Consider the following 56,782-nt stretch of genomic DNA (forward strand, 5'->3'; position numbering starts at 1 on the left):
TGCGGAGTTCGGTTTCTTAGGAGTGGTGGTATATACACGAGTACATACGCCACGTTTCTGCGGGCAGGCTTCCAGCGCCGGCACGTTGCTCTTTGCAACTTTGCGCGCGCGTGGTTTGCGTACCAGCTGGTTAATTGTTGCCATTAAATAGCTCCTGGTTTTAGCTTTTGCTTCGTAAACACGTAATAAATCGCCTCATATAATATGAGGACGCAGAATTTTAGGGCGGTGCCGAAAAGGTGTCAAGAAATATACAACGATCCCGCCATTACCAGGACAACTGACCGGCATGTTTGACTGAAAGTCTGACGAAATCAGTATAGCTAACCCTGACGACACTGTCCGCAATTTGACCAGCCAGCCCGCGGGCTTCGATATCTTCTTGCAGAGCGTAGACGGATATGGGGGCAGATTGCAGGATTTCAAGGAAACGGCCTTCCGCAAGAGCGGCGATAACGCCGTCCGACAGCAGCAAAAGATCGTCGCCCTCTTTTAGCAAACGGAGCATAGCCGCCATATCGGCGTGCCAGGGGGATGTGCTTAGCGTGTGGAGCATTCGAGCCTCAGAACCGCAGTATCACGTTAAAATCGTCAAGCCGGGCGCGCAAAGCCTCTGGCTCCAGCCATTCGCCATCAACAACCCACGGCGTGGCAGAATTCAGACCGCGCTCCCGTGCTGAGGCAGCGCAAATCCAGCACTGTTCGATATCGTATAGCGATAAGAGCTTAAAGGTGGAGATATAGTCGCGCGCCAGCACCGCTGCGGGGCGCTGCCCGGGAAGAAGCTGAAAGACGCCATCGCCCACGAAGAAAACGCCGATCTCTTCCGTCAGCGCTGAGGTTGCCAGCAGGGCGTCCAGCCCTTCCCTGCCCGACGCTGAACCATGAGGCGCAGAAGAAAAAACAAAGGCTACGCGCTTCATCAGAACTGCACCATGCGATCGCAGGTTAACGCGGCTTCCGCCAGCGCGCCCAATCCACTCAAGGTAAAGCCCGGCTGCAAATTATATCCAGGCAAATTCAGCTGCCGGGCTTCCTGTTCATCAGTGATTCCACGGCGTAACGCTGCGGCTACACAGATATGCAAGGAAACAGCGTGTTCGTCGTGCAGCGTCTGCCAGGCCCGAACCAGATCAATTTCGTCGCTGGCGGGCGCCGTGAGCTGATTCGCGTTATAGACGCCTTCACGATAAAAAAAGATGCTGAGCAGCTCGTGGCCTTCCTGCAAAACGGCGCGGGCAAACTGTAGTGCACTGCTGGCCTGCTGGGTACCATAAGCGGGCCCCGTTACCGTAATGGCAAAGCGCATTACTTATCCAGCCCCTGGAAATCTCCACTTTTGAACTGACGAATGTAGAGATATACCGTGTGCTTAGAGATGTTCAGCCGATCGGCCACCTGGTTGATGGCATCTTTGATATCAAAGATCCCCTTCTCATAGAGGTTCAGGACGATCTGCCGATTTTTAGCGTTGTTAGAAACGTTACGGTCAGCGTTCACCTCTTCAATCGTGAACTCCAGCGTCTGGGCCACCAGATCGTCAACTGATGAAGCAAAGTTGACCTGGGAATTCACCTCCGTCGTTTCCGGCGGAATAAAGGTGCTCATGATTTGTGAGAAAGGGACATCAAGGTTCATGTTGATGCACAGCAGGCCAATGACCCGATGGTCACGGTTGCGGATAGCGATGGTGACCGATTTCATCAGCACACCGCTTTTAGCGCGAGTAAAATAGCATTTGGAAACGCTGCTATCGGCTCCAGTCATATCGTGCAGCATGCGCAGCGCAAGGTCGGTAATTGGCGAGCCGATTTGACGGCCGGTGTGTTCACCGTTGGCGATACGAATAGCGGAACATTTTAAGTCCTGCAATGAGTGCAATACGATTTCACAGTGGGAACCGATGAGCATCGCTAACCCGTCCACTACCGCTTCATAGGATTTAAGGATATCGAAGTCGGTCTGGTCAAAAGGACGTTGATCCAGCAAATCAAGCTCACTGGTCTCGTTGGTTAAAAGCGACCTGGACATGAAAAAAAGCACTCCTTTTCAGGAGCCTGTCGTTATCGTCAGGGCAGGCTCATCATCATTATTAATCTATCTAAAGTAATACAGCGCCTGAGGTTCTTTCCAGTTTTAATTATATCTGCCCGCAATAAAAAAACCGCCGCCCCTGGAGGCGGCGGCTTAAAACCGATTACTTCTTAGCGTCAGCAGCTGGCGCTTCAGCAGCGGCTTCAGGCTTGGCATCCGCTTTCGGCGCCGGTTTAATATCCAGCAGCTCTACATCAAATACCAGAGTAGAGTTTGCCGGGATACCCGGTACGCCAGTTTTGCCGTAAGCCAGATCCGGTGGAATGACCAGCTGGATTTTACCGCCTTTCTTGATGTTCTTCAGGCCTTCGGTCCAGCCCGGGATCACGCCGTCCAGGCGGAAGGAAAGCGGCTCGCCGCGGGTATAAGAGTTATCAAACTCTTTACCGTCGATCAGCGTACCTTTGTAGTTGACGACAACGGTATCGCTGTCTTTCGGCGTTTCGCCGGTACCCGCTTTCTCGACTTTGTAGAGCAGGCCAGATTTAGACGTTTTCACGCCTTTCTCTTTGGCAAAGGCGTCACGGTAAGCTTTGCCTTTCGCTTCATTCTCAGAGGCGTCTTTTTCCATTTTCTGCTGAGCAGCAGTTTTTACACGGGTTTCAAACGTCTGCAGAGTCTGTTCGATCTCCTGATCGGACAGTTTGCTCTTATCAGCAAAAGCGTCCTGAACGCCGGCGATCAGCTGATCTTTATCTAATTTGATGCCCAGCTTTTCTTGTTCTTTCAGGGAGTTTTCCATGTAACGTCCCAGCGATGCACCCAGCGCATAAGCAGATTTCTGATCGTCATTTTTAAATGCCGATTTGCTGTCCGTTGCGGGTGCCGCTTTCGCTGTAGTCTCAGCAGCGAAGCTCAGCGGTGCATTCAGGGCGATGGCCATAGTGGTCGCCAGCAGCGTTACTTTAAACAGTGATTTCATCCATTTCTCCAGGGCCGGGGCATCTCACCCCAAGGTTATCGTAAAAAACAAAAAACGTACTATAGAACGTTGCAGAACAAATCAACATACAGACGTACCTGAATATCGCCTCATTTAAGACTATTTTTGTATGAATTAGTTTCCTGTCAGACGTAACGATGCTGCGCGGATGCTGAAACTTCAGTAGAATCCGCCCGCAGGATAAGACAGAAGAGGTTACTCATGCACGATAGCACTTTAGAGACTCGCCTTGCGGAGCTGGAGAGCAGACTGGCGTTTCAGGAAATCACTATTGAAGACCTCAACAAGACCGTCACTGCCCACGAGATAGAAATGGCGAGGATGCGCGAACATATGCGCCTGATGGTCGAAAAACTGAAAGCCACTCAGCCGTCGCATATGGCTTCACAGGCGGAAGAAACGCCCCCGCCGCACTATTAAGACGTAAAAAAAGCGGGTTTCCCCGCTTTTTTCTATTCCACAAAGCACAACGCGAGCGCTGCGGAATTAGTGGCAGCCGCAGCCGCCGTTGCCGCCGCAGCCGCCTTTGCCATGTTCGTGGTCATGGCCGTGGCCGTGGCCACCGCAGCAACCATCATGATCGTGGTCGTGGCCATGATCGTGCCCGTGAGCACCGTGTACATGACCATGCTCCAGCTCTTCCGCCGTTGCTTCGCGAATCGCGACAACTTCAACGTTGAACTTCAGATTCTGACCAGCCAGCATGTGGTTACCGTCAACAACAACGTGTTCGTCACCCACTTCGGTGATTTCTACCGGTACCGGACCCTGATCGGTTTCCGCCAGGAAGCGCATGCCAACCTGCAGTTCATCGACGCCCATAAATACGTCTTTAGGAACGCGCTGAACCAGGTTTTCGTCGTACTGACCGTACGCATCGTTAGCGCCGACTTCGACGTCAAATTTGTCGCCAACGTCGTGGCCGTCCAGTGCGTTTTCCAGGCCGGAAATCAGGGAACCGTGACCATGCAGGTAGTCAAGCGGCGCGCTTACCGGAGACTCATCAACCAACACACCGTCTTCTGTACGTACCTGATAGGCCAGGCTGACCACCAGGTCTTTTGCTACTTTCATGATATCTCCTGAGCATGGGAAGAATAGTGGCGCAGATTGTAGCGGAATTCTGCACCCGTGTACCCTCTAGCTTAAAAAAAGCCGATAGATAACGCTAGTCCGGATGAAAAATGCCTATCACTTGCTCTTCTTTGCGAACATGCTCGCGGACCTCTTTATCCGCCTCACGCATCTGATGACCGCACTTAACGCACTCAACAATATCGACATTATTCTCACGCCACATCGCCAGCGAATCCTGGGCCTGGCACGCCGGGCATTTCGCACCGGCGATAAAACGTTTACGCACAGCCATATCATTTACCTTTATTCAAATTCATCCCAGCCGTCTAACTGCCTGCTCTCTTTTTGCATCTCGCGCTGAAAAATCTCCTCCAGCTCGCGTCTGGCTTCCCGCACGCGGGATATCTGCAGGGTATCACTATGCACCGGCATTAACTCGCGCAGCATCCGCATATCGAGGCGCCGAAAATGCAGCTGGGCGCGCTGCGCCTGATGGGGATGCATGCCGAGTGAGATAAGCGCTTTCCGTCCTAGCTCCAGCGCGCTGGAGAAGGTTTCGCGGGAAAACTGCGCCACTCCCGCCTGCAGCAGCTCATGGGCCTCAACGCGTCCCCGCGCTCGCGCCAGAATATGGAGATGTGGAAAGTGTTGTTGACACATCTCCACCAGCTTCATGGTATCTTCCGGCTCGTTGCAGGTGATAACTATGGACTGCGCGTCTTCGGCTCCCGCCGAGCGCAGGAGCTCCAGCTGCGTCGCATCGCCAAAATAAACTTTATAGCCATATTTACGCATCAGATTGACCGCGCTGATATCGCGCTCCAGTACCGTAATACGCATTTTGTTGGCCATCAGCAGACGGCCAATCACCTGGCCGAAACGCCCAAAACCAACGATGATCACCTGCGGTTTGTCATCTTCAACCCAAGGAGCCTCGCCCTCCTCTTCAGTTTGGTTCAATCGCCGCGAAAGGACTTTATCGATGAGCTTCATCAGCAGCGGCGTGGTCATCATCGATAATGTCACCGTCACCAGCAGCAGGGCCATCTGATCGTTTTGAAACAGACGAAGCGAAGCGGGGAGTGAGAACAGCACAAAGGCAAACTCTCCCCCCTGGCTCAGCACGCCGGCAAACTGCACCCGTTCAGAGCTGCGCAGGCCATAAACCCGTGCCAGAAGATACAGGACGAGACCTTTTACCGTCACCAGTATCGCGACGCTGGCCACAACCCACAGTAAATGGGTATAGAGCACCCCAAGGTTCAGCGCCATGCCAACGGAAATAAAGAACAGCCCGAGGAGAAGCCCTTTAAACGGCTCAATGGCGATTTCCAGCTCGTGGCGATACTCGCTCTCTGCCAGCAGGACGCCGGCGATAAAGGTCCCCAGCGCCATCGACAAACCGAGCGCATCCATAAACAACGCCGATCCAAGAACCAGCAGTAGCGTCGCCGCGGTGAAGACCTCCCGCACGCCGGATCCGGCGATAAACCGAAATACAGGCCTCAGCAGATAACGACCGCCAACCAGCATTCCGCCGAAGGCCAGCACCTTCATCCCGATGGTGAGCCAGTTAAAATGGTCGTCACCTGACCCTGCGAGCAGGGGAACCAGCGCCAGGGCCGGGATCACGGCCAGATCCTGAAACAGCAGTACGGAGAAGCCCAGCTGCCCGGACTCGCTGCGGCTCATGCCTTTCTCCCGCATCAGCTGCAGCGCCATCGCGGTGGAAGACATCGCCAGCCCAATCCCGCCAACCACCGCAGCGCGCCATGAGAAGTCGCTAAGCATGAGCAAACCGCCAAGTATCAGCGCGCTGAAAGCGACCTGAGCGGCCCCAACGCCGAAAATGGAGCTTCTCAGCCGCCACAGCTTGGACGGATTCAACTCCAGTCCGATGATAAACATCAGAAAGACGACGCCTAATTCTGAGAAGTGAAGAATTTCATCCACATCGCTGATGAAGCCTAATCCCCAGGGGCCGATGGCGATACCGGCCAGCAGATACCCGAGCACGGCACCAATACCCAGCCTCGCCGCCAGCGGCACCGCCACTACGGCGGCAAACAGAAATAACACCCCGGCCAGCAGTAAATCAGCTCCCGCCATTTGGACCTCCCGCCGTTACAGGGTTAGCCAGCCAATCGCGGTAGGCGCGAGCGCGGCTTTTCAGATCGTCGGGTGATTGCCGACGCGCCCAGTAGACGATAATCGGGCTCATCCAGTGCATGCGGCACATACCGGCGGTCAGTTCGAAAGGGCGGAGAATATCATTCATCGGATAACGATGGGCATCGCGCCGGTAGGCGCTCTCCGGCTCGCCGGTAGTAATGACGCTACGCCAGTACTTTCCCGCCAGCTGATTCCCTCCCGCCCCGCTGGCAAAGCCGCGGCTGAGCACCCTGTCCAGCCACTCTTTCATCAGCGCCGGGCAGCTCCAGGTATAGAGCGGATGCTGGAAAACAATCACCTCATGCTGGCGCAGGAGATCCTGCTCGCAGGCGATATCGATAAAAAAATCCGGATAGTGCGCGTAGAGATCGTGCACGGTCACATTCGACAACTGTAAGGCCGGTTCAAGCAAAACCCGGTTGGCCACGGAATCCTGAGATTCTGGGTGGGCATACAGCAGCAAAACTTTCGCTGTCTGAGACATCTTTCCCCTCCCGAACGTCTTCTGGCGGCCTGTGCAGCGGCTGCGTCCCGACGCAACCAGAATGACTTTGTGTATCATCTTCATTTTGGGCTACCATTGCGGCCCGGTTGAGCGATTCGCTCGACACTACATTATCATAATGACAAATTAACATAGTCAGAACATACGGCGCCTTATGATTGTTTTCTCCTCCTTACAAATTCGTCGCGGCGTACGCGTCCTGCTGGACAACGCTACCGCCACCATCAACCCAGGGCAAAAAGTCGGCCTGGTGGGTAAAAACGGCTGCGGTAAATCCACGCTGCTTTCGCTTTTGAAAAACGAGATTAGCGCCGACGGCGGCTCAATGACCTTCCCCGGCAGCTGGCAGCTGGCCTGGGTTAATCAGGAAACACCTGCGCTTGCGCAGCCGGCTATTGACTATGTTATTGATGGCGATCGCGAATTCCGCAAGCTGGAGGCGGACCTGCACGAAGCCAACGAACGTAATGACGGCCATGCTATCGCGACGGTCCACGGTAAGCTGGACGCCATCGACGCCTGGACCATCCGCTCGCGTGCGGCAAGCCTGCTCCACGGGCTCGGTTTCAGCAACGAACAGCTTGAAAGACCGGTGAGCGACTTTTCCGGCGGCTGGCGTATGCGTCTCAACCTCGCGCAGGCGCTAATTTGCCGTTCCGATCTGCTGCTGCTTGATGAACCGACGAACCACCTCGATCTCGACGCGGTCATCTGGCTGGAGAAGTGGCTCAAAGGCTACCCGGGGACCCTGATACTGATCTCCCACGATCGCGATTTTCTCGATCCGATCGTCGACAAAATTATCCATATCGAACAGCAAACGATGTTCGAGTACACCGGCAACTACAGCTCATTTGAAGTGCAGCGCGCGACCCGTCTTGCGCAGCAACAGTCGATGTATGAGAGCCAGCAGCTGCGCGTCGCGCATTTGCAGAGCTACATCGACCGTTTTCGCGCTAAAGCCACCAAAGCTAAACAGGCGCAAAGCCGCATCAAAATGCTCGAGCGTATGGAGCTCATCGCCCCTGCCCACGTTGATAACCCGTTTCACTTTAGCTTTCGCGCGCCGGAAAGCCTGCCCAATCCCCTATTGAAAATGGAAAAGGTCAGCGCCGGTTATGGCGAGCGCGTGATTCTCGATTCAATCAAGCTGAATCTGGTGCCCGGTTCGCGCATTGGTCTGCTGGGGCGCAACGGCGCCGGTAAATCGACGCTGATTAAACTGCTGGCCGGCGAGCTACAGCCGCTGCAGGGTGAAATTGGTCTGGCGAAAGGCATCAAGCTTGGCTACTTTGCCCAGCACCAGCTGGAGTTTCTGCGCGCCGACGAATCCCCGCTGCAGCATCTTGCCCGTATTGCGCCGCAGGAGCTGGAGCAGAAGCTGCGCGACTATCTGGGCGGTTTCGGCTTCCAGAGCGATAAAGTCAACGAAGAGACAAAGCGTTTCTCCGGCGGCGAGAAAGCGCGCCTGGTGCTGGCGTTAATCGTCTGGCAGCGGCCTAACCTGCTGCTGCTTGATGAACCCACCAACCACCTCGATCTCGATATGCGCCAGGCGCTAACCGAAGCGCTCATTGATTTTGAAGGCGCGCTGGTGGTGGTTTCGCACGACCGTCACCTGATTCGCTCCACCACCGATGACCTTTATCTGGTGCACGACAGCAAAGTCGAACCTTTCGATGGCGATCTTGAAGACTATCAGCAGTGGCTGAGCGACTCGCAAAAGCAGGAAAGCCAGACATCGGAAGAGCCGAAGGAAAACGGCAACAGCGCCCAGGCGCGTAAAGATCAGAAACGCCGGGAAGCCGAGCTGCGTACGCTGACCCAGCCGCTGCGCAAAGAGATCGCCCGACTGGAAAAAGAGATGGAGAAGTTCAACGCGCAGCTGGCGCAGGCGGAAGAGAAGCTGGGCGACAGCGAATTGTACGATCAAAGCCGCAAAGCCGAGCTCACCGCGTGTCTACAGCAGCAGGCCAGCGCGAAGTCCGGACTGGAAGAGTGTGAAATGGCCTGGCTGGATGCCCAGGAGCAGCTGGAGCAGATGCTGCAGGAAGGCTAGCGGCAATATGCCATACGTGAAGGCGGGCTAACCCGCCTTTTTTCATCCTCCGCACCGTGGCTTAGCGCTGTGCCGCCAGCCGGGCGCGGATCTCCGACAGCGAGGCATAGCCGTACAGCTTGCCATCCAGAAAGCGCGTTTTTAACTCGCCCTGCTGCTCCTGTTCCAGCGTTTGCCCATCGTACAGCTGCAGTTCCCCCAAGGCGTCGCGTTCCACGCGCAGCAGACCACGCGCCGAACGTTTAAGACCATTATCGGTTTTCGGCTCCTTAAAGAGGGCTCTTCCCTCGCCGTTCACCTCCCCCCAGGTTGCCTTCATCGCGAAGCCGAAGGTATCGCGGGTGTTGTACTGGTAGGTAAATGAACCCACGCCGAACACCACGTTAGCGCTGGCAAAGCCTTTCGCTTCCAGGCGACGCAGGATTTCATCCGCTCTGGCGAGAGTAATGGAATCGCCGTAAATCAGGCCGACATGCGGATCCAGCACCTTGTATCCTTTTTCGTTGATAGTGCCGCCAAAGATTTCCCACAGAACCTCCACGGAGCCTTTCTCCTCGGCGCTGCGCTCGCTGCGGGTGTCGTCGTCAGCTGCGGTTCCGCACAGAATCGCCACCGGATCGCCGCTGTCCGGACGGAATACCACGCGCCCCTGACGCTGCATAATTATTGCCTGCAGCTCGCGGGTGTATTCGGTCAGCACCTGCCAGTAGTCCCAGGTATCCGAGACGATAGAGACGAAACCCTGCGGGTGGACTTCGGTAATCAGCCGGCGAAAGGTTTCAATTTCCCGCTCGCGCTCGCCCATACACATCACGCTGTGTTCCGTGGCCGGAATGCTGGCGCCGATAAGCTCATCTTCACCGCGAGTGTAATAATCACGGGCATACAGCAGCGAAGGCAGGCTATCGGTCCCTTTGAAGCTGGCCAGATGTCCGCAGCCCGACTGCGCAGTGTCGTGCAGCCCGGACATCCCCCGAAACGAAAAGTCGTGACATTGGAAATCAAGGTGCGTCAGATCGCTACAGGTTTTCTCCGCCCAGCGTTCGCAAATCAGGCGATAGTGGTGGGCGATGGTCGCGTTGGTTGACGCTTTCCACAGCTCCGCCGAAAGCACCGTCTCCAGATAGTTCACCAGCCAGAAGAACTCAGGTTGCGTATTGGTGATGGTCAGCACCGGTACTTTCATCGGCACCTTGGTGCCTTCATCCAGCGCTTTGATATGCAGCGGTAAATAGCCAAGCCGATGCAGAGCGCGAACGGGCTCCACCCCAACCGTATCGCGCCCCAGATAGCCGTCCATCACCTGCTTATACTCGTTCACGACCTCCTCTTCCGGGCGGGCGAAAAACGCGTCGTTAAACAGATCGACCAGGAACCACTGTAGAAAGCCCTGCAGGCCGAAAAACACCAGCTTGCCATCGGCCTGCGGCGACTGGAAAAAACGATCGCCGCGCGGGGTAAAGTTAGAGTAAACCTTCGTTGTCCCCTGCGGATACTGCACGCGATGGGAAACTTTATAACCATCAATGGCCAGAATCGGATTTATTTTCATCATGTTATCCCCTATGTGCTCGGTAGATGGCGTCAATATCGATAAGCTCCAGCTGCGGATGAGCCAGGGCAGGAGAAGTCAAAGAGGTGGTGGCGTAAACGGCATCGATGCCGTTATTCAACAGATGCTCTACGCCTTTGGAAAAAATACCGTGGGTGACGTACAGACTCACGCTGCGGGCGCCCGCCTCGCGCAGCACCTGCGCCGAGCCGATAAAGGTGCCGCCAGCGTCGCAGAGGTCGTCAACAATAAGCACCGCTTTCCCCGCGACATTACCGGCCAGCAGGGAAAAACCGGTTAACGCGCCGCTGGCAAGATCACGCTCTTTACCGAGGATCGCGAACTCTCCGGCGCCGCAGGCTTTAGCCACAGGATGAATCTTCTTTAGCGCGCCGGCATCCGGCGCCACCAGCATCAGCTCCCCGGCAGCAATAGCCTGACGCAGACCGGCGTTCTGCAGAAGACAGTGCTGTTGAGCCACCGCGACCATATTATTGACTGCTGCCGCTGCGGCATCGCTGTGCGGGTCAAGCACCACGACTTTGTCAAAACCAAGGGTATTAAGCTGCCGGGCAAAGACCTTCAGCGCAAAGCTGTCTCCCGGCACCATATGACGATCCTGACGCGCCCACGGCAACCACGGCAGTTCCAGATGGCTAAACGTCACGTCGGTAACATGACGCACGGCCTCCACCAGCTGCGCCAGCAGCATAAAATCGTTCATGTCGCGCAGAGCAACCGCCCGGATGCGCATCAGACGAGCAGAAGGCGGTAGTGGATCGGTCACCTTCAGCCACACAGCGCCATCGGGAAAGACGCCGCTGGCAAGCGTAAACGCTTCATCATCCAGTTCCAGGGTAAATTTTTCGCTCATGATGACCTCCGCTCATTAAATTGTGTCCCTAAGACATAATTAATAATGTCCCTAAGACACATATTGCGCAAGCGTTAAATGTCATTTAAGCGGAGATGTGGATTAAGCAATTGAAAAACAATAATAAAAATGTAGGCTTGCTGCTCAGGAAGGGGCTGGTACACTTGTCAGCGTTCTTTTCCGCTGCGAGCGCTCTATGACCAACGATGCCGAATACCTCAGCCACTACGATGCCAGCCGCTTTCCCTCGCCGCTGGTGACCGTCGACAGCGTCCTGTTTACCCTGCATGAAGGGGCGCTGTGCGTTCTGCTGGTTGAGCGCGCTAATCCACCGCAGCAGGGGGCGTGGGGGCTACCCGGCGGCTTTATCGATCTGGCGCACGATGATTCAACCCGCGCCACGGCGCTACGTAAGCTCACGGAAAAAACCGGGATTTCACCGTCATGGCTGGAGCAGCTCGACACCTTCTCCGGGCCGGATCGCGATCCGCGCGGCTGGAGCCTGACTATCGCCTGGTTTGCGTTAATCTCGTGGGTAGAGTGTCAGCCGCATATCGCCAGCGTCAGCGATGCCCGCTGGGTGCCGGTGGCGCAGCTGGATAGCTATTCGCTGGCTTTCGATCATCAAAAGATTATCGACGCCGGTCTGCATCGCTTACGCCAAAAAACGATGTACTCTTTACTGCCGGTTTACTGCCTGCCGGAAACCTTTACCCATGGTCAGCTGCTGGAAGCCACGGAAATCATCCTTGGTCAGCCGATTCAACGCAAAAGCCTGATTCGCCGCTTCGAAGCCTCCGGAATGTTTGAAGAGACCGGTGAAACAGCGGCAACCGGCGCGCGGAAAGCGCGGCTATGGCGGCGTAAACCCGGCGTCGATTTTCATCTCTTTTCACGTAACCTGCTGGCCGATTAGCCGCAAGGCCACATATGGGCTAACCTGCGCACTTCATGCGCGGTATAGTATGTTATAAAGATTATTTATTGCTCTGGTGCTATGGTTGATATCACTCCTACAGAAATGACGCCCCCTGAAGACGACTCGCAGCAGTTTCATCCGATGCGCGGCGTAGGCAATCGTCATTTGCAAACCATGTTGCCGCGGCTAATCCGTCGCAAACTCCGCTTTACTCCCCACTGGCAGCGTCTGGAATTGCCGGACGGCGATTTTGTCGATCTGGCATGGAGTGAAGACCCTTCTCAGGCGCGCCATAAACCTCGTCTGGTGGTATTTCACGGCCTGGAGGGGAGCCTACACAGCCCTTACGCACACGGACTTATCCATGCGGCAATGCAGCGCGGCTGGCTGGGCGTGGTGATGCACTTTCGCGGCTGTAGCGGCGAACCCAACCGGAATAACCGCATCTACCACTCGGGCGAAACGGAAGACGGCTCCTGGTTTCTGCGCTGGCTCCAGCGCGAGTACGGCACGGTTCCCACCGCCGCGGTGGGATATTCGCTCGGGGGCAATATGCTGGGCTGCCTGCTGGCAAAAGAAGGCGACGCTATTCCCGTTGATGCCGCGGTTATCGTCTCGGCGCCGTTTATGCTGGAGGCCTGTAGCTATCATATGGACAAAGGTTTCTCCCGCGTTTATCAGCGCTACCTGCTCAACCTGCTGAAAGCCAACGCCGCGCGTAAGCTAAAAGCCTATCCCGGCTCACTGCCCGTCGATTTACGCCAGCTAAAAAGCATGCGCCGTATCCGCGAGTTTGACGATTGCATTACGGCCAGGATCCACGGTTTTGCCGATGCGCTGGACTACTATCGCCAGTGTAGCGCCATGCCGCGCCTGAGCGATATCACTAAGCCCACGCTGATTATTCACGCGAAGGACGATCCCTTTATGGATCACCACTCGATTCCCCCGCAGGAGCAGCTGCCAGCGAATGTCGAATATCAGCTCACGGAGCACGGCGGGCACGTTGGCTTCGTCGGCGGCACGCTGCGTAAGCCTGAAATGTGGCTTGAAAAACGCATCCCGGATTGGCTAACCCGTTGGCTAGGAGCGCAAATATGATCATTCCCTGGCAAGATCTCGATCCCGAAACGCTGGATAACCTGATCGAAAGTTTTGTATTACGTGAAGGCACCGATTATGGTGAACATGAACGTTCGCTGACGGATAAAGTCGCGGATGTTAAACAGCAGTTGAAAAGCGGAGAAGCCGTGCTGGTGTGGTCAGAACTGCACGAAACGGTGAATATCATGCCCCGCAAGCAGTTTCACGGCTAAGGCGGCACATACTATCGTTTACTCTGGGAGTTGTTATGTCTGCCAAACATCCGGTGATTGCCGTCACGGGCTCCAGCGGCGCGGGAACCACGACCACCAGCCTCGCCTTTCGCAAAATTTTCGCCCAGCTTAATCTGCACGCCGCCGAAGTTGAAGGCGATAGCTTTCACCGCTATACCCGTCCGGAAATGGATATGGCGATCCGTAAAGCGCGCGATCAGGGCAAACATATCAGCTACTTTGGCCCCGAGGCTAACGACTTCGGCCTGCTGGAACACACGTTCGCCGAATATGGGCAAAGCGGCAAAGGCCAGTCGCGCAAATATTTACATACCTATGACGAGGCCGTGCCGTGGAATCAGGTTCCGGGGACCTTCACGCCCTGGCAGCCGCTGCCGGAACCGACTGACGTCCTGTTTTATGAAGGCCTGCACGGCGGCGTTGTGACGCCGCAGCATAACGTAGCAAACCATGTCGACCTGCTGGTCGGCGTGGTGCCCATCGTCAATCTTGAGTGGATCCAGAAGCTTATCCGCGACACCAGCGAGCGCGGACACTCTCGTGAGGCGGTCATGGATTCCGTGGTCCGCTCGATGGAAGATTACATCAACTTTATCACCCCGCAGTTTTCACGCACCCACCTCAACTTTCAGCGCGTACCGACGGTGGATACGTCCAACCCGTTTGCGGCCAAAGCCATCCCTTCACTGGATGAAAGCTTTGTCGTTATCCATTTCCGTAATCTAAAAAATATCGATTTCCCCTGGCTACTGGCGATGCTGCAGGGCTCGTTTATTTCGCATATGAATACCCTGGTGGTACCGGGCGGGAAAATGGGGCTGGCGATGGAACTGATTATGGCGCCGCTGGTTGAGCGGCTGATGGAAGGCAGGAAAATCAGCGAGTAGCCAGAACCCCGGTGGCGCGATTGCCGGCCGGGGCGCGTTCGGCTTACCCTTCGATCACTTCATAAGAGTGGGTAATGTTTACCGCTTTCTCAAGCATCAGCGCGACGGAACAATACTTTTCCGCCGACAGGTCGACCGCGCGAGACACGGCAGCGTCCTTCAGTTCTTTACCGGTCACGATAAAATGCAGATTGATATGGGTAAACAGACGCGGCGCCTCTTCGCGGCGCTCCGAGGTCAGCTTAACTTCGCAGTTGGTGACGTTCTGGCGGCCCTTCTGCAATATGGATACCACATCAATCGCGCTGCATCCGCCTGCCGCCATCAGTACCATTTCCATTGGGCTGGGCGCTTTATCCCCGGAATTGCCGTCCATCAGAATCTGGTGGCCAGAAGCCGACTCACCGATGAAGGTTAACCCTTCAACCCACTTCACTCGCGCTTGCATAAATTTAACTCCAGGGCTGTAATTTTCCTGACAGATTACGCGTACATAACAATTCTCGCAACGGAAGGCGACCTGGGTCATGCTGAAGCGAGACACCAGGAGACATGCGGCGAAAGCTATGCTAAAACAATCTGGATGCTACAGTAATACATTGATGTACTGCATGTATGCAGAGGAGTTCACATTACAGGCTGCAGAAAACTTTCAGCCGGATTCCCAGGTACAGGGATTCAATACGATTGCATGCCCGGATGCCGTGTAGTGTCGGCACCCGGAGATAGCTTATAACAGAGGATAACCGCGCATGGTGCTTGGCAAACCGCAAACAGACCCTACCCTTGAATGGTTCTTGTCTCATTGCCACATTCATAAGTACCCATCAAAGAGCACGCTGATCCACCAGGGTGAGAAAGCAGAAACGTTGTACTACATCGTTAAAGGCTCCGTGGCTGTACTCATCAAGGATGAAGAAGGTAAAGAGATGATCCTCTCTTACCTTAATCAGGGCGATTTCATCGGTGAATTAGGCTTGTTTGAAGAAGGCCAGGAGCGTAGCGCTTGGGTACGTGCGAAAACCGCATGTGAAGTGGCCGAAATCTCCTACAAAAAATTCCGTCAGCTGATCCAGGTTAACCCGGACATCCTGATGCGTCTCTCTTCGCAGATGGCTCGTCGTCTGCAGGTCACGTCTGAGAAAGTCGGCAACCTCGCCTTCCTTGACGTTACCGGTCGTATCGCTCAGACGCTGCTGAACCTGGCTAAACAGCCGGATGCGATGACCCACCCGGACGGTATGCAAATTAAAATTACCCGCCAGGAAATTGGTCAGATCGTCGGATGCTCCCGCGAGACCGTTGGCCGCATCCTGAAAATGCTGGAAGATCAAAACCTGATCTCCGCGCACGGTAAAACTATCGTCGTCTACGGTACCCGTTAAGTCGGTAAAACGGCGTATTGCCTGACAATACGCCGTTTTTGTTTTCCCCTCATGTGGCGCAGGCTGATTTACCACCCGGAAGTCAACTATGCACTGCGGCAAACGCTGGTGTTGTGTCTGCCGGTTGCGATTGGGCTTCTGCTCGGTCATCTCCAGCAGGGGCTGCTGTTTTCTCTTGTTCCCGCCTGCTGCAACGTTGCCGGGCTGGATACGCCGCATAAACGCTTCTTTAAACGCCTGATTATCGGCGGCTGCCTGTTTGCCGGCTGTAGCCTGATCGTTCAGCTCCTTCTGCAGCGAGACATCCCTTTGCCGCTGATCCTCACGGGTCTGGCGCTCATCCTCGGCGTCACCGCCGAAATCAGCTCCCTGCACGCTCGGCTGCTGCCCGCCTCGCTTATCGCGGCTATTTTTACCCTCAGTCTCGCTGGCAATATGCCTATCTGGGAGCCGCTGTTAATCTACGCCATGGGCACCTTATGGTATGGCGTGTTTAACTGGTTCTGGTTTTGGCTGTGGCGCGAACAGCCGCTGCGTGAATCATTAAGCCTGCTCTACCGGGAGCTGGCCAACTACTGCGAGGCCAAATACAGTCTGCTTACCCAGCATACGGACCCCGCCACATCGCTGCCGCCGCTGCTCAACCGCCAGCAGAAGGTGGTGGATCTGATTACCCAGTGCTATCAGCAGATGCATATGCTGGCGGCTAACCAGCGCAGCGATCACAAACGCCTGCTGCGCGCTTTCCAGGTTGGACTGGACCTTCAGGAACATATTTCCGTCAGTCTTCATCAGCCGGAAGAGGTACAGAAACTGGTGGAGCGCAGCCACGCGGAAGCGGTGATTCGCTGGAACGCGCAAACCGTTGCCGCCCGCCTGCGGGAGCTGGCAGACGATCTCCTCTACCACCGTTATCCTCAGCGCTTTCAGATGGATAAACAGATCGGCGCGCTGGAAAAAATCGCCTGGCAGCATCCGGATAATCCGGTTGGCCAGTTCTGCGCCTGGCACTTCAGCCGCATTGCCAGGGTTCTGCGCACCCAGCGCCCGCTATACGCGCGTAACCTGATGGCGGATAAAACCCGCCGCCTGCCGCTGCTGCCCGCGTTGAAAAACTATCTGTCGCTTAAGTCGCCGGCGTTACGAAACGCGGCGCGTATCAGCGTGATGCTGAGCGTCGCCAGCCTGATGGGCAGCGCGCTGCATCTGCCTAAGCCCTACTGGATCCTGATGACCGTGCTGTTCGTGACGCAAAACGGCTACGGCGCAACCCGGGTACGTATCGTCCATCGGGCTGCCGGAACCATTGCGGGACTGGTCATTGCCGGGCTCACGCTGCACTTTCACGTTCCTGAAGGCTATACGCTGACCGCGATGCTGTTCATCACGCTGTTAAGCTATCTGATTATCCGCAAGCACTACGGCTGGGCGATGGTCGGGTTTACGGTGACGGCGGTGTACACTCTGCAGCTGCTCACCCTGAACGGCGAGCAGTTTATCATCGCCAGACTGATTGATACGCTGATTGGCTGTCTGATCGCCTTCGGCGGAATGGTCTGGCTATGGCCGCAGTGGCAAAGCGGGTTGCTGCGCAAAAATGCCCACGATGCGCTGGAAGCCGATCAGGAAGCGATCAGGCTGATCCTCAGCGACGATCATCAGGCCCCGGCGCTGGCCTACCAGCGCATGCGCGTTAATCAGGCGCATAACGCGCTGTTTAACTCGCTGAATCAGGCGATGCAGGAACCCGGCTTTAACTCGCACTATCTGGAAGACATGAAGCTGTGGGTGACCCACAGCCAGTTTATTGTCGAGCATATTAACGCGATGACCACTCTGGCGCGCGAGCACAATATGCTGACGCCGGATCTGGCGCAGCGTTATCTGGAATCCTGCGAGATTGCGCTCCAGCGCTGCCAACAGCGGCTGGATTCCGACGGGCCGGGCAGCGCGGGGGATGTGAACATTATGGAGGCGCAGGATGCGGAGGTTCCTCGCGGCCCGCTCAGTACGATGGAGCAGCATTTGCAGCGCATCCTCGGGCATCTGAACACCATGCACACCATTTCATCGGTGGCATGGCGTCAGCGTCCGCATCATGGCATCTGGCTGCGCGCCACTAAGCGCTAAGCACCCGCTCAACCGCCTGGGCAAAGCGCGCCATGCCTTCAGCAATATCGCTATCATCAATCACCAGCGACGGTACGAAGCGCATCACGTCCGGTCCGGCATTGAGCACCATGACGCCCGCCTCTGCGGCGGCGTAGAGGAAATCGCGCGCCTTCCCGTGATACTGCGGCTTCAGCTCGGCGCCGATAAGCAGACCCATGCCGCGAATATCGCTGAACAGATCGAACCGCGCGTCAATGCGCTGAAGGTGCTCAACAAACAGCTCGCGCTTCGCGGTGACGCCGTCCAGCACTTCCGGCGTATTAATCAGATCGAAGGCCGCTCCGCCGACCGCGCAGGCCAGGGGGTTACCACCGTAGGTTGAGCCGTGAGAACCCGCGTGGAAAGCGCTGGCGATATCATGGGTGGTCAGCATCGCGCTGATAGGGAAGCCGCCGCCAAGCGCCTTGGCGCTGGTCAGAATATCCGGCGTCACGCCGTAATGCATATAGGCAAACAGCGAGCCTGTGCGCCCCATACCGCACTGTACTTCATCAAACACCAGCAGTGCCTGGTGCTGGTCGCAGAGATCGCGCAATCCTTGCAGGAATTCCGGCGTCGCTGCCGTCACTCCGCCTTCACCCTGAATCGGCTCGACCACCACCGCGCAGGTATGATCATCCATCACGGCTTTCACCGCGTGTAAATCGTTAAACGGCACGTGAACGATATCGGCCGGTTTCGGCCCAAACCCGTCGGAATATTTCGGCTGACCGCCGACGGAGACGGTGAAAAGCGAGCGACCGTGAAACGCATTATGGAAAGCGATGATTTTGGTTTTGTACGGGCTATGGCGGGTCACGGTGTAATGGCGCGCCAGCTTGAAAGCCGTTTCGTTAGCTTCCGTTCCGGAGTTCATAAACACGACGCGATCGGCAAAAGTCGCATCCACCAGCTTCCGCCCGAGTCGCAGGGCCGGTTCGTTGGTAAAAACGTTGCTGGTATGCCACAGCTTTTCACCCTGCTCATGCAGTGCCGCCACCAGCGCCGGATGGCAATGGCCGAGCGCGGTCACGGCAATCCCACCGGCGAAATCAACGTACTCTTTACCTTGCTGATCCCATACCCGGCTTCCCTTACCCTTCACCGGAATAAATTCTGCCGGTGCATAAATCGGCAAAATGACCTCATCGAATGTAGCCCGGGTGATTGCCGGTTGTTCAGTTGCCATGTGGTGCCCATCCTTTACGTTATGCAGCAATGATTATGATAATCTAATCACAAAATATGCATAAAAAATCAACCCGTGGCAACTACAAATCACCGATTGAGGAAGTTTGCCAGCAGGTGGTGGCCCTGCTCGCTGAGAATACTCTCCGGATGAAACTGCACGCCCTCGAGATCGAACACGCGGTGGCGAATGCCCATGATCTCCCCCTCTTCGCTGCGGGCGGTCACCTCAAAGCATTCAGGCAGCGTTAGCGGATCAATGAGCAGGGAGTGGTAGCGGGTCACCGTAAGCGGGTTATTCAGTCCAAGGAACACCCCTTGACCGGTATGGCTGACGGGGGACGTTTTCCCGTGCATGACTTTGGCGGCTCGTACGATAGCGGCGCCGAAAACCTGGGCGATGGCCTGATGGCCGAGGCAAACGCCTAAGATCGGCGTTTGGCCGGAAAAATGGCGGATCGCCGCCAGCGAAATCCCCGACTCATCCGGCGTACAGGGGCCCGGCGAGATAACGATTTTCGCTGGCGCCAGGGCAATGATATCCGCTAACGTCAGCTCGTCATTACGCCTGACCAGAACTTCCGCGCCAAGCTCGCAGAAATACTGATACAAATTCCAGGTGAAAGAATCGTAGTTATCGATAAGCAGGATCATAGCGGCTCCGGGAACAAAGAACCGCGCTATTCTACTCAGTTTCCGTCGCTTCGCTTACCACTTTGCGAAATATCGTCCGCAGTGGAGAAAGGTCGCCCATCGCTCCGCTCTGGTTGGCCTGGTTCCACGCATCGACAGCAATATCGCGCCAATCCAGCGTATAGCCCGCATGGATAGCCAGCTGCTCAAAGAAAATGCGTTGCGCCATGCCGTTACCGAGACGGAAAGGATGCAGGACGTTAATTTCGCAGTAGTAATGAGCAAGACGTTCAATGAATTTATCCTGCGCGAGACCCACCAGATAACCTTCCTCTTCAAGATCCTGAAGCAGCGCGTTTCCCTCTTTTTCGATATAGGCAAAATGGCAGAAACGGGTGTCGCCCTGATAGATATCCACTTCACGCAGCTGCCCCGCCCAGTCGAAGACATCCTGATAGAGCTGGCGATGAATAGCGCAGAGATGAGGCAATCCCCGCACCAACGGCCCGAGTTCAATGGTTGCCGCGCGTAATGCGGTCAGCTCCCACGCCGCCTGCTCAAGTCGCTGAGCCTGGCGAATTCCCAGGCGGTTGCGCATCACCTTAAGACCGGGGTAGAGATAGGGGTCCCGCCCCTCGCCGAATTTATCGCTCATAGTGACTCCTTAAGGCCGCAATGCGCGCCAGGGCTTCTTCGGGGGTAAGGGTTATTAGCGGAACATCGACGCCCTCCAGCCGTCGGCTGGCCTGAAAATTCACGTTACGTCGATCCTCCCAGAGACGGGATTTCTGTTTTTCGGTGAGCTTTTTCATTTAACACCTCCCTGACGCGTCCGCAGTTGCCACAAGTATAAGCGGCAAAAAACGATTTCGCAGGGAAGCGGGGGCTGCGCGGGTACGGGTTACCCGCGCAAAATAAGATTACGGCAGAACTTTTGCGGAAAGGATCACGATAGGTTTGGACGGTACATTCTGATACGGACCAACGTTATGGGTCGGCACCTGAGAAATCTTATCCGCCACGTCCATACCTTTAACGACTTTACCAAACACCGCATAGCCAAAATCACGCTGGCCATGATCGAGGAAGGCGTTATCCGCAATATTGATAAAGAACTGGCTGGTGGCGCTGTCCTGATCGGCGGTACGCGCCATGGCGATGGTGCCACGCGTATTGCGCAGGCCGTTGTCGGCTTCGTTTTTAATCGGTGGATTAGGCTGTTTCTGCTGCATCTGCTCGTTAAAGCCGCCGCCCTGCACCATAAAGCCCGGGATCACGCGGTGAAAAGTGGTGTTGTTATAAAAGCCGCTGTTCACGTACTTGAGGAAGTTATCCACCGAGATCGGTGCTTTCTGGCTATTCAGCTCAAGCTCAATATTGCCCGCAGACGTGGTCAGCAACACATGGGGATCCCCTTTTGCCGCCATGGCCGGGGAGAATGCTGAAATGGCGAAAACGGCAGCCACCGCCGCGAGAGTTGATTTGAGCATGGAAATTCCTTAACGGAGCAGAATAAAAACCGAGTGCTTTGATTCTAAAGAGCCTTTGCATCCTGGGCCAGCCTTTTACCTAATTTTACTTAGCTGAAACAGTTGTAACGGTGGGCCAGGCGATCGGCTAAATAGATAAATGTGATATGAGTCACACTCAGAATTGCAAAAAGATATAAATTTCAGAATAAACGTTTGCTTGAATCACGCTAACGCATAAAATCTGTCCGCCCGGCGCAGAGTCAACGCGCTTTACATTTCTATTCACAGGCCAGTCATGACTAACAGCAATCGTATCAAGCTCACATGGATCAGCTTCTTCTCCTACGCCCTGACCGGCGCGTTGGTGATTGTCACCGGGATGGTGATGGGAAATATCGCAGATTATTTTCATCTGCCCGTTTCCAGTATGAGCAACACCTTTACTTTCCTTAATGCCGGTATCCTGATCTCTATCTTCCTGAACGCCTGGCTGATGGAAATTGTTCCGCTGAAAACCCAGCTGCGTTTTGGCTTTATCCTGATGGTTCTGGCCGTCGCGGGTTTAATGTTCAGCCACAGCCTGGCGCTGTTTTCCGCTTCGATGTTCGTGCTTGGTCTGGTCAGCGGGATTACCATGTCGATTGGTACCTTCCTGATCACCCATATGTATGAAGGCCGTCAGCGCGGGGCGCGTCTGCTGTTCACCGACTCCTTCTTCAGCATGGCGGGGATGATCTTCCCGATGCTGGCCGCTTATCTGCTGGCGCGCAGCATCGAATGGTACTGGGTTTATGCCTGCATCGGCCTGGTCTACGTCGCTATTTTCATTCTGACCTTCGGCTGCGAATTCCCGGTATTGGGCAAAAAAGCCCTGCAGGATAGCCAGCCGGTAGTGAAAGAGAAATGGGGTATCGGCGTGCTGTTCCTCTCCATCGCTGCGCTATGCTACATCCTCGGTCAGCTGGGCTTCATCTCCTGGGTGCCGGAATACGCCAAAGGCCTGGGCATGAGTCTTGGCGATGCGGGTAAACTGGTGAGCGATTTCTGGATGTCGTACATGATCGGCATGTGGTCTTTCAGCTTCATCCTGCGCTTCTTCGACCTGCAGCGTATTCTGACCGTGCTGGCGGGCGTAGCGACGGTACTGATGTATCTGTTTATCAACGGTTCGCCGGAGCATATGCCGTGGTTTATTCTGACCCTCGGCTTCTTCTCCAGCGCCATTTATACGTCGATCATCACCCTGGGTTCACAGCAAACCCGAGTGTCGTCGCCGAAGCTGGTGAACTTCATTCTGACCTGCGGCACCGTGGGTACCATGCTGACTTTCGTCGTGACCGGCCCTATCGTTGCCGCCAGCGGTCCGCTGGCAGCGCTGCATACCGCTAACGGCCTCTATGCCGTGGTGTTTGTGATGTGCCTTATCCTCGGCTTCGTCTCCCGCCACCGTCAGAACAACGCGGCAGCGGAATCGCACTAAGCTTCAGGCCCCTTTGTTCCGGCAAAGGGGCTATTTCGGGTAAAGAACAGCTCTTCCCCGCCCCGATCCATCTGTACCCAGGTTTGCGCCAACTGCGTGGTGGCGATGACTCTCCCCTGGCGGATTGACCAACGCACCGGAACCTGACAACGCACGGCCTCAAACCCGTTTTCCGCGGGCAGAATCACCAGATTCGCCGTGTTCCCCGTCGCAATACCGTAATCGCTCAGGCCAAACGTTCGCGCGCTATTTTCCGTGACCAGCTTCAGTCCCTCGTTAATCTGCTGATAGCCCATCATCTGGCAAACGTGCAGACCCATGTGCAGCACCTGCAGCATATTGCCGGTCCCCAGTGGATACCAGGGGTCAAATACATCGTCATGGCCAAAGCAGACGTTAATGCCCGCCGCCATCAGCTCCTTCACGCGCGTGATACCGCGACGCTTCGGATAGTCGTCAAAGCGTCCCTGGAGGTGAATATTGACCAGTGGGTTAGCGACGAAGTTAATGCCGGAGAGCTTCAGCAAACGAAAAAGACGTGACGTATAGGCACCATTGTAGGAGTGCATCGCGGTGGTATGGCTGGCGGTCACTTGTGGCCCTATCCCCTCTTTTAACGCCAGGGCCGCCACGGTTTCAACGAACCGCGACTGTTCATCATCAATTTCATCGCAGTGGATATCCAGAGGCCGCTGATACTTTTTCGCCAGACGGAAAGCAATGTGCAGGGATTCCACGCCATATTCGCGCGTAAATTCAAAATGCGGAATCGCGCCCACCACGTCGGCCCCCAGACGCAGCGCCTCTTCCAGCAGGGCCTCACCATTGGGGTAGGATAAAATGCCCTCCTGGGGGAAGGCGACAATCTGCAGCTCTACCCACGGCGCGACCTCCTGCTTTACCTCCAGCATGGCTTTGAGTGCGGTCAGCGTCGGATCGGAAACATCAACGTGAGTACGAACAAACTGGATGCCGTTGGCGATCTGCCACTTCAGCGTCTTCCACGCGCGGGCTTTAACGTCCTCATGGCTCAATAAAGCCTTACGCTCCGCCCAACGCTCAATCCCTTCAAACAGCGTCCCGGACTGGTTCCAGTTCGGCTCTCCGGCGGTTTGGGTCGTATCAAGGTGTATATGCGGCTCAATAAAAGGGGGGATGGCCAGTCCGCCGCGGGCGTTCAGCACTTCAAAATTCTCTTTGCGCGCCTCCCCCATAGGGGTGATATCCCCGAAGCGCCCCTTGTCTATCGCTATCTGCCATAACCCTTCGCGATCGGGCAGACGAACGTTCTCAATTAACCAAAGCGGCGCTGCTGTCATATCGATGACTCCCGTAATTGTTGCTGAAGTTTTACTCAACCCGCCGTGGGTATCCGTTGCTAATTTTGTACATAAAAAAAGCAAAAAGGAAAAGCCAGCGTTTTCCGTTACTTATAAAAATACTGACAAATCATAAACATACCACTTAAGTAGTAGGTAAAGGTGTAATTGATTTGCATCAATAAGTGTCGCGGCTGAATCGTTAAGGTAGGCGGTAATATAAAAGAAATCGAGGCAAAAATGAGCAAAGTCAGACTCGCTATCATTGGTAATGGTATGGTCGGCCACCGCTTTATTGAGGACCTTCTTGATAAATCCGACGCCAGCCTGTTCGATATTACCGTCTTCTGTGAAGAACCCCGTATCGCCTACGACCGCGTACACCTCTCCTCCTACTTCTCTCACCATACCGCCGAAGAACTCTCTTTGGTACGGGAAGGTTTCTACGAGAAGCACGGCGTTAAGGTGCTGGTCGGCGAACGCGCCATCACCATCAACCGCCAGGAGAAGGTTATCCACTCCAGCGCGGGCCGTACCGTTTTCTATGACAAGCTGATTATGGCGACCGGTTCCTATCCGTGGATCCCGCCGATTAAAGGTTCTGAAACCCAGGACTGCTTTGTTTATCGTACCATTGAAGACCTTAACGCGATTGAAGCCTGCGCCCGCCGCAGCAAACGCGGCGCGGTCGTCGGCGGCGGTTTGTTAGGCCTCGAAGCCGCGGGCGCGCTGAAAAATCTCGGCGTTGAGACCCACGTGATTGAATTCGCGCCCATGCTGATGGCGGAACAGCTGGATCAGATGGGTGGCGAACAGCTACGTCGCAAGATTGAAAGCATGGGCGTGCGCGTGCACACCAGTAAAAACACCAAAGAGATCGTTCAGGAAGGTACCGAAGCGCGTAAAACCATGCGTTTTGCCGACGGCAGCGAGCTGGAAGTCGACTTTATCGTCTTCTCTACCGGTATCCGCCCGCGCGATAAGCTGGCCACCCAGTGCGGCCTGGAAGTCGCTCCGCGCGGCGGCATCGTGATTAACGACGCCTGCCAGACCTCTGACCCGGATATCTACGCCATTGGTGAATGCGCCAGCTGGAACAACCGCGTTTACGGCCTGGTCGCCCCGGGCTACAAAATGGCTCAGGTTACCGTTGACCATATCCTCCAGACCGAAAACGCCTTTGAAGGCGCGGATCTTAGCGCCAAGCTGAAGCTGCTGGGCGTTGACGTCGGCGGCATCGGTGACGCTCACGGCCGTACGCCGGGCGCGCGCAGCTATGTTTATCTCGATGAAAGCAAAGAGGTCTACAAACGCCTTATCGTCAGCCCTGACAACAAGACCCTGCTCGGCGCGGTGCTGGTGGGCGATACCAGCGATTACGGCAATCTGCTGCAGCTGGTGCTGAACGCCATCGAACTGCCGGACAACCCGGACTCGCTGATCCTCCCGGCGCACGCGGGCAGCGGTAAGCCGTCCATCGGCGTGGATAAACTGCCGGACAGCGCACAAATTTGCTCCTGCTTTGACGTCACCAAGGGCGCATTGATTGCCGCTATTAATAAAGGCTGCCACACGGTGGCGGCGCTGAAGGCGGAAACCAAAGCCGGTACCGGCTGCGGCGGCTGTATCCCGCTGGTGACTCAGGTTCTCAACGCCGAACTGGCGAAACAGGGCATTGAAGTCAACAATAACCTGTGCGAGCACTTTGCTTACTCCCGTCAGGAACTGTTCCACCTCATCCGGGTGGAAGGCATCAAAACCTTTGAAGAGCTGCTGGCGAAACACGGTAAAGGCTACGGCTGCGAAGTGTGTAAACCGACCGTGGGCTCGCTGCTGGCTTCCTGCTGGAACGAATATATTCTGAAGCCGCAGCATACCCCGCTGCAGGATACCAACGACAACTTCCTGGCCAACATCCAGAAAGACGGCACCTACTCCGTTATCCCGCGCTCTGCGGGCGGCGAAATCACGCCGGAAGGCCTGGTGGCCGTCGGCCGTATCGCCCGCGAATTTAATCTGTACACCAAGATCACCGGCTCTCAGCGTATCGGCCTGTTCGGCGCGCAAAAAGACGATCTGCCGGAAATCTGGCGTCAGCTGATCGACGCGGGCTTCGAAACCGGTCACGCGTATGCCAAGGCGCTGCGGATGGCGAAAACTTGCGTCGGCAGCACCTGGTGCCGCTACGGCGTAGGCGACAGCGTCGGCTTCGGCGTCGAGCTGGAAAACCGCTACAAAGGCATTCGTACGCCGCATAAAATGAAGTTTGGCGTCTCCGGCTGTACCCGCGAGTGCGCGGAAGCCCAGGGTAAAGACGTCGGCATCATCGCCACGGAGAAAGGCTGGAACCTTTACGTCTGCGGCAACGGCGGCATGAAGCCGCGCCACGCGGATCTGCTGGCGGCGGATCTTGACCGCGAAACGCTAATGAAATACCTCGACCGCTTCATGATGTTCTATATCCGTACCGCCGACAAACTGACCCGTACCGCACCGTGGCTGGATAACCTGGAAGGCGGCATCGATTATCTGAAGACGGTCATCATTGATGACAAACTGGGCCTGAACGAGCATCTGGAAGAAGAGATGGCCCGCCTGCGTGCAGCGGTAGTCTGCGAGTGGACGGAAACCGTTAACTCGCCAGCGGCCCAGGTGCGCTTCAAACACTTTATCAACAGCGACAAGCGCGATCCTAACGTCCAGGTAGTGCCTGAGCGTGAACAGCATCGCCCGGCCACGCCGTACGAACGTATCCCGGTAACTCTGGTGGAGGAAAACGCATGAGCCAGTGGAAAAACATCTGCAAACTCGATGACATCCTGCCGGAAACCGGCGTCTGCGCGCTGTTAGGCGACAAACAGGTGGCGATTTTCCGCCCCTATCACGGAGACCAGGTGTTTGCGATTAGCAATATCGACCCGTTCTTCGAGTCCAGCGTCCTGTCTCGCGGCCTGATCGCCGAGCATCAGGGCGAGCTGTGGGTTGCCAGTCCGCTGAAAAAACAGCGTTTCCGCCTGCGCGACGGCCTGTGTATGGAAGATGAAAGCCATTCAGTGGCGCACTATGAAGCCCGAGTGAAAGACGGCGTCGTGCAGCTACGCGGTTAATCACTTTACGGGAGGCGCAACGCCTCCCTTTTTTTGCATTTTTTTCTTCAATTGATGGCACAACGTCATTTGTACTGCATCGCGAAGGCAGCTAACCAAGAGCCAGCGCAAGGGATGAGGTGCTAAAGGAGCTCCTATGTTTACGGACACAATCAACAAGTGCGCGGCCAACGCCGGGCGCATTGCGCGCCTCTCGGCCAATAATCCACTCAGCTTCTGGGTCAGCGCCATGATGGCGGGCGCCTACGTCGGCCTCGGCATCATCCTTATATTCACCCTCGGCAACCTGCTCGACCCTGCCGTTCGGCCGCTGGTGATGGGCGCCACCTTTGGCATTGCGTTAACGCTGGTGATTATCGCCGGCTCTGAATTGTTCACCGGCCACACCATGTTCCTGACCCTGGGGGTAAAGGCGGGGACCATCAGCCAGGGGCAGATGTGGGCGATTCTGCCGCAAACCTGGATGGGTAACCTTGTGGGTTCCGTTTTCGTGGCGCTGCTGTATAGCTGGGGCGGCGGTAGCCTGCTGCCGGTCGATACCAGCCTCGTCCACACCGTCGCGCTGGCAAAAACCAGCCAATCCGCGATGGCGCTCTTTTTCAAAGGCGTACTGTGTAACTGGCTGGTGTGTCTGGCGATCTGGATGGCGATCCGTACCGAAGGCGCGGCAAAATTTATTGCTATCTGGTGGTGTCTGCTGGCGTTTATCGCGTCCGGCTATGAGCACTCCGTCGCCAACATGACGCTGTTTGCCCTCTCCTGGTTTGGCCATCATAGCGATGCCTACACGCTTGCGGGAATCGGTCACAATCTGTTATGGGTAACACTCGGCAATACTTTGTCCGGTGTCGTATTTATGGGATTGGGTTATTGGTATGCTACGCCGCAATCGGAGCGCCCCGCCCCGGAAAAAACTAACGAGACTAAGAGTCTGGCTCAGTAGACCTAATCGGTGCAGGCAGGTTGAACACTGCCCAGGTTCAACCTGATAAATAAGATAGCCTGATAGCCAGATACTAAGGCTGCTGCCAATAATTAAGAGGGAATGTCGTGGACCATTTGCCTATATTTTGCCAATTACGCGATCGCGACTGCCTGTTAGTCGGCGGCGGCGATGTGGCTGAACGTAAAGCTCGCCTGTTACTGGACGCCGGCGCCAGATTAACGGTCAATGCCCTGGATTTTGTGCCGCAATTCCAGGTATGGGCCGATGCAAACATGCTGACCCTGGTTCAGGGCGAGTTTAATCCTGCTCTGCTGGATAACTGCTGGCTGGCCATTGCCGCAACCGACAACGAAGCGGTTAATCAGCGGGTCAGCGCGTCAGCGGAAGAAAGGCGAATATTTTGTAACGTGGTCGACGCCCCTCAGCAGGCCAGCTTTATTATGCCGTCGATTATCGACCGCTCGCCGCTGATGGTGGCCGTCTCATCCGGCGGCACCTCGCCGGTTCTGGCGCGCCTGCTGCGCGAAAAGCTGGAATCAGTTTTACCGCTGCATTTAGGCCAGCTGGCCCACTACGCTGGTCAGCTTCGCTCAAGAGTAAAGAAACAGTTTGCCACCGTCGGCGAGCGCCGACGCTTTTGGGAGAAACTGTTTGTTAACGACAGGCTGGCGCAGTCGCTGGCCAACGAGGACCGCCAGGCCGTCGCTGACGCCACGGAGCAGCTGCTGACCGAGCCGCTGGATCATCGCGGTGAAGTGGTACTGGTGGGCGCAGGCCCCGGCGACGCCGGACTGCTGACCCTCAAAGGCCTGCAGCAAATACAGCAGGCCGATGTCGTGGTTTATGACCGCCTGGTCTCCGACGATATCATGAATCTGGTGCGCCGCGATGCCGACCGGGTCTTCGTGGGTAAACGCTCGGGCTACCACTGCGTACCGCAGGAAGAGATTAACCAGATTCTGCTGCGCGAAGCCCAGGGGGGGAAACGCGTTGTACGACTGAAAGGCGGCGATCCGTTTATCTTTGGCCGCGGCGGCGAAGAGCTGGAAACCTTGTGCCATGCCGGTATTCCGTTCTCCGTTGTACCGGGAATTACCGCGGCCTCAGGCTGTTCCGCCTACTCGGGCATTCCCCTGACCCACCGTGATTTTGCCCAGGGCGTGCGCCTGGTCACCGGCCACCTTAAGACCGGCGGCGAGCTGGACTGGGAAAACCTGGCGGTTGAAAAGCAAACCCTGGTGTTTTATATGGGCCTGAACCAGGCCCCGGCGATCCGGGAAAAACTGATTGCCCACGGCATGGCGGCGGATATGCCCGCAGCCATCGTTGAAAACGGAACGGCGATAACGCAGAAGGTTGTCACCGGCACGTTAGAACAATTGGATATTCTGGCCCAGCAAATGGCCAGCCCGGCGCTGATTATTGTCGGCCGCGTGGTCGGCCTGCGCGATAAGCTGAACTGGTTCTCCAACCATTAATGACGCTGATGTAGCTCAAAACCGCTCACAAATTAAAAAGCCGGATGCATTGCACCCGGCTTTTTATTGCGCTGAGACCAGCAAATTGCTCAGGGCTTAGCGACGAAACCAATCGCTTCGTAAACCGCTTTCAGGGTAACGGAAGCGCGAGCGCTGGCTTTCTCCGCACCCTCTTTCATGACCTGATTGAGGAATGCTTCATCACCGCGGAATCGGTGATAGCGCTCCTGCAGTTCGGTCAGCATGCCGGAAACGGCTTCAGCCACTTCGCCCTTCAGGTGACCGTACATTTTGCCTTCAAAATGCTGCTCCAGCTCTGGAATGCTCTGACCGGTAACGGCAGAGAGGATATCCAGCAGGTTGGAGACGCCCGCTTTGTTCTGGATGTCGTAGCGAACAACCGGCGGCTCGTCGGAGTCGGTGACCGCGCGTTTGATCTTCTTCACCACCGATTTCGGGTCTTCCAGCAGGCCGATAACGTTGTTGCGGTTATCATCTGACTTGGACATCTTTTTGGTCGGCTCCAGCAGCGACATCACGCGCGCGCCGGATTTCGGAATAAACGGTTCCGGCACTTTAAACACGTCGCCGTAGATAGCGTTGAAACGCTGGGCGACATCGCGGCTCAGCTCCAGGTGCTGCTTCTGGTCTTCGCCAACCGGGACCTGGTTAGTCTGATACAGCAGAATGTCGGCAGCCATCAGTACCGGATAGTCAAACAGACCGGCGTTAATATTTTCCGCATAGCGCGATGACTTGTCTTTAAACTGGGTCATCCGGCTTAGTTCGCCGAAATAGGTGTAGCAGTTCAGCGCCCAGCCGAGCTGCGCATGCTCCGGCACGTGGGACTGAACGAAGATGGTGCTTTTTTGCGGGTCGATACCGCACGCCAGATACAGCGCCAGCGTGTCCAGCGTGGCCTTACGCAGCTGCTGCGGGTCCTGACGAACGGTAATCGCGTGCTGGTCAACGATGCAGTAAATGCAGTGGTAATCGTCCTGCATGTTTACCCACTGACGCAGCGCACCCATGTAGTTGCCAATGGTCAATTCACCGGAGGGCTGTGCGCCACTAAAAACGATGGGCTTAGTCATTTTTTATTCCTGAGTTTCACTGTACGGTAGCCCGAAAGCGGGCAAGAGTTCATTAAATTGGTCAAAGATATAATCCGGCTCGCTCAGCGAAATCGGCTCGCCGTAGTTGTAGCCGTAGGTCAGGCCGATCGAGCTGCAGCCCGCGGCCTTCGCGGCCTGAATATCATTGCGCGAGTCGCCCACGAACAGCAGCTCCGCGGGTGCCAGCCCCAGTTTCTCCGCGACCAGAAGCAGCGGTTCCGGGTGCGGTTTTTTGTTTTTTACATCATCGCCGCCGATAACAACGGTAAAATATTTCGCGATATCCAGCGACGCCAGAATCGGCGCGACAAACGGAGTCGGTTTATTGGTTACCAGCGCCAGCGGCAGGCCCTTTGCGTGCAGCGCGCCCAGCGTATCGGCAACGGCGGGAAACAAAAAGCTCCCCTCTTCCGCCACTTCGCCATAGTAGCGATCGAACAGCTTGCGCAAAATGGCCTGCTGTTCAGCCTGCGGGATATCGTCATGATCGACGGAAGGTTTGCCCTGCGCCGCTCTCAGCGCCGCGCGCTCCTGACGGGCCCAGGTCAGAGCCCGCTGGATCAGAACGTCAGCGCCGTTGCCAATCCAGGTCACCACACGTTCTTCGCCCGCCATCGGCAGTTCCAGCGCATACAGGGCGTTATCAACGGCAGCGGTCAAGCCCGGCGCGCTATCGACCAGCGTCCCATCGAGATCGAACGCCACGCCGCGAATATTTTGTAACTTATCCATGGCTAACCTTTGCTAATTCGCTACGCATTTGATCGACCACTTTTTTGTAGTCAGGCTGATCGAAAATGGCCGACCCAGCAACAAACATATCCGCACCGGCGGCGGCAATCTCAGCGATATTGCTGACTTTTACGCCGCCGTCGACTTCCAGACGGATGTCGTAGCCGGATTCATCAATGCGACGACGAACTTCACGCAGTTTTTCCAGGGTGTGCGGAATAAAAGACTGACCACCAAAGCCTGGGTTGACGGACATCAGCAGGATGACATCCAGCTTATCCATCACGTAGTCGAGGTAGCTCAGGGAAGTGGCCGGGTTAAACACCAGACCGGCTTTACAGCCGTGCTCTTTGATAAGCTGCAGCGTTCGGTCAACGTGTTCAGAAGCTTCCGGATGAAAAGTAATGATGCTGGCGCCCGCGGCGGCAAAATCAGGAACGATGCGGTCAACGGGCTTGACCATCAAATGCACATCAATCGGCGCGGTGATACCGTAATTTCGCAGTGATTTAAGCACCATCGGACCAATGGTCAGGTTCGGCACGTAATGGTTGTCCATCACGTCAAAGTGCACAACATCCGCACCCGCAGCCAACGCATTGGCGGTATCCTCGCCCAGACGGGCAAAATCAGCCGACAGAATCGAAGGGGCAATCAAATACTGCTTCATCCGCATCTCCTTGAAATTTATTTGGTCTTGGGCGGACGGTACAGAGCCAGAAGCTCGTCCACCTTCTTACGTGTACCACCGTTGCTGCTGATGCTGCGTCGAACCTTCACAATATGCGTCTCAGCGGCGTTTTTGTACCACTCCTCAGTGAGCGGCGTGCGATGGTTTGAAATCAGCACTGGAATGCGCTTTTTCATCAGCGATTCCGCGTTTTTAGCCAGCAGCTCCTGCTGCTCCTGGCTAAAGCTATTCGTATGATAAGCCGTAAAATTCGCCGTTGATGACAGCGGCGCATAGGGCGGATCGCAGTAAACAACGGAGCGGTTATCTGCCCGCTTCATGCACTCTTCATAAGATTCACAATGAAACTCTGCATGCTGCGCCTTCTCCGCGAAATGATACAGCTCAGCTTCGGGAAAATAGGGCTTCTTATAGCGACCAAACGGCACGTTAAACTCACCGCGCAGATTGTAGCGACACAGGCCATTGTAGCCATGACGATTCAGATACAGGAACAGCACCGCGCGACGCAGCGGCTCCTGACTCTGGTTGAACTCATCACGGAATCGATAATACTGCTCTGCGACGTTGTTCTCTGGGGTAAACATCTCACGCGCCGCCGTAACATAGTCATCGGTACGCAGCTTGACGATGTTATACAGACTAATCAAATCACTATTGATATCAGCGAGGATATAACGAGAAAAGTCGGTATTCAGAAATACCGACCCGGCGCCCACAAAAGGCTCAATCAAGCAGTCGCCCTGCGGCAAATGCTTCTTAATATCGTCAAGCAGGGGGTATTTACCCCCTGCCCATTTCAGAAAAGCGCGATTCTTTTTCATGCTGCCTAACTAATTACACATTCTCCGGCTGTGGAGAAAGCTCCGACAGCATCCTGCGCTTCAGACTACACTGCGGCATTATTTCAGGTCAGACTGAACCTGATGCAGCGGTTTTGCCCACGGATTTTTTGCCTGTACATCTGCTGGCAGCGTAGCAACAGCACGTTTCGCTTCATCTTTCGAAGCGTAAATACCGCTCACCAGGACATACCAGGGCTGACCGTTACGCGTAGTCTCATAGACAACATATTTTTCCAGCTTCTCTTTCTTCGCCCAACTGTTGAGGTTGTTGTAGTTAGAAGAGCTGCTGAGCTGCAGCGTGTAGTGACCGGACGGCGCAGACTTCATCGAACTGACGTCACCAGAGCTTTTACCCGCAGCAGCCGTTGCTGCCGGAGCGGCAGCGGCAGCGGCAGTTGCTGCTGGCGCAGTGGTCGCCGCAGGCGCGGTAGTCGCGGCTGGTTTGGCCTGGGCTGTTGCGGCAGGCTTAGACGGCTGCGCGGCTGCCGGCGTCGTGGTCGCGACGTTTTCGACACGCTTAGGCTGGACCGCTGCCGGCTTCGGCTGGGTCGGCGCTTTCGCCGTGGCCTGCGGTTTCGGTTCGATTACCGTATGCTTACGCTCCGCCGGACGCGGTGTCGCCGCCGTCTGACGCTCTGCCGTCGCCTGGCGCGGGGACGCGGTGCCATTGCGCACTGGCGCAACGGTGGCAGGTTCAGTTGGCAGAGTAGAATTCGCGACCGCGCTATCAATCTGACCCTGCTGCTGGGTCAGCGCATTGTTCAGATCGCCCTGAACCTCAACGCGCTGCTGGCCTTGGGGTTCAGCCGTCGCCTGACCTTGATTCGGGTTAGACGCGATAGGCGGCAGAGAAACATCCTGCGGCTGCGCGTTGTTTGCCGCTGATGAATCCTGAGCAGCAGGCTGGGTATTATTATTGTCCTGCTCGCCGGACAGGTTGATGCTCTTCTCGCCGGAAGCCGTTTGCTCGCTGGATGAGGATGGTGATTTCAGCGCGGAACCCACGCCAACGATCAGCAGCAGCAGAACGAGGATCCCCACGCCCATCATGATGTACTGACGGGAAGCCGGTTTCGCAGGCGCCTTCTTACGCTTACGAGGACGACGCTCAACCTGACGCTCTTCGTCATCGTCTTCGTCAGACTCTACTTCTTCGTACTCTTCATACTGTTCTTCATCGCGCTCACGGCGTGCTTTGCTGCCGCGCGTCGGGCGACCATCGTCAGCATCATCAAGTTCGACATCATCAAAATTGATTTGCGGATCGGCATCACGCTCTGAAGACTGACGAGAACGACCAGTACGACGATCGCTGCGATCGGCTTTCATATCGTCTTCTGGTTTTAATTCATCCATTTAACACCCCACTAAAAGGCTTATGCTCACGACTATTGCACGTCACCCGAAATGATAACGCCGCGCGAACGCGGCCAGACCTTCTTATTGTTGCGCCTGCTGAGTATCAGCAATCGCGCCAAGAACAACATCATGCGGGACTCCGCCGCGTATCTCGCTCTTCCCTATCGCGAGGGGTAGCACCAGCCGCATCTCGCCCGCCAGCACCTTTTTATCACGCATCATATGGGGCAAATACGCCTCTGCTGCCATCTCCTGCGGGCCACTTACCGGCAAGCCAGCACGCTGCAGCAGATGAATAATGCGCTGCGTATCCTGCGGATTAAACCGCCCCAGACGTTCGGATGCACGCGCCGCCATCACCATACCGGCAGCGACCGCTTCACCATGTAACCAGTTACCGTAGCCCATCTCAGCTTCGATAGCATGACCAAAAGTATGGCCAAGATTGAGTAAAGCACGTAACCCGGTTTCGCGCTCGTCGGCGGCGACAACTTCAGCTTTCAGCTCACAGCAGCGACGGATACAGTACGCCATTGCTTTTTCATCCAGCGCCAGCAATGCATCAATATTATTTTCCAGCCAGTCGAAGAATTCGCCGTCAAGAATAACGCCGTACTTGATCACTTCAGCCAGGCCGGAAGAGAGCTCACGCTTCGGCAGCGTTTTGAGACAGTTAAGATCGACAACAACAGAAACCGGCTGCCAGAAGGCGCCAATCATGTTTTTGCCGAGAGGATGATTGACGGCCGTTTTGCCGCCGACCGAAGAATCCACCTGCGACAGCAGAGTGGTAGGAACCTGAATAAAGCGCACGCCACGCTGGTAGCTGGCCGCTGCAAATCCCGTTAAATCACCAATCACCCCACCGCCGAGCGCCACTAACGTCGTGTCGCGGCCGTGTGGTTTTTGCAATAGCGCGGTAAAAACGGTATCCATCACCGCCAGGCTTTTAAACTGCTCGCCGTCGGGAAGAATCACGCTATCGACTTTTACGCCCGCTTGCTCGAGTACGGAGCGTACGGTATCCAGATAAAGCGGCGCCAGCGTTTCATTGGTGACCAGCATGACCTGGTCGCCTGATTTCAGTGGCAGGAAGGAAGCTGGATCGTTAAACAAACCAGCCGCGATGGTAATCGGGTAACTACGTTCCCCGAGGGTTACAGTAAGCCTCTCCATAACGCGACGTCCACCTCAGTTGCTTTTACTCTGACGCACTTTATTAAGCCAGAATCAGTTGCTTTCCAGCATATGAATAATCTGGTTTGCTACCACTTTCGCGCTTTGATCGTCAGTGCGGATAGTGACATCTGCAATCTCTTCGTACAGCGGATTGCGTTCATCCGCCAGCGCTTCCAGTACTTCGCGAGGCGGAGCATCAACCTGCAGTAAAGGACGCTTTTTATCGCGCTGCGTACGGGCAAGCTGCTTTTCGATAGTTGTTTCCAGGTAGACCACCACGCCGCGGGCGGAGAGACGGTTACGCGTTTCACGGGATTTTACAGAGCCACCGCCGGTTGCCAGCACGATTCCCTGTTTTTCCGTCAACTCATTGATGATTTTTTCTTCACGGTCGCGGAAGCCGTCTTCGCCTTCTACATCAAAGACCCAACCCACATCTGCGCCAGTGCGTTTCTCAATTTCTTGATCGGAATCGTAAAATTCCATGTTGAGCTGTTGGGCTAACTGGCGCCCAATAGTGCTTTTGCCGGCACCCATAGGCCCAACCAGAAAGATATTGCGTTTCTCTGCCATTTTTTCGGTACTACTAAGACTATTCGTTAATGGTAAACCCGCTTCGCAGACACCCAGCGCAGCAGGACATGAACTGAAACCTCATATGCAATTAGAGCGAGAGTCAGACTAAAAATTATCTCAATACTCCGGCTGGTTTGGCAACAGAATAAATCACCGGACAAGAAAGGGAGGATTGATGTCGTACCCGACTCTCAAATCGGTACCCCTTGTATGCTAAATCCGTCCTCACGTCAAACACCTGAAACGTGTTTAGCATGAAAAACCCGCTTAATGCACTGCCAGAATACGCGGAGTGATGAAGACAACCAGTTCACGTCGTTCGTTATCCTTACCGTCCCGGCGAAATAACTGACCAAGCCAGGGGATGTCGCTAAGGAGAGGAATACCATCGCGAGACGTTTTATTTTTCTGCGCAAAGATCCCGCCTAACGCCAGGGTCTCGCCGCTTTTCATTTCAACCTGCGTTTCTATTTCTTGTTTATCGATAGCCAGCGCTTCACCATTTTCCTGTTTGAGCACCTGGCCCGGCGTATTTTCGCTAATCCTGAGTTTTAAACGCACGCGATCGTGATGCAGTACCGTCGGCGTCACCTCCATCCCCAGCACCGCCTCTTTAAACTCAACGGAGGTCGCCCCGCTTTCGCCGCTGGAGACCTGATAAGGTATCTCGCTGCCCTGCTTAATGCTGGCGGGCTGCATATGGGAAGCCAACAGCCGAGGGCTGGCGATAATGTCCACCTGCTGCTTCTGCTCAAGCGCGGAAAGTTCCAGCTCCAGAAGCCGCCCGCTGATGCGGCCGATGTTAAACCCGGCCCTCGTGCTGGCATCCCCTACCGCCAGGTTGCTGCTCAAGGTGGTTAATTTACCGGGGCCCGGCGGACTGCTGGCGTCGGCCAGGCTCCACTTAACGCCCAATTCGCGCAGGCTGGTTTCGCTCATTGAGACGATGTGCGCCGCCAGCTCAACCTGGCCGACGGGCACATCCATTTCTCGGGCCCACGCTTTTAACGCCGGGAGGTGCCGGGCATCATCACGAATCAACAGGCGGTTGGTTCGCTTATCGACCATCATATGCCCGCGAGCGCTCAGCAGTTTTTCACCCGCCTTCGCCAAATCTTCTGCATCCGCATAATGCAAGGTCACGCTATGCCCCTGCAAAGGAAGATTCTGCAGACGCTTTGCTTTTTCCGCTTCCAGCTGCAGCTGCTGCGCCTTTTGCCACGCCTGAGTGTGCACGTACAGGACCGAACCTTGCTGAGTCAGGGCCAGACCGGCGCTGTCGATAACCGAGCGCAGCGCCTGTGACCAGGGCACCTCCTTCAGATGAAGAGATACCGTACCGCTGACGTCAGGAGCCACCACGAGATTTTTTTGCTTCAGCTCCGCCAGCGTTTGCAGTACCTGGGACACAGGCGCATCATCGACGACCAGCGACACGGGAAGATCCTTTTTGGCCGCGACGACCATCAGCGGCAGGAGCAGAAACAGCAGGCTTGTCCATCGCATCATTCTTTATTCCTTTTCGCAGCCAGACCCACTGTGCGGGTTCACACCCAGGACCGGTTGATATTGTCATTTTCTCTGGCGTCAGGCGCGTCACCCGCCAGCCCGTGGGCAAAATCGCCTCCGTCCTCACGCGACGCCATTTCCCGGCGCTATCCTGCACGATACCCATAAGCGCCAGCGAATCGCCGATAGCACCGCCGTAGCGCCACTGGCTAAGCTGCGCCGTCCGGCAGCGGTCCACCGGGGGCTGGAACGGATCGCGTTCTTCAGCCAGCAGCGGGAGCGGGAACAGCAACCAACACCACCATTTAAGGCGCATCTTCCGCCTCCAGATGCAGGGTCAACCGTAACGCCTGCTTTTCCGGCTGCAAGGAGAAAGCCGTAGCGCGCATCCCGCAGCGAGCCAGCCAGGAAAAGAGCGCGGGCACCGCTTGCCAGTCAACCGCCAGCTGCATCTCGCCAGTGGCGCCACCTGGCCGCCAGGCGATAAGTGTCGCCCCGGCAATCGGAAGATCAATAGGCGTAAAAACCTGGGTCGCACCTTCCTCCATCCCGGCGGTCTGTAAAGCGCTACGCAGCGGCAGCAGTTTTCGCCACTGCGCCTGTACCTGCGGCGAGCGCCCCGCCGACGTTTCTGCCTGGAGAGGCAGCAGTAGCCAGAACCCGATTACGGCGATGAGGACCAGAGCCACGGATATCATGAACAGATATTTGCGCCCCGTCAGCCAACGTTCAATGTCCCACTGCATTGTCGTCCTCTTCGGCCATGGAAAAGTGAAATAACCAGCGCCCTTCGCTGTCGCGGTACGTTTCTCCCGCCCTTGGCGGACGCAAGCCGGCAACGCTCCCCAGCGCCTTTTCAATCTCAGCCAGCCCCTTTAGATGCAACGTGAGTCCGCTCAGTAGCAGGGTATTCTGTCGGTATTCCAGCAGCGTTAACCAGGCGTGCTCCGGCATACGCGACGCTATCGCCTGTAACGTTGGCTGCCAGGCGGCGGTTTTCTCTCGCCGCAGAGCTCGCAGGCGTCGTTGTTCCTGCTGCTGCAGCCGCGCGCGCATGGCTCGCTCACGCTGCTGAAAGGCGGTATAAAGCTGGTCTTCAGCGCTAATCTTCGCGGTTTCAAGCGAGTGGCTGACTCGTTGGTTGAGCCGTGAGGCGAGGATCGCCACAAGCAGAATAAGTAGCAAACCCACAATCAGCAGTCCTGCCATCCGCAGACGTTGCCGTCGACGCGTTTCGCGCCAGGGAAGGAAGTTAACGATGTGGCTCATGACTGACGCGCTCCCAGCGCCAGGCCGAGGGCAACGGTAAAGCTATCGCCACGGGCCGGGAGCGGGGGCTGCAGGCGATGGATGGCGCTCCAGGCATCAAAATTCTGCCCGTCGGGCGAGGCAGAGGCGCAGAGGCGAAACTCTCCGGCGTTCACCCGGGAAACCAGGCCGGGAAAAGAGGGAACGTCGCTGCACGGACAGCATCCCCAGCTCTCGGCGGTGGCCCAAAGCCAGCTCGCTTCGTCACGCCAGGCCAGCCCCTGAACGTCATCAGGTTGCCAGGGGAAAAAGGCGCCAAGCGCGCTGGCGTCCGGAACAATTCCGACCACCTTGAGCTTAAGGCGGCTTGCCAGCTGGCCGAGGACGTTAATATCCAGGCGCTGCGCGGCGGTGACCCGCCAGCCATCCACCGCTCTGGCGTCCACATAATCGACGCAAAGCGATGACGCGGGCATTTCCAGCTGCTGCGCCATCGCGCTGGCGATCCAGGTCGCCTGCTCGCTTTCTCGTAATGAAATCTGCGGGCGCGGAAGCTGCTTTTGCAGCGTTCGCGCCGCCGGGAAGGCAATACACGCCTGATGCTGCAAAGGCAGCTCCCGCCGCCAGGGCTGCAGCTGGCGGGCCAGCGATTCAACGTCCACCACGATGCCCTGCCGCACGGTGCCGGGCATAAGCGGGATACTCCACCAGCGACGTAGCGCCCAGCGTGAACGCTCGAGTAATAACGCGACGATAGCAATATGGTCCTGCTGAATATGCATTCCTATGCGCCAGTTTCTAAAAGCCATGCCTACGATCTCCTTATCCGCCGATATGCTTCGCTATATCAATGCTCCAGGCTTGCCTTTATACTACTGCGCGTTTGTTTATAAACTGCCCAATGAAAACTAAATGAGAAATCTCCGGTGAAGTTCGTAAAGTATCTTTTTATCCTTGCAGTCTGTTGCGTACTGCTGGGAGCAGGCTCGATTTTTGGTCTCTATAAATATATAGAGCCGCAGCTCCCCGACGTCGCAACCCTGAAGGATGTGCGCCTGCAGATCCCGATGCAGGTCTATAGCGCGGATGGCGAGCTGATTGCGCAATATGGCGAAAAACGCCGTATTCCCGTCACGCTGCAGCAAATGCCGCCTGAGCTGATAAAAGCGTTTATCGCCACCGAAGATAGCCGTTTTTATGAGCATCATGGCGTTGACCCGGTCGGGATTTTCCGCGCGGCCAGCGTCGCGATGTTCTCCGGCCACGCCTCGCAGGGCGCCAGTACGATTACTCAGCAGCTGGCGCGCAACTTCTTCCTGAGCCCTGAGAAGACGCTGATGCGTAAGGTGAAAGAAGCCTTCCTCGCGATCCGCATCGAGCAGTTGCTCAATAAAGATGAAATCCTTGAGCTGTACCTGAACAAAATCTATCTTGGCTACCGCGCCTACGGCGTCGGCGCGGCCGCGCAGGTCTATTTTGGGAAATCCGTCGACCAGCTTACGCTGAGCGAAATGGCGGTCATTGCGGGCCTGCCTAAAGCGCCGTCGACGTTTAACCCGCTCTACTCCATGGATCGCGCAACCGCCCGCCGCAACGTTGTTCTCTCACGGATGCTGAGCGAAGGCTACATCACGCAGTCGCAGTACGATCAGGCGCGTAGCCAGACGATTGACGCCAGCTACCATACGCCGGAAATCGCCTTCTCCTCCCCGTATCTTAGCGAAATGGTGCGTCAGGAAATGGTCAGCCGCTACGGCGAGCAGGCTTATGAAGACGGTTATCGCGTCTACACCACTATTACCCGTAAAAACCAGCAGGCAGCCCAGCAGGCGGTGCGGAATAACGTGCTGGATTACGACATGCGCCACGGCTATCGCGGCCCGGAAAAGGTGCTGTGGAAGGTGGGCGAAACGCCGTGGGATAACCAGAAAATCCTCGATACCCTGAAAAAAACCCCGAGTACCGGACCGCTCTCACCGGCGGTAGTCACTTCGGCAAGCCCGCAGGAAGCCGTCGCACTCATGAGCAACGGCACCTCAGTGTCGCTGAATATGGAAGGCGTCCGCTGGGCGCGTCGGTTCATCTCTGATACCCAACAGGGCGCCACGCCGCGTAAAGTGAACGATGTGGTGCAGGCCGGGCAGCAGGTGTGGGTCCGCCAGGTAGGTAGCAGCTGGTGGCTATCGCAGGTGCCTGATGTCAACTCGGCGCTGGTATCGATCAACCCGCAAAACGGGGCGATCATTGCGCTGGTCGGCGGCTTCGATTTCAACCAGAGCAAGTTCAACCGCGCGACTCAGGCGCTGCGCCAGGTCGGTTCTAACATTAAGCCGTTCCTCTACACAGCGGCAATGGATAAAGGCTTAACGCTGGCGAGCATGCTCAACGATGTGCCGATTTCCCGCTGGGATGCCGGTTCCGGCTCCGACTGGCGGCCAAAAAACTCCCCGCCGCAGTATGCGGGCCCTATCCGCCTGCGTCAGGGGTTGGGTCAATCAAAGAACGTTGTCATGGTTCGCGCGATGCGGGCCATGGGCGTGGACTACGCGGCTGAGTATCTCCAGCGCTTCGGCTTCCCGGCGCAGAACATCGTGCGAACAGAATCGCTGGCGCTGGGCTCCGCGTCTTTCACCCCGCTTCAGGTTGCTCGCGGCTATTCGGTGATGGCTAACGGCGGTTTCCTGGTCAGCCCTTATTTCATCAGCAAAATCGAGAACGATCAGGGCGGCGTCATTTTTGAAGAGCGGCCAAAAATTGCCTGCCCGCAGTGCAATATTCCGGTGATTTATGGCGATACGCCAAAGTCCGATGTGCTCGAGAACAAAGACGTTGAGGACGTAGCGACCTCTCAGGACCCGCAAAACCCCGGCGTTCCTCCGCAGCCGCAGCTGGCGCAGGCGAACCAGTCGCTGGTGGCGCAAAGTGGCGCACCGGAGTATGCGCCGCACGTGATCAACACCCCGCTGGCGTTCCTGATTAAAAGCGCCCTGAACACTAACATCTTCGGCGAACCGGGCTGGATGGGCACCGGCTGGCGAGCGGGACGCGATCTGCAGCGTCACGATATCGGCGGCAAAACCGGGACCACCAACAGTTCAAAAGATGCGTGGTTCTCCGGCTACGGCCCTGGCGTGGTGACGTCGGTATGGATTGGCTTCGATGACCACCGTCGCGACCTTGGCCGCACCACCGCCTCCGGAGCAATCAAAGATCAGATATCGGGCTATGAAGGCGGCGCCAAAAGCGCTCAGCCGGCCTGGGATGACTTTATGAAAAACGTGCTGCAAGGCGTACCGGAAGAACCGCTTACGCCGCCGCCGGGTATTATTACGGTCAATATTGACCGCAGTACCGGTCAGTTGGCCAGCGGCGGTAACAGCCGCGCTGAGTACTTTATTGAGGGCACTCAGCCTACCCAGCAGGCGGTTCATGAAGTCGGCACCACCATTACCGATGGCGGGGGGGAAACCCACGAACTGTTCTGACAAAAAAAGCGCCTGCGGGCGCTTTTTTTTGGCTGACGAAAAACCGGTTGTAGATATCGCGCCACGGCTGGCGCCTTTACCACGACCTACCGTAACGGCGCCGCAAGGCCCGTCGCGGGACATTTTTCGTTATCCGGGAGAGGCGCTACAGCCGCCCCTGAGCCTGCAGCCACTCGCGCAGCAGGAACAGCGCGCTAACGTTACGCGCTTCGTTAAAGTCCTCTTCATCAAGCAGCGTCATCAGCTGCGACAGCGGCCAGCGAACCTGGGGCAGCGGCTCGGGCTCGTCGCCGGGCAGCGATTCCGGATAAAGATCTTCCGCCACCAGAATGTTCATCTTGCTGGAGAAGTAGGAGGGGGCCATGCTCAGCTTTTTCAAAAACGTCAGTTTTTGCGCGCCAAAGCCGACCTCTTCTTTTAGCTCGCGGTTGGCGGCCTCCAGTACGCTTTCACCCGGATCGATCAGGCCTTTTGAGAAGCCCAGCTCATAGGATTCCGTACCGACAGCGTATTCGCGAATCAAGATTATATGGTCATCGACAATCGGCACAATCATCACGGCTTCACGGGTAGAAGGCCGCATCCGTTCATACACTCGGCGCACGCCGTTGCTGAACTCGAGGTCCACGCTTTCAACATTAAAAAGGCGCGAGCGCGCGACTGTTTCAACATTGAGAATAGTGGGTTTTTGTAATGATTTGCTCATTGTCATCGGTCTATGCTGTGATTACAGCGGCCATTGTGCGATACGCAGCACGGTTTCGGCAATCCTAATCGCTACTAATTTACATAGTTGCAACTTTCCCGTCTCGAGTCCGATTATCACAATGACTAAAAAGTCAATAGGTTGAATAGTATTTGAGAATATACTGATTCCTGGATTTTAACGTTTTTGATAAGGTTGTATGCTGCTGCTTTGCATAAGAGATGTTCCCGCTTTAACAGAGTGCCGATTGCGACGGCTGTTTTACCTCCATTGATGAATGGCAACCGACGATACCAGTAAGAAAAGAATAACTATGATGGGATGGGCATGGGCACCTTTCTGATATTTTTGATAGCTCTGCTAATCTGCGCATTGCTTATCGGGTGGTGGTATCGCACGCATGCAAGACGTCGTCGCCTGCCGCTGCTGCAGGCCTTTAGCGATGCCGCGACGCGCAAGCTTTCCGATGAAGAGCGCAGCGCCGTAGAAAAATACCTCGACCGTCTCAGCCGCAACCAGCAGCTGCCGGCATCAGGCGCCAGCAGCGCGCCGGTAAACCTGACCCTGAACGAACAGAGCGGCACCGTTTATAGCGTCACCCGAGCCATCACTCGCTACGGCATCACCACCGACGACCTCAATAAATGGCGCTACTTCCTTGATTCCGTTGAAATTCATCTTCCTCCCTTCTGGGAACAACACATCAATGATGAAAACAGCGTCGAATTAATCTCCACCGATAGCCTTCCGCTGGTGATTGCTCTCAACGGGCAAACCCTCAGCGACTACCCGCACGAGTCCCGAGGGTTGGCGCTTGAAAAATCCTCCGTGCCTCAGGCTTCCATCCGCGGAGAAGAGAGCGAACAAATTGAGCTGCTGAACATCCGCCCGGAAACCCCTGAAGAGTACGCGCTCAGCCGCCCTGACGGTCTGCGCGAAGCCATCCTGGTGGTCACCGCTTTCCTGCTGTTTTATTGCAGCCTGATGACTCCCAACGTTTTTTCCCCCTGGCTACTGGGCGGCGGGTTGCTTCTCCTGCTTGCGGGCATATGGGGTATTTACGCCCCCCCACGTAAAACATCGCTGCGGGAAATTCACTGCCTGCGCGGCATGCCTAAACGCTGGGGGCTGTTTGGTGAAAACAACCAGGAACATATCAATAATATTTCCCTCGGTATTATCGATCTTATCTACCCGCGCCACTGGCAGCCGTGGATCGCGCAGGACCTCGGCCAACAAACGGATATCGACATTTATCTTAGCCGCCACGTTGTCCGCCAGGGGCGCTTCCTGTCGCTGCATGATGAGGTTAAAAATTTCCCGCTTCAGTACTGGCTCCGCAGCGCGATTATCGCCCTGGGCGCGCTGCTGGTCGTCGTGATGCTGTGGGCCAGCGTACCGCTTAATATGCCCTTTAAATTTACCCTTTCATGGCTCAAGGGCGCACAAACTATCGAAGCCACGACGGTTGCCCAACTGGAGAAGTCAAAGATTCGCATCGGCGACACGCTGCGCCTGAAAGGCACAGGAATGTGCAACATCCACTCGCCGGGCGCCTGGACGGCAAAAGAGAACTCGCCGTTTATGCCGTTCGATTGTTCACAAATCGTCTGGAATGATGCCCCTCCCCTGCCGCTGCCGGAGTCAGATATCGTCAGTAAGGCCACCGCCCTGATGCAGACCGTTCAGCGCCAGCTCCATCCCGAATCCGATGACGATTCGCGCGTCAGCCCGGCGCTGCGTTCCGCCATTCAGAAGTCGGGCATGGTGCTGCTGGATGACTTTGGCGATATCGTCACCAAAACTAACGACCTGTGCTCTGCGAAAGACGATTGCGTTCGTTTGAAGAATGCGCTGGTTAACCTCGGTAATACCCGCAACTGGGAAACCCTGACCAAACGCGCAAACGCGGGCAAGCTGGATGGCGTCAACGTCCTGTTACGCCCGGTAAGCGCGGAGTCGCTGGAGAATCTGGTCACCACCTCCACCGCCCCGTTCATCAGCCGTGAAACCTCGCGCGCGGCGCAGGCGCTGAATAGCCCGGCACCCGGCGGTTTCCTGATTGCCAGCGATGAAGGCAGCGACCTGGTGAATCAGCCATGGCCAGGCACCGGGTTATACGACTTCCCTGCACACCAGCAGTGGAGCGAACTGCAGCGCCTGGCGGGCATGTTAATGCACACGCCGTTCCAGGCAGAAGGCATCGTCACCAATCTTTATACCGATGCCAACGGGACGCAGCACATCAACCTGCATCGTATTCCCGATCGCACCGGTCTGTGGCGCTATCTCGGCACTACGCTGCTGCTGCTGACTATGCTGGGCTGCACGGCGTATCACGGCCTCCAGGCTTTTCGTCGCTATCAGCGCCATCGCCAGCGTCAGGAAGAGATTCAGAAATACTACGAAAACTGCCTGAATCCGGATCTCCTTTCCTCGCCGGACCCGCAAGAATAATTCTCTGCGCGACCGGGTATGATACCCTGTCGCGCAATTTCCCCCTCGCTGGAGACTCACCATGCATTTTGATATCGCCTGGCAGGAGGTTGATACCGTTCTGCTGGATATGGACGGCACGCTGCTCGACCTCGCCTTCGACAACTACTTCTGGCAAAAACTGGTGCCGGAAACCTGGGGCGCCGCACGGGGTCTCAACCTGCAGGAAGCCAGGGACGCAATGCGCCAGGAGTACCACGCGGTGCAACATACGCTAAACTGGTACTGCCTGGACTACTGGAGCGAGCGCCTGGGTTTGGATATTTGTGCGATGACCAGCGAGCAGGGGCCAAGGGCCGCGCTGCGTGAAGATACCGTGCCGTTCCTCGAGGCGCTAAAAAACAGCGGCAAACGGCGGATTTTGCTGACCAACGCCCATCCGCATAATCTGGCGGTGAAGCTAAAGCACACCGGGCTGGATGCACACCTTGATTTATTGCTTTCCACCCACACATTTGGTTATCCGAAAGAAGATCAGCGGCTGTGGCACGCCGTGGCTGAAGAAACCGGCTTCGACGCGCGTAATACGCTCTTCGTCGACGATAACGAGGCGATTCTGGACGCGGCGGCGGAGTACGGTATCCGCTACTGCCTCGGCATCACCAACCCCGACTCCGGGCTGGCGGAAAAAAGCTACGCTCGCCATCCGGGGTTGAATGACTACCGGCATCTGATCTCCTCGCTGACCCTACAGGAGAGGCCATGAAAGAAAAACCCGTCGAAGCCGTCAGGCTGGACAAATGGCTGTGGGCAGCCCGCATTTATAAAACCCGTGCGCTGGCGCGCGAGATGATTGAAGGCGGCAAGGTGCACTATAACGGGCAGCGCAGTAAGCCTGGCAAAGTGGTCGAGCTGAACGCGACCCTGATGCTCCGCCAGGGCAATGACGAACGCACCATTGTGGTAAAAGGCATTACCGAACAGCGCAGACCCGCCAGTGAAGCCGTCGCGCTTTATGAAGAGACGGCGGAAAGCATCGAGAAGCGCGAGAAAGTGGCGCTGGCGCGGAAGATGAACGCCTTAACCATGCCGCATCCCGACAGGCGACCGGATAAGAAAGAGCGCCGCGACCTGATGAGATTTAAACACGGCGATAGTGAATAACTGTGGCCCGCAAGAGAGATGATTATGACTCAACACGATCAATTACACCGCTATCTGTTTGAAAACTATGCCGTACGCGGTGAGCTGGTAACCGTTTCAGAAACTTTAGAACAGATTCTGACCAACCATAGCTACCCGCAGCCGGTGAAAACCGTGCTGGCGGAACTGCTGGTTGCCACCAGCCTGCTGACCGCCACGCTGAAGTTCGCCGGCGATATTACCGTTCAGCTGCAGGGCGATGGCCCGCTGTCGCTGGCGGTGATCAACGGCAACAACCAGCAGCAGATGCGCGGTGTAGCCCGCGTCCAGGGCGAGATCCCGGAAGGGGCGGACCTGAAAACCATGGTCGGTAACGGATATCTGGTCATTACCATCTCTCCGGAAGAGGGCGAGCGCTATCAGGGCGTGGTCGGTCTCGAGGGGGATACCCTTGCGGCCTGCCTCGAAGATTACTTCCAGCGCTCCGAACAGCTGCCGACCCGACTGATCATTCGTAGCGGCGAACACGACGGTAAACCAATGGCCGGCGGTATGCTGCTGCAGGTTCTGCCAGCGCAGGACGCACAGGCGGCGGATTTCGAACATCTGAGCACCCTGACTGAGACCATCAAAGCTGAAGAGCTGTTTACCCTGCCAGCGAACGATGTGCTCTGGCGCTTGTATCACGAAGAAGAAGTCACCGTTTACGAGCCGCAGGACGTCGAGTTTAAATGCACCTGCTCTCGCGAGCGCTGCGCCGGCGCGCTGAAAACGCTGCCGGATGAGGAGATCGATAGCATCCTGGCCGATGAAGGTGAAATCGATATGCACTGCGACTACTGCGGTAATCACTACATCTTTAATGCGATGGATATTGCCGAAATTCGTAACAACGCCTCCCCGGCCGACCCGCAGCTCCACTAATCATCGCTTCGTCAGGCGCGGTTTCCCTTTTCGCGCCTGGCGTCAACGCTTTTTCTGCGCGTGGTGAATCGATTCCCCATGAAAGAGTTACGTAATTTTCTTTCAGGTAAGCGATTACATTCACATTTCAACAGTTTTTTTAATTACTTTTTAACCATTAAGAAACATCTACCCCCAACTATGCCCCAATTCCTGAGATAATCCCCTACGCCTCGTGACAGGAGTCACAACGTTTTTCGTAAGTCCGCCGTTTGTCGAGATACGTAAATCTATGAGCCTGGTCGCGGTCTATACCCCGTAATAAACCCTACAATTTAAAGCAGTACATATTGGCTAAGGAGCAGTGACATGCGCGTTAATAATGGTTTAACCCCGCAGGATCTCAAGGCTTATGGTATCAATGACGTCCAGGATATCGTTCATAACCCCAGCTACGATACTTTGTATGAAGAAGAGCTCGCCCCCAATCTGGAAGGCTATGAACGTGGCGTATTAACAAATCTTGGTGCAATCGCCGTAGATACCGGTATTTTTACCGGCCGTTCTCCAAAAGATAAGTATATCGTTCGTGATGACACCACCCGCGATACGGTGTGGTGGGCTGATAAAGGCAAAGGCAAGAACGACAACAAGCCGCTCTCTGAGGAAACGTGGCAGCACCTGAAGGGGCTGGTGACCCGCCAGCTCTCCGGCAAGCGTCTGTTTATCGTTGACGCCTTCTGCGGCGCCAACGCCGACACCCGCCTGAGCGTCCGCTTTATTACCGAAGTCGCCTGGCAGGCGCATTTCGTGAAGAACATGTTTATCCGACCAGGCGATGAAGAGCTGGCAAACTTCAAGCCGGATTTCATCGTGATGAACGGCGCCAAGTGCACCAACCCGCAGTGGAAAGAACAGGGTCTGAACTCCGAGAACTTCGTCGCGTTCAACCTGACCGAGCGCATTCAGCTCATCGGCGGCACCTGGTACGGCGGCGAAATGAAAAAAGGGATGTTCTCGATCATGAACTACCTGCTGCCGCTGAAGGGCATCGCCTCCATGCACTGCTCCGCCAACGTAGGGGAAAAAGAGGATGTCGCCATCTTCTTCGGCCTTTCCGGTACCGGCAAGACCACCCTCTCTACCGATCCGAAACGCCGTCTGATTGGCGATGACGAACACGGCTGGGATGACGACGGGGTATTCAACTTCGAAGGCGGCTGCTACGCCAAGACCATTAAGCTTTCCGAAGCCGCGGAGCCGGATATCTACCATGCGATTCGCCGCGATGCGCTGCTGGAGAACGTGGTGGTGCTGGCTGACGGTACCATCGATTTTAACGACGGCTCGAAGACCGAAAACACCCGCGTCTCTTATCCGATCAACCATATCGAGAACATCGTTAAGCCGATCTCTAAGGCCGGTCATGCCACCAAGGTTATCTTCCTGACCGCCGACGCCTTTGGCGTCCTGCCGCCGGTTTCTCGCCTGACCGCCGACCAGACCCAGTACCATTTCCTGTCTGGCTTCACCGCCAAACTGGCGGGTACCGAGCGCGGCGTTACGGAGCCGACGCCAACCTTCTCCGCCTGCTTTGGCGCGGCGTTCCTGTCGCTGCACCCGACGCAGTACGCGGAAGTGCTGGTGAAACGCATGCAGGCGTCAGGCGCGCAGGCCTATCTGGTCAACACCGGCTGGAACGGTACCGGTAAACGTATCTCTATCAAAGATACTCGCGCCATTATCGACGCCATTCTTGATGGTTCGCTGGACAACGCCGAAACCTTCACTCTGCCGATGTTTGAGCTGCAGATCCCGACCGAGCTTCCCGGCGTGGATACCCATATCCTCGACCCGCGCAACACCTACGGATCGCCGGAGCAGTGGCAGGAGAAAGCGGAACAGCTGGCGAAGCTGTTTATCGAGAACTTCGAGAAGTACACCGATACGCCGGCGGGCGCTGCGCTGGTGGCCGCAGGGCCGAAACGCTAATCGGGTCCGCAGAAATGAAAAAGCCGGGAATCGCTTCCCGGCTTTTTTATCGCGTTGAAATCACGCTGGCTTTTTCTTACTCGCCGCCTTGCGCCGCTTATCCAGATCCTTAAGCAGCTTATTCACCTGCTCATCGGCAAACATCGCCTCGAGGGTGGTGGAGAGCTTGCGACGCCAGTTTGGATACTCCGTGCTGGTGCCCGGAATATTGACCGGCTCGGCCATCTCCAGCCAGTCTTCTGGCTGCAGGCCCAGCAGGGCGCTGTTGCTGTCGGCAATATAGCGCTGCATTCCACGATTGAGGGTCGACGTCATTGCCATCAGCGACGCTTTGTGCCCGGTACGCTTCGGCAGACAGCCGTAGCGGTGCAGAGCGTCCAGCAGCCCCTGCTTCGCCCGCTCGCGGTCCTGATACAGTCCGCGCAGTACCACCGCATCCGGATACAGGCCAAGCGATTTACCCAGCGTCAGGTCGCCGCTTTCCCAGTAGCCGCGCAGCGTTGGCAGGTCATGCGTCGTAGCCACAGCCATTGATTGCTCCGGATACGCCTTCGGCGCACGGAAAGTCTTCTCGTGGTCATTTTCGAAATAGAGCACTTTGTAAGAGTAAACGCCGCTTTTACGCAGCTTACCGACGATCTCTACCGGTACGGTTCCCAGATCCTCGCCGATCACCATACAGCGATGACGCTTACTCTCCAGCGCCAGAATCGACAACAGATCGTCGATCGGATACTGCACATAGGCGCCGTGATCGGCCGTTTCACCGTAAGGGATCCACCACAAACGCAGCACCGACATCACGTGATCGATGCGCAGCGCCCCGCAGTTTTGCATGTTGGCGCGCAGCAGTTCGACAAACGGCTCATAGGCGCGCGCCACGATGATATGCGGATCCATCGGCGGCAGGCCCCAGTTTTGCCCCAGCGGGCCCAGGATATCCGGCGGCGCGCCGACGGAGGCTTTCAGGCAGTACAACTCGCGATCGCACCAGGTTTCCGCCCCGCCTTCCGCAACGCCCACCGCCAGGTCGCGATACAGGCCAATCGGCATGGCGTCGTTCTGGCTGGTATGCCAGCATTCAGCAAACTGAGTGAAAGCGAGCCACTGCAGCCACAGGTAAAAATTCACCTCATCGGCGTGTTCGGTGCAGAACGCTTTAACCTCCGGGCTATCGGTATTCTGATAAGCCTTCGGCCACGCGGGCCAGCCCCAGCGCATCGGATCCTGTTTAACCTGCCAGGCGTGCAGCGCGTCAAACGCCGCCTGCCAGTACAGGCTTTCCCCCTCGCGCGCCACAAACTGACGGAACTCCGCCGTCGTCTCATCGTTACGTGCGGAAAAACCTTTCCACGCCATGCGCAGCGCAGTGAGCTTAAGGGCGGTCACGGCGGTATAGTCAACATCATCGGTCTGACGCGCGGCCTGTAGGGCCTGCTGCGTAGCCGGTGATTGCCACCATTTCTGCGCCTCTTTGCTGTGTCGAAAATCCTCTACCGCATTGACGTCAATATAGATAACGTTGAGCCAGCGGCGCGAAGAGGGGCTGTACGGACTGGCGCTCTCCGGATTAGCCGGATAGAGCGCGTGAATCGGGTTAAGCCCGATAAACGCACCGCCGCGGCGGGCGATTTCCGGCAGCATCGCGCGTAAATCGCCGAAGTCGCCAATCCCCCAGTTCTTCTCCGAGCGCAGCGTATACAGCTGTACGCAGGTTCCCCACAGCTTCTTGCCATCCTTCAGCGCCTGCGGTTCGTAGCAGCGCGCGGGCGCGACGATGACCCGGCAATGCCAGCGGTCGCCGTCCTGAGTCAGCGTCAGCGTGTGGTACCCTTCCGGCAATCTTGCCGGCAGCGGCAGCGTTTCACCGCCGCGCGCCTGGCCCTGATACTGTTTCCCTTCTTCGGTGGTGAGGATCCAATGGAACTCCCCCTGGCCCGCCACCGGCAGAGACATCTTTTTGCCGTAGGTGAACACCTGCACCGCAGGCAGCGGGTTAACCGCCGCCTTCACGGCGGTCGCTGTACGATGCATCGCATCAAGCAGCCGCTGCTTGGTCACCGCAGCAATGGACTGCGGCTTTCCGTGAGCATTGATGTAGCTTGGGCTTATTCCCGCCGCCAGGGCAGCGTTATCAAGGCGTTTAGTCTCCATAGGCCTGTCCTTAGCGTTTTGCCTGCCAGATACGTTGCTGATAATCGCGAATCGAGCGGTCGGAGCTGAACATGCCGCAGCGCGCGGTGTTCAGGATCGCAGCGCGCGTCCAGGCTTCCTGGTCGCGATACAGCGCATCAACCTGCTTCTGCGCCGCCACGTAGGCTTCAAAATCCGCCAGCACCAGGTACGGATCGCCGCCTTTCAGCAGGCTATGCAGCATCTGGTCAAAGGCATGCTTATCGCCATCGCTATATTTGCCGCTCTCCAGCTCTTTCAGCACCGCGTCCAGCAGCTTGTCTTTCTTACGCCATTTCAGCGGATCGTAGCCTTTGGCTTTCAGCGCTTTCACTTCTTCCACGGTATGACCGAAGATAAAGATGTTCTCGTCACCCACCTGCTCAGCGATTTCCACGTTCGCCCCGTCCAGGGTTCCCACGGTCAGCGCACCGTTCAGCGCCAGCTTCATATTGCCGGTACCGGAGGCCTCTTTACCCGCCGTAGAGATCTGCTCGGAGACATCCGCCGCCGGGATCAGCATTTCCGCCGCCGAGACGCAGTAGTCCGGCAGGAATACCACTTTCAGCTTATCGCCAACCAGCGGATCGTTATTGATCGCTGCGGCAACCTTGTTGATCGCCCAGATAATATTCTTCGCCAGGTAGTAGCCCGGCGCCGCTTTCGCACCGAACAGGAACACGCGCGGTACGCGGTCTGTCTGCGGGTTCTCGCGGATTTCTTTGTACTGCGCGAGGATGTTCAGCAGGTTGAGGTGCTGACGTTTGTACTCGTGCAGACGTTTAATCTGGATATCGAAAATCGCCTGCGGATTAATCTCAATACCGGTACGCCGCTTCACAAACTCCGCCAGGCGAACCTTGTTGGCCAGCTTAATGTCGCGATACGTCTGACGGAACTTAGCGTCATCGGCATATTTTTCGAGGTTGATCAGCTGGTCGAGATCGTTGGCCCACTCTTTCTTCAGGGTTTTATCCAGCAGCGCGGCCAGAGCCGGGTTGCACTGTTTGATCCAGCGGCGCGGGGTAATACCGTTGGTGACATTATGGAATTTATTCGGCCACAGCTGGTGATATTCCGGGAACAGATCTTTCACCACCAGGTCGGAGTGCAGCGCGGCAACGCCGTTAACCGCAAAGCCGCTCACCACGCACATGTTCGCCATGCGAACCTGTTTATCGTGCACCACCGCCAGTTTCGCCCATACCTGCTTATCGCCCGGCCAGGTTTTATCCACCAGCGTTTTAAAGCGGTCGTTAATCTGTTTGATGATCTGCATGTGGCGCGGCAGCAGCGCTTTCACCAGCTTCTCATCCCAGCACTCCAGCGCTTCCGGCATCAGGGTGTGGTTGGTATACGCGAAGGTTTTGCTGGTAATCGCCCAGGCGTCGTCCCAGCTCAGCTGATGCTCATCAATCAGCACGCGCAGCAGTTCCGGAATCGCAATCGTCGGGTGAGTATCGTTAAGCTGGATGACTTCGTAATCCGCCAGCTCCGCCAGCTTGCGGCCCGCCAGATGATGGCGACGCAGAATATCGGCAACCGAGCAGGCGCACTGGAAGTACTGCTGCATCAGACGCAGTTTTTTACCCGCCTGATGGTTATCGTTCGGGTAGAGAACTTTCGTCAGTTTTTCGGCGTCAATGCCCTGCTGTTCGGCACGCAGGAAATCGCCGTCGTTGAATTTGGTCAGGTTAAACGGATGCGCGTGCTTAGCCTGCCACAGGCGCAGCGGCTGAGCCACGTTGTTGCGGTAGCCCAGCACCGGCAGATCCCAGGCTTCACCGGTAATCACGAATGCCGGTACCCACTCACCACTTTTGGTCACTTTACCGCCGAGGCCAACCTGCACGTCCAGCGCTTCGTTGTGGCGGAACCACGGGTAGCTATTACGCCCCCAGTCATCCGGCGCTTCCATCTGCTGGCCGTCAGCGAAAGACTGGCGGAACAGACCGTACTGGTAGTTCAGGCCGTAGCCGGTCGCCGACTGGCCAACGGTAGCCATTGAATCAAGGAAACATGCCGCCAGACGGCCAAGACCGCCGTTGCCCAGACCCGGGTCGATTTCCTCTTCCAGCAGGTCGGTCAAATTAATGTCGTGCGCCTGAAGCTCATCGCTGACCTGCTGATACCAGCCAAGATTAAGCAGGTTGTTGCCGGTCAGGCGACCGATCAAAAACTCCATGGAGATATAGTTTACGTGGCGCTGCCCTTCGGCCGCTTTCGCTACCGGCTGAGCCGACAACAGCTCGGACAGCGCACCGCTAACGGCGCGCCACCACTGACGCTGGGTCATCTCGGAAGCGGACTGTAAACCAAAATGCTGCCACTGACGCGTCAGTGCAGCCTGAAACTGAGCTTTGTTAAAAGAAGTCTGTGACATAAGTAATCCGGGTCCTTTACTAAAACGTTAGCGTTAGTGTGCCGACCTCCCGGAGTCACGTCCTCATCCCGCCAGGGATTAGCCGGGGAGGAGTAGCAGGGATGAGCGAAAAGTGTGATCGTGGCCACTATTACGTTAGCCTACCGGCCAAAATTATGCTGCAAAATTCGCCATACCGGAACAATAAACCGGCCCGTCTGGCGCTCAAAATTTTGTTACAAGCCAGGACGATAAAAGCAAGCGAAATGCCGTTTTGTAAATATCGACAAATAAAAGTAAATATCAGGGGAATAGACGTACTTTAATGTAGAAATAGCTCAAAAGGATGACTGATAAGATTTTGCTGATAATATTTTATTAAAAAACAAACAGCTACTAATTTTGTAATTAAACATTAGCTTATTGTACCCGCAACCTGCGCAATCCCAATAACCGCGCATGCTGACGCGGGTTTCTGTGAATTTCTCTCTATGTCCAAATTTGTGACATAGAGCAAATTCAAGAGCATAAAACTCGGACATAACTTGCAATACAATTCATTATGGCCGACCTTATTGGATATTAATTACGAAGCGCAAAAAAAATCGCAACTCCTCCCTTGCACAGCGAAATGAAGAACTATGTTGATTCCGTCTAAATTAAGTCGCCCGGTCCGCCTTGAACACACTGTGGTTCGTGAGCGATTGCTGGCGAAACTTTCCGGCGCGAACAATTATCGTCTCGCGTTGGTGACCAGCCCGGCTGGCTACGGTAAGACCACGCTCGTGTCTCAATGGGCGGCGGGGAAAAACGATCTCGGCTGGTTCTCCCTGGATGAAGGCGATAACCAACAGGAGCGTTTTGCCAGCTATCTTATCGCCGCCGTTCAACAGGCAACCGGCGGCCACTGCGCGGCCAGCGAAGCGATGGTGCAAAAACGCCAGTACGCCAGCCTGCCTTCCCTCTTCGCACAACTGTTTATTGAGCTGGCCGACTGGCAGCGCCCGCTGTTCCTGGTGATTGATGATTACCATCTGATCAGCAATCCGGTGATTCATGACGCAATGCGTTTCTTCCTCCGCCATCAGCCAGAAAATATGACGCTGGTGGTGCTGTCGCGTAATCTGCCGCAGTTGGGTATCGCCAACCTGCGCGTGCGCGATCAGCTGCTGGAAATCGGCAGCCAGCAGTTGGCTTTTACCCATCAGGAAGCCAAGCAGTTTTTCGACTGTCGTCTCAGTTCGCCCATTGAAGCCGACGACAGCAAAAGGCTGTGCGACGATGTTGCCGGCTGGGCCACCGCGCTACAGCTGATTGCCCTCTCGGCGCGCCAGAACAATACTTCCGCCCACCACTCCGCCCGTCGTCTTGCCGGCATTAACGCCAGCCATCTTTCTGACTACCTGGTCGATGAGGTGCTGGATAACGTGGACCCGCGGACGCGTAATTTCCTGCTGAAAAGTTCGCTACTGCGTTCAATGAACGATGCGCTCATCGTCCGCGTTACCGGCGAAGAGAATGGCCAGATGCAGCTGGAAGAAATTGAACGTCAGGGTTTATTTCTGCAGCGGATGGACGATTCCGGCGAATGGTTCCGCTACCATCCGCTGTTCGGCAACTTCCTGCGCCAGCGCTGCCAGTGGGAGCTGGCGGTTGAGCTGCCGGAAATTCACCGCGCGGCGGCAGAAAGCTGGATGGCGCAAGGCTTCCCGAGCGAAGCCATTCACCACGCCCTGGCCGCGGGTGATGCAAAAATGCTGCGCGATATTCTGCTCAGCCACGCGTGGGGCATGTTTAACCACAGCGAACTGAGTTTGCTGGAGCAGTCCCTCGCCGCGCTGCCGTGGTCAAACCTACTGGAAAACCCGCGTTTAATTCTTTTACAGGCCTGGCTGATGCAAAGCCAGCACCGCTATAGCGAAGTGAATACCCTGCTGGCGCGCGCAGAGCAGGAGATGGATACGGAAATGGACACCGCCATGCACGGGGATTTCAACGCCCTGCGCGCCCAGGTGGCGATCAACGCGGGCGATCAGGACGAAGCCGAGCGCCTGGCGATGGTGGCCCTTGATGAACTACCGCTGGCCAGCTACTACAGCCGTATCGTTGCCACATCCGTACATGGTGAAGTTCTGCACTGCAAAGGACAGCTGAGCAAATCGCTGGCGGTCATGCAGCAGACGGAACAGATGGCCCGCCGTCATGACGTCTGGCACTACGCGTTATGGAGCATGATCCAGCAAAGCGAAATCCTCTTTGCGCAGGGTTTCCTGCAGGCCGCCTGGGAAATTCAGGAAAAAGCGTTCCAGCTGATTCGCGAACAGCACCTTGAGCAGCTGCCGATGCACGAGTTCCTGCTGCGGATTCGCTCCCAGCTGCTGTGGGCCTGGGCGCGGCTGGATGAAGCGGAGACCTCCGCGCGCAGCGGCATGAACGTGCTTTCCTCCTATCAGCCGCAGCAGCAGCTGCAGTGCCTGACGCTGATGGTACAGTGCTCGCTGGCGCGGGGCGACCTGGATAACGCCCGCAGCCATTTGAATCGCCTGGAAAACCTGCTTGGCAACGGCCATTACCATAGCGACTGGGTATCCAATGCCGACAAAGTCCGGGTGATCTACTGGCAGATGATCGGCGATAAAGCCGCCGCGGCAAACTGGCTGCGCCAGACGCCAAAACCGGAATTCGCTAACAACCATTTCTTGCAGAGCCAGTGGCGCAATATCGCCCGCGCGCAGATCCTGCTCGGCGATT

General features: G+C 56.2%; 53 protein-coding genes and 1 pseudogene (1 of these 54 cut by a window edge). 20 read left to right on the top strand and 34 right to left on the bottom strand.

Annotation, left to right across the window (positions count from 1 at the left end; all coding sequences use genetic code 11):
* The 6 genes and pseudogenes from rpsL to fkpA form a co-directional block, all read right to left on the bottom strand.
* A pseudogene (gene rpsL, locus HMPREF1144_RS28870) lies at positions 1–144 on the bottom strand (30S ribosomal protein S12); the annotation flags it as partial.
* 124 nt (positions 145–268) lie between these two features.
* The gene (gene tusB / locus HMPREF1144_RS28875; RefSeq protein ID WP_004854832.1) at positions 269–556 is read right to left on the bottom strand and encodes a sulfurtransferase complex subunit TusB; all 288 of its coding nucleotides are present in this window, start codon (positions 554–556) and stop codon (positions 269–271) included.
* 7 nt (positions 557–563) lie between these two features.
* Complete coding sequence (gene tusC, locus HMPREF1144_RS28880; protein WP_004854839.1) at positions 564–923, bottom strand: sulfurtransferase complex subunit TusC; 360 nt, start codon at positions 921–923, stop codon at positions 564–566.
* The gene (gene tusD, locus HMPREF1144_RS28885; RefSeq protein WP_009654842.1) at positions 923–1,309 is read right to left on the bottom strand and encodes a sulfurtransferase complex subunit TusD; all 387 of its coding nucleotides are present in this window, start codon (positions 1,307–1,309) and stop codon (positions 923–925) included. The genes tusC and tusD overlap by 1 nt, the downstream gene beginning before the upstream one ends.
* On the bottom strand, positions 1,309–2,031 hold the full coding sequence (locus tag HMPREF1144_RS28890) for a transcriptional regulator (protein ID WP_004106380.1): 723 nt from the start codon (positions 2,029–2,031) through the stop codon (positions 1,309–1,311). Before HMPREF1144_RS28890 ends, tusD begins: the two co-directional genes overlap by 1 nt.
* Positions 2,032–2,197: 166 nt before the next feature.
* A complete protein-coding gene (gene fkpA / locus HMPREF1144_RS28895; RefSeq protein WP_004854844.1) occupies positions 2,198–3,016 on the bottom strand; it encodes an FKBP-type peptidyl-prolyl cis-trans isomerase in 819 nt (272 codons plus the stop codon).
* Positions 3,017–3,238: 222 nt separating this feature from the next.
* On the opposite strand from fkpA, the gene HMPREF1144_RS28900 reads away from it, so the two are divergent.
* Entirely contained in the window at positions 3,239–3,457 is a 219-nt protein-coding gene (locus HMPREF1144_RS28900) for a protein SlyX (protein ID WP_004106384.1), read from the top strand.
* A 66-nt stretch (positions 3,458–3,523) separates the two neighbouring features.
* Here the strand turns inward: HMPREF1144_RS28900 and slyD are convergent, their stop codons facing one another.
* The 4 genes from slyD to kefG all read right to left on the bottom strand — a co-directional run bounded on the left by slyD (position 3,524) and on the right by kefG (position 6,770).
* On the bottom strand, positions 3,524–4,111 hold the full coding sequence (gene slyD, locus HMPREF1144_RS28905) for a peptidylprolyl isomerase (protein WP_004854848.1): 588 nt from the start codon (positions 4,109–4,111) through the stop codon (positions 3,524–3,526).
* Positions 4,112–4,205: 94 nt separating this feature from the next.
* Entirely contained in the window at positions 4,206–4,406 is a 201-nt protein-coding gene (locus HMPREF1144_RS28910; protein ID WP_004106389.1) for a YheV family putative zinc ribbon protein, read from the bottom strand.
* A gap of 11 nt (positions 4,407–4,417) precedes the next feature.
* Positions 4,418–6,223: a glutathione-regulated potassium-efflux system protein KefB gene (gene kefB / locus HMPREF1144_RS28915; protein ID WP_004854853.1), complete on the bottom strand. Its 1,806-nt coding sequence runs from the start codon at positions 6,221–6,223 to the stop codon at positions 4,418–4,420.
* A complete protein-coding gene (gene kefG / locus HMPREF1144_RS28920) occupies positions 6,210–6,770 on the bottom strand; it encodes a glutathione-regulated potassium-efflux system ancillary protein KefG (protein WP_004854856.1) in 561 nt (186 codons plus the stop codon). Before kefG ends, kefB begins: the two co-directional genes overlap by 14 nt.
* A 175-nt stretch (positions 6,771–6,945) precedes the next feature.
* On the opposite strand from kefG, the gene HMPREF1144_RS28925 reads away from it, so the two are divergent.
* Entirely contained in the window at positions 6,946–8,850 is a 1,905-nt protein-coding gene (locus HMPREF1144_RS28925; protein WP_004854860.1) for an ABC transporter ATP-binding protein, read from the top strand.
* A gap of 61 nt (positions 8,851–8,911) precedes the next feature.
* On the opposite strand, the gene HMPREF1144_RS28930 is transcribed toward HMPREF1144_RS28925, so the two are convergent.
* Positions 8,912–10,402 (bottom strand): nicotinate phosphoribosyltransferase, encoded by a 1,491-nt coding sequence (locus tag HMPREF1144_RS28930; protein ID WP_042928743.1) that lies wholly within the window; start codon positions 10,400–10,402, stop codon positions 8,912–8,914.
* A 4-nt stretch (positions 10,403–10,406) separates the two neighbouring features.
* Positions 10,407–11,276 (bottom strand): ribose-phosphate diphosphokinase, encoded by an 870-nt coding sequence (gene prs, locus HMPREF1144_RS28935; RefSeq protein WP_009654833.1) that lies wholly within the window; start codon positions 11,274–11,276, stop codon positions 10,407–10,409.
* 196 nt (positions 11,277–11,472) lie between these two features.
* On the opposite strand from prs, the gene HMPREF1144_RS28940 reads away from it, so the two are divergent.
* The 4 genes from HMPREF1144_RS28940 to HMPREF1144_RS28955 all read left to right on the top strand — a co-directional run bounded on the left by HMPREF1144_RS28940 (position 11,473) and on the right by HMPREF1144_RS28955 (position 14,419).
* A complete protein-coding gene (locus HMPREF1144_RS28940; protein ID WP_004854868.1) occupies positions 11,473–12,192 on the top strand; it encodes an NUDIX hydrolase in 720 nt (239 codons plus the stop codon).
* Positions 12,193–12,336: 144 nt separating this feature from the next.
* Positions 12,337–13,296, top strand: coding sequence for a hydrolase (locus HMPREF1144_RS28945; RefSeq protein WP_231719137.1), 960 nt, complete (start codon positions 12,337–12,339; stop codon positions 13,294–13,296).
* Positions 13,293–13,511 (top strand): YheU family protein, encoded by a 219-nt coding sequence (locus HMPREF1144_RS28950; RefSeq protein WP_004125965.1) that lies wholly within the window; start codon positions 13,293–13,295, stop codon positions 13,509–13,511. Before HMPREF1144_RS28945 ends, HMPREF1144_RS28950 begins: the two co-directional genes overlap by 4 nt.
* Positions 13,512–13,546: 35 nt before the next feature.
* A complete protein-coding gene (locus HMPREF1144_RS28955; protein ID WP_004854874.1) occupies positions 13,547–14,419 on the top strand; it encodes a phosphoribulokinase in 873 nt (290 codons plus the stop codon).
* Between the two features lie 43 nt (positions 14,420–14,462).
* Here the strand turns inward: HMPREF1144_RS28955 and HMPREF1144_RS28960 are convergent, their stop codons facing one another.
* Entirely contained in the window at positions 14,463–14,867 is a 405-nt protein-coding gene (locus tag HMPREF1144_RS28960) for an OsmC family protein (protein ID WP_004854875.1), read from the bottom strand.
* A gap of 304 nt (positions 14,868–15,171) precedes the next feature.
* Here HMPREF1144_RS28960 and crp point away from each other — a divergent pair, with 304 nt between their 5' ends.
* Both crp and HMPREF1144_RS28975 read left to right on the top strand, forming a co-directional pair.
* The gene (crp, locus tag HMPREF1144_RS28970; protein ID WP_000242758.1) at positions 15,172–15,804 is read left to right on the top strand and encodes a cAMP-activated global transcriptional regulator CRP; all 633 of its coding nucleotides are present in this window, start codon (positions 15,172–15,174) and stop codon (positions 15,802–15,804) included.
* 51 nt (positions 15,805–15,855) lie between these two features.
* Positions 15,856–17,934: a YccS/YhfK family putative transporter gene (locus tag HMPREF1144_RS28975; protein WP_004854878.1), complete on the top strand. Its 2,079-nt coding sequence runs from the start codon at positions 15,856–15,858 to the stop codon at positions 17,932–17,934.
* On the opposite strand, the gene argD is transcribed toward HMPREF1144_RS28975, so the two are convergent.
* The 5 genes from argD to ppiA all read right to left on the bottom strand — a co-directional run bounded on the left by argD (position 17,924) and on the right by ppiA (position 21,266).
* Complete coding sequence (argD, locus tag HMPREF1144_RS28980) at positions 17,924–19,144, bottom strand: bifunctional acetylornithine/succinyldiaminopimelate transaminase (protein WP_009654856.1); 1,221 nt, start codon at positions 19,142–19,144, stop codon at positions 17,924–17,926. The two genes, HMPREF1144_RS28975 and argD, sit on opposite strands and share 11 nt — an antisense overlap.
* An 89-nt stretch (positions 19,145–19,233) precedes the next feature.
* Positions 19,234–19,797: an aminodeoxychorismate synthase component 2 gene (pabA, locus tag HMPREF1144_RS28985; RefSeq protein WP_009654843.1), complete on the bottom strand. Its 564-nt coding sequence runs from the start codon at positions 19,795–19,797 to the stop codon at positions 19,234–19,236.
* Between the two features lie 31 nt (positions 19,798–19,828).
* Positions 19,829–20,431 carry a putative adenosine monophosphate-protein transferase Fic gene (locus HMPREF1144_RS28990; RefSeq protein WP_009654847.1) on the bottom strand — a complete coding sequence of 201 codons (603 nt, stop codon included), beginning with the start codon at positions 20,429–20,431 and terminating at the stop codon, positions 19,829–19,831.
* Positions 20,421–20,588, bottom strand: coding sequence for a YhfG family protein (locus tag HMPREF1144_RS32245; protein ID WP_004854887.1), 168 nt, complete (start codon positions 20,586–20,588; stop codon positions 20,421–20,423). The genes HMPREF1144_RS28990 and HMPREF1144_RS32245 overlap by 11 nt, the downstream gene beginning before the upstream one ends.
* Before the next feature lie 108 nt (positions 20,589–20,696).
* A complete protein-coding gene (gene ppiA / locus HMPREF1144_RS28995) occupies positions 20,697–21,266 on the bottom strand; it encodes a peptidylprolyl isomerase A (protein WP_004854889.1) in 570 nt (189 codons plus the stop codon).
* A 277-nt stretch (positions 21,267–21,543) separates the two neighbouring features.
* On the opposite strand from ppiA, the gene tsgA reads away from it, so the two are divergent.
* Positions 21,544–22,728, top strand: a complete 1,185-nt coding sequence (gene tsgA, locus HMPREF1144_RS29000; protein ID WP_004854892.1) for an MFS transporter TsgA — start codon at positions 21,544–21,546, stop codon at positions 22,726–22,728.
* On the opposite strand, the gene HMPREF1144_RS29005 is transcribed toward tsgA, so the two are convergent.
* Positions 22,725–24,047 carry a cytosine deaminase gene (locus HMPREF1144_RS29005; RefSeq protein ID WP_009654835.1) on the bottom strand — a complete coding sequence of 441 codons (1,323 nt, stop codon included), beginning with the start codon at positions 24,045–24,047 and terminating at the stop codon, positions 22,725–22,727. The two genes, tsgA and HMPREF1144_RS29005, sit on opposite strands and share 4 nt — an antisense overlap.
* 240 nt (positions 24,048–24,287) lie before the next feature.
* Here HMPREF1144_RS29005 and nirB point away from each other — a divergent pair, with 240 nt between their 5' ends.
* The 4 genes from nirB (at position 24,288) to cysG (ending at position 29,578) form a co-directional block, all read left to right on the top strand.
* A complete protein-coding gene (nirB, locus tag HMPREF1144_RS29010; protein WP_004854896.1) occupies positions 24,288–26,831 on the top strand; it encodes an NADPH-nitrite reductase large subunit in 2,544 nt (847 codons plus the stop codon).
* Positions 26,828–27,154: a nitrite reductase small subunit NirD gene (gene nirD / locus HMPREF1144_RS29015; protein WP_004854898.1), complete on the top strand. Its 327-nt coding sequence runs from the start codon at positions 26,828–26,830 to the stop codon at positions 27,152–27,154. The genes nirB and nirD overlap by 4 nt, the downstream gene beginning before the upstream one ends.
* Before the next feature lie 136 nt (positions 27,155–27,290).
* On the top strand, positions 27,291–28,097 hold the full coding sequence (gene nirC, locus HMPREF1144_RS29020) for a nitrite transporter NirC (RefSeq protein WP_004854901.1): 807 nt from the start codon (positions 27,291–27,293) through the stop codon (positions 28,095–28,097).
* Between the two features lie 107 nt (positions 28,098–28,204).
* The gene (gene cysG, locus HMPREF1144_RS29025; RefSeq protein ID WP_004854905.1) at positions 28,205–29,578 is read left to right on the top strand and encodes a siroheme synthase CysG; all 1,374 of its coding nucleotides are present in this window, start codon (positions 28,205–28,207) and stop codon (positions 29,576–29,578) included.
* Between the two features lie 89 nt (positions 29,579–29,667).
* Here the strand turns inward: cysG and trpS are convergent, their stop codons facing one another.
* From trpS to HMPREF1144_RS29080, 12 genes are all read right to left on the bottom strand, one after another.
* Positions 29,668–30,672 (bottom strand): tryptophan--tRNA ligase, encoded by a 1,005-nt coding sequence (trpS, locus tag HMPREF1144_RS29030; protein WP_004854910.1) that lies wholly within the window; start codon positions 30,670–30,672, stop codon positions 29,668–29,670.
* Positions 30,673–30,675: 3 nt separating this feature from the next.
* Positions 30,676–31,425: a phosphoglycolate phosphatase gene (gph, locus tag HMPREF1144_RS29035; protein ID WP_004854912.1), complete on the bottom strand. Its 750-nt coding sequence runs from the start codon at positions 31,423–31,425 to the stop codon at positions 30,676–30,678.
* A complete protein-coding gene (gene rpe, locus HMPREF1144_RS29040; protein WP_004126039.1) occupies positions 31,418–32,095 on the bottom strand; it encodes a ribulose-phosphate 3-epimerase in 678 nt (225 codons plus the stop codon). The genes gph and rpe overlap by 8 nt, the downstream gene beginning before the upstream one ends.
* A gap of 17 nt (positions 32,096–32,112) precedes the next feature.
* A complete protein-coding gene (gene dam, locus HMPREF1144_RS29045) occupies positions 32,113–32,940 on the bottom strand; it encodes an adenine-specific DNA-methyltransferase (protein ID WP_004854918.1) in 828 nt (275 codons plus the stop codon).
* Between the two features lie 78 nt (positions 32,941–33,018).
* Positions 33,019–34,317 (bottom strand): cell division protein DamX, encoded by a 1,299-nt coding sequence (gene damX / locus HMPREF1144_RS29050; RefSeq protein WP_009654837.1) that lies wholly within the window; start codon positions 34,315–34,317, stop codon positions 33,019–33,021.
* Between the two features lie 84 nt (positions 34,318–34,401).
* Complete coding sequence (aroB, locus tag HMPREF1144_RS29055; protein WP_004854923.1) at positions 34,402–35,496, bottom strand: 3-dehydroquinate synthase; 1,095 nt, start codon at positions 35,494–35,496, stop codon at positions 34,402–34,404.
* A 54-nt stretch (positions 35,497–35,550) separates the two neighbouring features.
* Positions 35,551–36,072: a shikimate kinase AroK gene (gene aroK, locus HMPREF1144_RS29060; protein WP_004106441.1), complete on the bottom strand. Its 522-nt coding sequence runs from the start codon at positions 36,070–36,072 to the stop codon at positions 35,551–35,553.
* A 270-nt stretch (positions 36,073–36,342) separates the two neighbouring features.
* A complete protein-coding gene (gene hofQ / locus HMPREF1144_RS29065) occupies positions 36,343–37,584 on the bottom strand; it encodes a DNA uptake porin HofQ (protein ID WP_032721645.1) in 1,242 nt (413 codons plus the stop codon).
* Positions 37,493–37,900, bottom strand: a complete 408-nt coding sequence (locus HMPREF1144_RS32255; protein WP_071532328.1) for a HofP DNA utilization family protein — start codon at positions 37,898–37,900, stop codon at positions 37,493–37,495. Before HMPREF1144_RS32255 ends, hofQ begins: the two co-directional genes overlap by 92 nt.
* Complete coding sequence (locus HMPREF1144_RS29070; RefSeq protein ID WP_009654853.1) at positions 37,890–38,330, bottom strand: hypothetical protein; 441 nt, start codon at positions 38,328–38,330, stop codon at positions 37,890–37,892. The genes HMPREF1144_RS32255 and HMPREF1144_RS29070 overlap by 11 nt, the downstream gene beginning before the upstream one ends.
* Positions 38,314–38,853: a hypothetical protein gene (locus HMPREF1144_RS29075; protein WP_004854936.1), complete on the bottom strand. Its 540-nt coding sequence runs from the start codon at positions 38,851–38,853 to the stop codon at positions 38,314–38,316. The genes HMPREF1144_RS29070 and HMPREF1144_RS29075 overlap by 17 nt, the downstream gene beginning before the upstream one ends.
* A complete protein-coding gene (locus tag HMPREF1144_RS29080) occupies positions 38,850–39,641 on the bottom strand; it encodes a hypothetical protein (RefSeq protein ID WP_004854939.1) in 792 nt (263 codons plus the stop codon). The genes HMPREF1144_RS29075 and HMPREF1144_RS29080 overlap by 4 nt, the downstream gene beginning before the upstream one ends.
* A 117-nt stretch (positions 39,642–39,758) precedes the next feature.
* Here HMPREF1144_RS29080 and mrcA point away from each other — a divergent pair, with 117 nt between their 5' ends.
* Positions 39,759–42,317: a peptidoglycan glycosyltransferase/peptidoglycan DD-transpeptidase MrcA gene (gene mrcA, locus HMPREF1144_RS29085; RefSeq protein WP_009654857.1), complete on the top strand. Its 2,559-nt coding sequence runs from the start codon at positions 39,759–39,761 to the stop codon at positions 42,315–42,317.
* 145 nt (positions 42,318–42,462) lie between these two features.
* Here mrcA and nudE read toward each other — a convergent pair whose 3' ends face one another.
* Entirely contained in the window at positions 42,463–43,023 is a 561-nt protein-coding gene (gene nudE / locus HMPREF1144_RS29090) for an ADP compounds hydrolase NudE (protein ID WP_004854946.1), read from the bottom strand.
* Between the two features lie 327 nt (positions 43,024–43,350).
* On the opposite strand from nudE, the gene HMPREF1144_RS29095 reads away from it, so the two are divergent.
* From HMPREF1144_RS29095 to pckA, 5 genes are all read left to right on the top strand, one after another.
* A complete protein-coding gene (locus tag HMPREF1144_RS29095) occupies positions 43,351–45,480 on the top strand; it encodes an intracellular growth attenuator family protein (protein WP_042928740.1) in 2,130 nt (709 codons plus the stop codon).
* A 61-nt stretch (positions 45,481–45,541) separates the two neighbouring features.
* Entirely contained in the window at positions 45,542–46,225 is a 684-nt protein-coding gene (yrfG, locus tag HMPREF1144_RS29100; RefSeq protein ID WP_009654861.1) for a GMP/IMP nucleotidase, read from the top strand.
* A complete protein-coding gene (gene hslR / locus HMPREF1144_RS29105; RefSeq protein WP_004126060.1) occupies positions 46,222–46,623 on the top strand; it encodes a ribosome-associated heat shock protein Hsp15 in 402 nt (133 codons plus the stop codon). Before yrfG ends, hslR begins: the two co-directional genes overlap by 4 nt.
* An 18-nt stretch (positions 46,624–46,641) precedes the next feature.
* Positions 46,642–47,526: an Hsp33 family molecular chaperone HslO gene (hslO, locus tag HMPREF1144_RS29110; protein ID WP_009654836.1), complete on the top strand. Its 885-nt coding sequence runs from the start codon at positions 46,642–46,644 to the stop codon at positions 47,524–47,526.
* A 348-nt stretch (positions 47,527–47,874) separates the two neighbouring features.
* A complete protein-coding gene (gene pckA, locus HMPREF1144_RS29115) occupies positions 47,875–49,497 on the top strand; it encodes a phosphoenolpyruvate carboxykinase (ATP) (protein ID WP_004854959.1) in 1,623 nt (540 codons plus the stop codon).
* Positions 49,498–49,557: 60 nt separating this feature from the next.
* Here the strand turns inward: pckA and malQ are convergent, their stop codons facing one another.
* Together malQ and malP are read right to left on the bottom strand one after the other, a co-directional pair.
* Complete coding sequence (gene malQ / locus HMPREF1144_RS29120; protein WP_009654844.1) at positions 49,558–51,651, bottom strand: 4-alpha-glucanotransferase; 2,094 nt, start codon at positions 51,649–51,651, stop codon at positions 49,558–49,560.
* A 10-nt stretch (positions 51,652–51,661) separates the two neighbouring features.
* The gene (gene malP, locus HMPREF1144_RS29125; RefSeq protein ID WP_009654839.1) at positions 51,662–54,052 is read right to left on the bottom strand and encodes a maltodextrin phosphorylase; all 2,391 of its coding nucleotides are present in this window, start codon (positions 54,050–54,052) and stop codon (positions 51,662–51,664) included.
* A 620-nt stretch (positions 54,053–54,672) separates the two neighbouring features.
* On the opposite strand from malP, the gene malT reads away from it, so the two are divergent.
* A protein-coding gene (malT, locus tag HMPREF1144_RS29135) for an HTH-type transcriptional regulator MalT (protein ID WP_004854971.1) crosses the window boundary here: on the top strand, positions 54,673–56,782 show its 5' portion. Its footprint extends 596 nt past the window's final position; the window shows 2,110 of its 2,706 coding nt (coding positions 1–2,110); it begins with the start codon at positions 54,673–54,675; the stop codon falls past the right edge of the window.

Origin of the sequence: Klebsiella sp. OBRC7 (assembly GCF_000293135.1) — a bacterium.
Classification (GTDB): domain Bacteria; phylum Pseudomonadota; class Gammaproteobacteria; order Enterobacterales; family Enterobacteriaceae; genus Klebsiella; species Klebsiella michiganensis.

Excerpts from the sequence above, each read along its gene's own strand:
- HMPREF1144_RS29070 (WP_009654853.1), bottom strand. The coding sequence starts at position 38,330 with ATGCAGTGGGACATTGAACGTTGGCTGACGGGGCGCAAATATCTGTTC.
- HMPREF1144_RS28955 (WP_004854874.1), top strand. The coding sequence starts at position 13,547 with ATGTCTGCCAAACATCCGGTGATTGCCGTCACGGGCTCCAGCGGCGCG.
- crp (WP_000242758.1), top strand. The coding sequence starts at position 15,172 with ATGGTGCTTGGCAAACCGCAAACAGACCCTACCCTTGAATGGTTCTTG.
- pckA (WP_004854959.1), top strand. The coding sequence starts at position 47,875 with ATGCGCGTTAATAATGGTTTAACCCCGCAGGATCTCAAGGCTTATGGT.
- HMPREF1144_RS28925 (WP_004854860.1), top strand. The coding sequence starts at position 6,946 with ATGATTGTTTTCTCCTCCTTACAAATTCGTCGCGGCGTACGCGTCCTG.
- nirD (WP_004854898.1), top strand. The coding sequence starts at position 26,828 with ATGAGCCAGTGGAAAAACATCTGCAAACTCGATGACATCCTGCCGGAA.
- HMPREF1144_RS29075 (WP_004854936.1), bottom strand. The coding sequence starts at position 38,853 with ATGAGCCACATCGTTAACTTCCTTCCCTGGCGCGAAACGCGTCGACGG.
- HMPREF1144_RS29095 (WP_042928740.1), top strand. The coding sequence starts at position 43,351 with ATGGGCACCTTTCTGATATTTTTGATAGCTCTGCTAATCTGCGCATTG.
- fkpA (WP_004854844.1), bottom strand. The coding sequence starts at position 3,016 with ATGAAATCACTGTTTAAAGTAACGCTGCTGGCGACCACTATGGCCATC.
- HMPREF1144_RS28945 (WP_231719137.1), top strand. The coding sequence starts at position 12,337 with ATGCGCGGCGTAGGCAATCGTCATTTGCAAACCATGTTGCCGCGGCTA.
- hslR (WP_004126060.1), top strand. The coding sequence starts at position 46,222 with ATGAAAGAAAAACCCGTCGAAGCCGTCAGGCTGGACAAATGGCTGTGG.
- malP (WP_009654839.1), bottom strand. The coding sequence starts at position 54,052 with ATGTCACAGACTTCTTTTAACAAAGCTCAGTTTCAGGCTGCACTGACG.
- trpS (WP_004854910.1), bottom strand. The coding sequence starts at position 30,672 with ATGACTAAGCCCATCGTTTTTAGTGGCGCACAGCCCTCCGGTGAATTG.
- hslO (WP_009654836.1), top strand. The coding sequence starts at position 46,642 with ATGATTATGACTCAACACGATCAATTACACCGCTATCTGTTTGAAAAC.
- ppiA (WP_004854889.1), bottom strand. The coding sequence starts at position 21,266 with ATGCTCAAATCAACTCTCGCGGCGGTGGCTGCCGTTTTCGCCATTTCA.
- rpe (WP_004126039.1), bottom strand. The coding sequence starts at position 32,095 with ATGAAGCAGTATTTGATTGCCCCTTCGATTCTGTCGGCTGATTTTGCC.
- malQ (WP_009654844.1), bottom strand. The coding sequence starts at position 51,651 with ATGGAGACTAAACGCCTTGATAACGCTGCCCTGGCGGCGGGAATAAGC.
- HMPREF1144_RS28910 (WP_004106389.1), bottom strand. The coding sequence starts at position 4,406 with ATGGCTGTGCGTAAACGTTTTATCGCCGGTGCGAAATGCCCGGCGTGC.
- tusC (WP_004854839.1), bottom strand. The coding sequence starts at position 923 with ATGAAGCGCGTAGCCTTTGTTTTTTCTTCTGCGCCTCATGGTTCAGCG.
- aroB (WP_004854923.1), bottom strand. The coding sequence starts at position 35,496 with ATGGAGAGGCTTACTGTAACCCTCGGGGAACGTAGTTACCCGATTACC.
- HMPREF1144_RS28940 (WP_004854868.1), top strand. The coding sequence starts at position 11,473 with ATGACCAACGATGCCGAATACCTCAGCCACTACGATGCCAGCCGCTTT.
- slyD (WP_004854848.1), bottom strand. The coding sequence starts at position 4,111 with ATGAAAGTAGCAAAAGACCTGGTGGTCAGCCTGGCCTATCAGGTACGT.
- HMPREF1144_RS29005 (WP_009654835.1), bottom strand. The coding sequence starts at position 24,047 with ATGACAGCAGCGCCGCTTTGGTTAATTGAGAACGTTCGTCTGCCCGAT.
- kefG (WP_004854856.1), bottom strand. The coding sequence starts at position 6,770 with ATGTCTCAGACAGCGAAAGTTTTGCTGCTGTATGCCCACCCAGAATCT.
- nirC (WP_004854901.1), top strand. The coding sequence starts at position 27,291 with ATGTTTACGGACACAATCAACAAGTGCGCGGCCAACGCCGGGCGCATT.
- tsgA (WP_004854892.1), top strand. The coding sequence starts at position 21,544 with ATGACTAACAGCAATCGTATCAAGCTCACATGGATCAGCTTCTTCTCC.
- HMPREF1144_RS28900 (WP_004106384.1), top strand. The coding sequence starts at position 3,239 with ATGCACGATAGCACTTTAGAGACTCGCCTTGCGGAGCTGGAGAGCAGA.
- prs (WP_009654833.1), bottom strand. The coding sequence starts at position 11,276 with ATGAGCGAAAAATTTACCCTGGAACTGGATGATGAAGCGTTTACGCTT.
- HMPREF1144_RS28975 (WP_004854878.1), top strand. The coding sequence starts at position 15,856 with ATGTGGCGCAGGCTGATTTACCACCCGGAAGTCAACTATGCACTGCGG.
- argD (WP_009654856.1), bottom strand. The coding sequence starts at position 19,144 with ATGGCAACTGAACAACCGGCAATCACCCGGGCTACATTCGATGAGGTC.
- hofQ (WP_032721645.1), bottom strand. The coding sequence starts at position 37,584 with ATGATGCGATGGACAAGCCTGCTGTTTCTGCTCCTGCCGCTGATGGTC.
- HMPREF1144_RS32245 (WP_004854887.1), bottom strand. The coding sequence starts at position 20,588 with ATGAAAAAGCTCACCGAAAAACAGAAATCCCGTCTCTGGGAGGATCGA.
- tusD (WP_009654842.1), bottom strand. The coding sequence starts at position 1,309 with ATGCGCTTTGCCATTACGGTAACGGGGCCCGCTTATGGTACCCAGCAG.
- kefB (WP_004854853.1), bottom strand. The coding sequence starts at position 6,223 with ATGGCGGGAGCTGATTTACTGCTGGCCGGGGTGTTATTTCTGTTTGCC.
- HMPREF1144_RS28930 (WP_042928743.1), bottom strand. The coding sequence starts at position 10,402 with ATGAAAATAAATCCGATTCTGGCCATTGATGGTTATAAAGTTTCCCAT.
- HMPREF1144_RS28990 (WP_009654847.1), bottom strand. The coding sequence starts at position 20,431 with ATGAGCGATAAATTCGGCGAGGGGCGGGACCCCTATCTCTACCCCGGT.
- gph (WP_004854912.1), bottom strand. The coding sequence starts at position 31,425 with ATGGATAAGTTACAAAATATTCGCGGCGTGGCGTTCGATCTCGATGGG.
- HMPREF1144_RS32255 (WP_071532328.1), bottom strand. The coding sequence starts at position 37,900 with ATGCGCCTTAAATGGTGGTGTTGGTTGCTGTTCCCGCTCCCGCTGCTG.
- nudE (WP_004854946.1), bottom strand. The coding sequence starts at position 43,023 with ATGAGCAAATCATTACAAAAACCCACTATTCTCAATGTTGAAACAGTC.
- HMPREF1144_RS28950 (WP_004125965.1), top strand. The coding sequence starts at position 13,293 with ATGATCATTCCCTGGCAAGATCTCGATCCCGAAACGCTGGATAACCTG.
- HMPREF1144_RS29080 (WP_004854939.1), bottom strand. The coding sequence starts at position 39,641 with ATGGCTTTTAGAAACTGGCGCATAGGAATGCATATTCAGCAGGACCAT.
- pabA (WP_009654843.1), bottom strand. The coding sequence starts at position 19,797 with ATGATCCTGCTTATCGATAACTACGATTCTTTCACCTGGAATTTGTAT.
- HMPREF1144_RS28960 (WP_004854875.1), bottom strand. The coding sequence starts at position 14,867 with ATGCAAGCGCGAGTGAAGTGGGTTGAAGGGTTAACCTTCATCGGTGAG.
- dam (WP_004854918.1), bottom strand. The coding sequence starts at position 32,940 with ATGAAAAAGAATCGCGCTTTTCTGAAATGGGCAGGGGGTAAATACCCC.
- nirB (WP_004854896.1), top strand. The coding sequence starts at position 24,288 with ATGAGCAAAGTCAGACTCGCTATCATTGGTAATGGTATGGTCGGCCAC.
- damX (WP_009654837.1), bottom strand. The coding sequence starts at position 34,317 with ATGGATGAATTAAAACCAGAAGACGATATGAAAGCCGATCGCAGCGAT.
- tusB (WP_004854832.1), bottom strand. The coding sequence starts at position 556 with ATGCTCCACACGCTAAGCACATCCCCCTGGCACGCCGATATGGCGGCT.
- HMPREF1144_RS28890 (WP_004106380.1), bottom strand. The coding sequence starts at position 2,031 with ATGTCCAGGTCGCTTTTAACCAACGAGACCAGTGAGCTTGATTTGCTG.
- yrfG (WP_009654861.1), top strand. The coding sequence starts at position 45,542 with ATGCATTTTGATATCGCCTGGCAGGAGGTTGATACCGTTCTGCTGGAT.
- aroK (WP_004106441.1), bottom strand. The coding sequence starts at position 36,072 with ATGGCAGAGAAACGCAATATCTTTCTGGTTGGGCCTATGGGTGCCGGC.